We start from the raw sequence: 52,765 nt of genomic DNA on the forward strand, positions 1-52,765 counted from the left end.
GGAAATGCGATCCCGAACACGAACAACGCCACGAAGGCAATGACGGCGAAAGCCACCGAAACCGGCCCCTTGAGAGACTTGTTCGCCATGCGCCAGAGCGCCTGAACAACGATGGCGAGAACCGCCGCCTTCAGCCCCATGAAGACAGCCTCAAGCCACGACGTATCGGCGAGCGCTGCATATGAGGCTGCAAAGGCGATGATGACGAGAAGCCCCGGGAGGACGAACAGAAGACCCGCCGCAACGCCGCCACGCACGCCAAAAAGCAACCAGCCGATATAGGTGGCAAGCTGCTGCGCTTCCGGCCCCGGCAGCAGCATGCAATAGTTCAGCGCATGGAGGTAACGGTCTTCCTTAAGCCAGCCTTTCTCCTCGACCACGATCCGGTGCATCAGCGCAATCTGGCCTGCCGGGCCGCCAAATGACAGGCAGCCGATGCGGGCAAAAACTGCGATCAGCTCGCGAAAGGACGGATTATTATCCTGATCGACACTTTCGGTCACAATCTCCTCGCATTCCGCGTAGAAAAAACCGCCTCAGGGTTATCGCCGCCGCATATAATCTGTATGAAGGTCGAAATCCCGGACCTTGGCCCTTAGTCGGACGCGATAAAAATTCTTTCGCCGATTTCTTGACACGCCGCACCCCACCTCCTAAATCTCCGCCATTAGCACTCACCCAACTAGAGTGCTAACACTTATCCAGGTGGCCGCAAATGCGGCTGCGAATGTCATTTGATCGAGGGTACAGACAATGGCAAGCATTTCTTTCCGCCCCCTGCACGACCGCGTCGTCGTACGTCGCGTTGAGTCCGAGGAAAAGACCAAGGGTGGCATCATCATCCCCGACAGCGCCAAGGAAAAGCCGCAGGAAGGCGAAATCGTCGCCGTCGGCAACGGCGCACGTGACGAAAGCGGCAACGTTGTCGCGCTCGACGTCAAGGTCGGCGACCGCGTTCTCTTCGGCAAGTGGTCGGGCACCGAAGTCAAGCTCGACGGCGAAGACCTTCTGATCATGAAGGAAGCCGACATCATGGGTGTTGTCGCCTGATCGGCGGTCATCCCTGACGCTTACCATTCCATTCAGCCGGGCTTTTGAGCCCATCAAGGTTTGATAAACCAGGAGTTTTCAAATGGCTGCCAAAGAAGTCAAATTCGGCCGCACGGCCCGCGAAAAGATGCTCGACGGCGTCGACATTCTCGCCAATGCCGTAAAGGTCACGCTCGGCCCCAAGGGTCGTAACGTTGTTATCGAAAAGTCCTTCGGCGCTCCGCGCATCACCAAGGACGGTGTTTCGGTCGCCAAGGAAATCGAACTCGAAGACAAGTTCGAAAACATGGGCGCCCAGATGGTCCGCGAAGTTGCTTCGAAGACCAACGACAATGCCGGTGACGGCACCACCACGGCGACCGTTCTGGCCCAGGCCATCGTCAAGGAAGGTTCGAAGGCCGTTGCTGCCGGCATGAACCCGATGGACGTCAAGCGCGGTATCGACCTCGCCGTCGCCGAAGTCGCCAAGGAACTCGTCGCCAAGGCCAAGAAGATCAACACCTCGGCCGAAGTCGCCCAGGTCGGCACGATCTCCGCCAATGGCGAAAAGCAGATCGGCGAAGACATCGCCGCCGCCATGCAGAAGGTCGGCAATGAAGGCGTGATCACGGTTGAAGAAGCCAAGACCGCCGAAACCGAGCTCGAAGTCGTTGAAGGCATGCAGTTCGACCGCGGCTACCTGTCGCCCTACTTCGTGACCAACTCCGAGAAGATGGTTGCCGAGCTGGAAGACTGCTACATCCTGCTGCACGAAAAGAAGCTTTCCAACCTGCAGGCCATGCTTCCGGTTCTGGAATCGGTCGTTCAGTCCAACAAGCCGCTCCTCATCATTGCTGAAGACGTTGAAGGCGAAGCTCTTGCAACGCTCGTCGTCAACAAGCTGCGCGGCGGCCTGAAGATCGCTGCCGTCAAGGCTCCGGGCTTTGGCGATCGTCGCAAGGCCATGCTCGAGGACATCGCCATCCTGACGGGCGGCACGGTGATCTCCGAAGACCTCGGCATCAAGCTCGAGAATGTTACCCTCGACATGCTCGGCACCGCCAAGAAGGTCTCGATCACCAAGGAAAACACCACGATCGTCGACGGTGCCGGCCAGAAGTCCGACATCGAGGCGCGTGTTGCCCAGATCAAGGCCCAGATCGAGGAAACCAGCTCCGACTACGACCGCGAAAAGCTGCAGGAACGTCTTGCCAAGCTCGCCGGCGGCGTTGCCGTGATCCGCGTTGGCGGTGCCACGGAAGTCGAAGTGAAGGAAAAGAAGGACCGCGTCGACGACGCCCTGAACGCAACCCGTGCTGCCGTTCAGGAAGGCATCGTTCCCGGTGGCGGCGTAGCCCTGCTGCGTGCCTCCGCTGCCGTCAAGTCCAAGGGCGAAAACGCCGATCAGGACGCCGGCATTGCCATCGTTCGTCGCGCTCTGCAGGCTCCGGCCCGCCAGATCGTCACCAACACCGGTGACGAAGCCTCGATCGTTGTCGGCAAGATCCTTGAGAACAACGACTTCAACTACGGCTGGAACGCCCAGACCGGCGAATATGGCGACATGATCGCCATGGGTATCGTCGACCCGGTCAAGGTTGTCCGCACGGCCCTGCAGGACGCAGCGTCGGTTGCCTCGCTGCTGATCACCACCGAAGCCATGATCGCCGAAGCGCCGAAGAAGGAATCGGCCGGCGGCGGCATGCCCGACATGGGCGGCATGGGTGGAATGGGCGGCATGGGCGGCATGATGTAATCAGGCGACAGCCTGATTGCCGAGCGCCCAGCTCGACCATTGGAATTTCGGAAAGGCGCCTTTCGGGGCGCCTTTTTTGCGTTTTCGGGCAGAACGGGCTTTTCCGGACTGCGGCGTAAATGCCGCAACCGTCAAAAACATGAACAAATGCTAATATTTGAATTGCGGAAAAGGCCGACGCCTGCTGAAGTTGACAGGCTTCAGAAGAAGCTGCGAACAGGCGTTGCGTTTCATTTTGCGTTTCGAGAGTAGACCGCATGTGACCCCCGGCGCTGCTGTGCGCCGTGATACAAAGAACATGCAGGGTGAACTCTTAAGATGAAAGCATATCTTCTGGCGCTTGTCGCCGCAGCGTCCGCTGCTTCCGCTCAGGCTGCCGATCCCATGATTGCCCCGGCCCCGCCGATGCCTGCGGCCTACGACTGGACCGGCGCGTACTTCGGCGCCCAGGGCGGGTATGGCTGGGTCGCCGGCGAAGTGCCTGATGACCTTTTCACCGGAACCAAGACGGAAAGCGCAGACGGCGGGGCTGCGGCTGCGTTTGGCGGCTACTACTACCAGTTCCCCAATGATTTTGTCGTCGGCGTCAACGGCGAGTTTGGCTATAACTGGAATGACAATTCCTACGCCATTGTTTCGCCCTACCCCATCCTGAACGGCCAGAGCGTGACCTTCGGGACCGAGTGGCGGGCAAGCGTGGAGGGAAGCGTCGGCTACGCCTTCAATCGCATTCTCGTCTTCGCAAGCGGCGGCTGGACGGCGACGCGCCTCGAAGGATCGTTCTCGCTCACCGGAAAGAGCTATGACGAAGTGATGAACGGCTGGACGCTCGGCGCCGGCGTCGATTACGCCATCACCGATAACGTCTTTGCCCGCCTGAAGGCGAGCTACAGCGACTATGGCTCCACCGACATCATCACCCAGGCGACCGGCATGGCCGGATTGCCGGACAGCAAATTGAGTCAGGCAAGCCTGATGCTCGGTATCGGTTTCAAGTTCTGAGGTCCCGGCTTTTTCAGAACCCCGAACGTGAAAAAGGGCGGCGTGGCCGCCCTTTCCTTGCCTTTGGTTTCAGGCCATGCCTCACGCCGCATCGGCATGCGCGTTCAGCGACTTTTCGGCGAGCTTGGAAAGCTCCAGATCAGCCGTTGATTCCTGCTCGAAGGTTTCTTCCAGAAGCTTGGCGACATCCTTCTTGCCGAGTTGCTTCGCCCAGGCGATCAACGTCCCGTAGCGGGCCATCTCGTAATGCTCCACGGCCTGGGCGGCCGATATGAGGCCGGCATCGAGCGCTGGCGTATCCTTGAAATCCTCGATGATTTCCTCGCCTTCCTCGATGATGCCCTGAATGGCTTCGCAGGTCTTGCCCCGCGCCGGCTTGCCGAGAAGCTCGAACACCTCCTGCAGGCGTTCGATCTGGCCCTCCGTCTCCTCCCTGTGATTGCGAAAGGCCTCGGCCAGGTCATCCGATTGTGCCGCGCGGGCCATTTTCGGCAGCGCCTTCACGATCTGGCGCTCGGCGAAATAGATATCCTTGAGCGTGTCGAGGAACAGGTCCTCGAGCGTTTTCTGTCTGGTCATGTGATGATCTCCTCGTTGGAAAGCTGTCTTGCTTTCCTGTGCGGGAGAAACGCGGGCCCCAGCGAAACGGTTCCTCACAAAAAACGCGCGCAGATGACAAAAAAGCGCGGCGTGATGGCCGCGCTTTTTGAAACCACTCTGCAGGGCCCGATCAGACCTCTGCCGGCACCGAAAATCCCTTGACGCTGGCAGGTCGGTCCGAGCAGCGTTCGACCCAGGCGGTGACCGCCTTGAAGTCGGAAACCCTCAGAACATCCTCCGCATCGTAGCCGACCGACAGTCCGCGCACCCAGGGAAACAGTGCGATGTCGGCGATCGAATATGCGGAGTAATCCTCGCCCATGATGAACTTGCGATCGCGCAGGCGCCCTTCAAGAACGCCGAGCAGCCGGCGAACTTCCTTCTTGTAGCGCTCCACCGGATAGGGATTGTTGGCGACCTTGTCGGCGGCATATTTGTAGAAGTGGCCGAACTGGCCGAACATCGGGCCGACGCCACCCATCTGGAACATCACCCACTGGATCGTCTCATAGCGGCCGATCGGGTCGTTGGGGATCAGCCTGCCGGTCTTTTCGGCGAGATATAGCAGGATCGCGCCGGACTCGAACAGGCCGACCGGCGTATCTTCCGGGCCGTGCGGATCGATGATCGCCGGGATCTTGTTGTTGGGGTTCAGCGACAGGAACTCCGGCGACATCTGGTCGTCCGTGCCGAAGGACACGCGATGCGCCTCATAGGGCAGTTCGAGCTCCTCAAGCGCGATCGAAATCTTCACGCCATTGGGGGTCGGAAGCGAATAGAGCTGAATGACGTCCGGGTCTTTCGGCGGCCATTTCTGGGTAATCGGGAAATCGGACAAGCGCGACATGGACGCTCCTGAAAATGTTTTGCGGATAAGTGCCAGATGTGCAGTGCGGATTGATTTCGCAAGTCCATGCTTGTCATTAAAACGGCAAAAAGGTGTCATCCGCACGAAAAAATGACGATTCCTCTAAATCGTCACCAAGTATCGGTGGATCAGCCGCGCGCCCGGCAACAAGGGGTTGCGTCGCCTCTTATCCGCGCATCGCCGCGAGAATTTCGCCGATCACCGGATCGCTCTCATGCGAAGGCTTTTTCGCGCGCACGAAGCAGGCCTCCGATTTAAGGATCACGCCATCGGCGAGGATCTTCAGGTGGTTGGCTCTGAGCGTCGAGCCTGTGGAGGTGATATCGACGATGATGTCGGCCTGGCCCGCCATCGGCGCGCCTTCCGTCGCCCCAAGGCTCTCGACAATGCGATAGAGCTGGATGCCGTGCTTCGACGTGAAGAACTGCTGGGTCAGCCGCCAGAACTTCGTCGCGATCGCCAGACGGCGGCCGTGACGGCTGCGGAATTCGGACGCCACGTCATTGAGATCGGCCATCGTGTCGACATCGAGCCAGATCTCCGGCACGGCGACGACCACATCGGCCTGGCCGAAACCGAGGCGGGAGACGAATTCGACCCGGGCATCGGCGTCCGCCACGTTCTCGCGCACCACATCCTCGCCGGTAACCCCGAAATCGACCGCGCCGTTGCCGACCTCGCGCGAAATCTCGGATGCCGAGAGAAAGGCGATCTCGATATCCGGGCGGCCGCGCACCTGGCCGCGATAGGAGCGGTCGTTGCCGTTGGTCTCGACCGGAAAGCCCGCTCTTTCGAGCGCCTGTTCCGCGCCTTCCTTGATCCGGCCCTTGGAGGGCAGCGCGATGGTGACGGTCATGTTTTTTCTCCGGCGCGTTCGATCCGGTCGAGCCACAGCGAGAAGCCGACGGCGGGAATATGATCGCTGGCGCCAAGCAGCGTCAGCAGCCGGTCATAACGGCCGCCGCCCGCCAGAAGCGCGCCGCGCGCGCCGGCCTCGGCGATCTCGAAAACAAGCCCGGTATAGTAGTCCAGCGGACGGCCGAAAGCGGCGCGATAGGTGATCGCGGCCACATCGACGCCGGCCGCCTCAAGCGCCGCGATGCGCGCCTCGAACGCGCCGATCGCCGCGCCGATGTCGAGATCGAATTTTTCCGAAAAGGCCGCAAGCGCCGACGATGCGGCGTCAAGACCGACCTCGAGCGACAGAAAACTCGTCAGCGCCTCCAGCGCATCGGCATCGAGGCTGGTGACGGAAAGCGCGAGCTTCTCCTTCAGTCGCCGCGCGATTTCCTCCGGGCTGCGGCTGGCATTGGTGGAATAGCCGGTGGCCTGCATGGTCTCGTCGATATGGGCAACCAGCCCCGCCTCGTCGCCATCAGCCAGGAAGGCGGCGACGCGACGGTCGAGGCCGGAGACGGGCTGCGGGCGGGCAAGCGTTTCCAGAAGCGCCTCAAGCCGGGCGTGGTTGCCGAAGGCCTGGATCAGCCGTTTCTGCCAGCCACCGGGAAGCCCGAGCGCGCGCACCACCGCCTCGAAAATCGCCTGGTCGCCGAGCGTGACGGCAAGAGGCTCGCCCGGCAGGCAGGCGCCAAGCGCTTCCCACGCATCGGCGATGGCGCGGGCATCGGCGGCGGCGACATCGGCCGTGCCGAGATCCTCGATGCCGGCCTGGAAGAACTCGTCCGCCCCGTCCTCGCGCGCCTGGCGGAACACCATGCCGCAATAGGCGTAGCGCATCGGCGTGCCGGCATTTTCGGCGATGTGACGGCGGCAGACGGGAATGGTGAATTCCGGGCGCAGGCAGAGGCTCTCGCCCGTCTCGCTCTCGGTCATGAAGATGCGGCGGCGCAGCGCCTCGCCGGTCATGTCCAGAAACGGCGCGGCGGGCTGGATCAGCGGCGTGTCGGTCAGGACCGTTTCGCGCGCGGCAAAGACGGAAAGGATCGCGTCGGCGCAATCCGGCAGGCTGGTGGACGGCATCATTGTCCCATCATCATTCAAGTTGGTGCATCCGATGACCATCCTTTGCGGCAAAAGTCAACGCATGGGCGGTGATGAATGGCGTTTTGGTGGCAGGGTTCGGTTTAGCCTGTTCTGGTTGCTGCGCCGAGGAGACCCCCGTTCCTGCGGCTACCACCGGAACTCCCGTGCTTTCCTTCCGTCATGCCGGGCTTGACCCGGCATCTAGGGCGGCACGGCAAGGCGGCAGCGCAAAGCGAATTGGCAAATCAAGTACGACTTCGATCTGCAGCCCTGGATCCCGGCTCAAGGCCGGGATGACGGCTCCGGGATTGCCGCGCTCGAACCAGCACCCGCCGCGCGCCTTCAGATTATCAGGCTTTTCCGCCTCCGGCACGCCAAGCACGCCGGCATAAAACGCCCGCGCCTCGTCTTCCCGGCCCTCGGGCATGGCGAGCTGGATGTGGTGGATGGATTTCAGCATGGCGGCTTCCCCTTGTGAGAGCGGCATTCGGCCCCCGCAGATGCGATGGCCCCATGGGCGAGCATGCCCACCAGACAATCTCCCCCCTTGAGGGGGAGATGTCGCGAACGCGACAGAGGGGGGTATGGAGCGCTGGCTGCCAGTTCTGAATCTGTCGAGGAGCTTCACCCCCCTCTGCCCCTGTCGGGGCATCTCCCCCTCAAGGGGGGAGATTATGAGAGCATGCTCCGTTCCGTTACCCGCCGCGCGTCTTCAGATTATCAGGCTTTTCCGCCTCCGGCACGCCAAGAACGCCGGCATAAAACGCCCGCGCCTCGTCTTCCCGACCCTCGGGCATGGCGAGCTGGATGTGGTGGATGGATTTCAGCATGGCGGCTTCCCCTCGTGAGAATGGCGTCTGCCCCCAAAGATGCGATGGCCCCATGGGCGAGCATGCCCACCAGACAATCTCCCCCCTTGAGGGAGAGATGTCGCGATCGCGACAGAGGGGGGTATGGAGCGCTGGCCGCCAGTTCTGAATCTGTCGAGGAGCTTCACCCCCTCTGCCACTGTCGGGGCATCTCCCCTCAAGGGGGAGATTGTGAGAGCATCTACCTGCCCCGCTCAGCTACCCCGCCCGCCGCCGGTCCTCCGCCTGCGCGTCCAGCATCTGGCGCACCTTCGCCACCAGATCGCCTTCCGGCACGGTTTCCTGCGCCACGCGGGCCTCGCGCCATTCGGCATTGTCCTCGATCTCGCCGGACAAGCGCTTGCCCTCGATCAGGTCCTTGATCTGGACGACGCCCTCGGCGCGCTCGTCGCCGCCCTGGATGATGGCGATGGGGCAGCCGCGGCGGTCGGCATATTTGAGCTGGTTGCCGAATTTCTTCCAGTTGCCCTGATACATCTCGGCGCGGATGCCGGCTTTACGTAGTTCCTGCGTCATCTTCTGATAACGGCCCATGGCCTCCGCATCGCCATCCATGACGGTGACGAGCACCGGCTCGATCACCTCGGAGGCGCCGAGCTTGCCGAGATTCTTCAGCGCCGTCATCAGCCGCGACACGCCGATGGAAAAGCCCGTCGCCGGAACCGGCTGGCCCATGAAGCGCGACACCAGCCCGTCATACCGCCCGCCGCCGCCGACCGAACCGAACACGACCTTTTCACCCTTTTCATTGGTGACATCGAAGGTGAGTTCGGCTTCGTAGACGGGACCGGTGTAGTACTCGAGACCACGGACGACGGAGGGGTCGATTTTGATGCGGTCCGCAGAATACCCCGCTGCATCGAACATGATCTGCATGTCCAGCAACTCTCTCATACCCGCGCTGAGCGCACCATAATCCGACGGAAGTTGATGCTCAGGCAGGGCTTCGAAGCCGGGGAGCAATACCCTATTCCAGCTGAAAGAACCATCTTCTGAACGTTTAAGCTTGAGCTGAGAGGTTAGGAATCCAAGCAATTGATTTGCCTGTATTTCGCCCAACCCAGCACCTTTCGTGAAATCCCCCTTACCTTCTTCACCGCCATCCCATCTGCCGGTACGGAGCAGCTTTTTGACTTCGTCGATCGGAAACTTATCCAGCTTGTCGATCGCTCTGAGCACCGTCAGCCGCTGCCCGGCATTCTCCTCGCCGCCAAGGCCAATCGCCTCCAGCACGCCATCCAGCACCTTGCGGTTATTCACCCGGATCACATAATCCCCGCGCGGAATGCCGAGAGCTTCCATGGTGTCGGCCATCATCATGCACATTTCGGCATCCGTCTGGACGCCGGGGGCGCCGACGACGTCGGCGTCGAACTGCATGAACTGGCGGAAGCGGCCGGGGCCCGGCTTTTCGTTGCGGAACACATAGCCGGCGCGATAGGTGCGGTAGGGAAGCTGGATGTCGTTGAAATTTTCGGCGACATGACGGGCGAGCGGGGCCGTCAGGTCGTAGCGGAGCGACATCCACTGGTCGTCATCATCGGTCAGCGAGAACACACCCTCGTTCGGCCGGTCCTGGTCGGGCAGGAATTTTCCCAACGCATCGGTATATTCGAACAGCGGCGTTTCCACCGGATCAAAGCCGTAATTCTCGTAGACCGCCTTGATCTTCGCCGTCATTTCCTCGGTGGCGCGGATATCGGCAGCCGAGCGGTCGACAAAGCCGCGCGGCAGGCGGGCCTTCAGTTTCTGCGGCTTCTTTTTCTTCTTGTCGCTCATGGGATCATGTCTCTCGGTCAAAATCTGGCGCAGTCTTAGAAGATGCGCGCCCGTGCGGCAAGGCTTTGCAGCGCAAAGAGGCGGCAGGTCCGGCTTTCCAAACGCGGCGAAAGCCGTATTCTGCCGGCAGCGAAACCGGAGGGGCGACGACATGCATTCCTTTGACGAGATTTTTGCCATCGCGGCGGAGCGGAAAGGCGGCGCCGAGGTCGTGGAGGCGGCGCTTCAGCGCCCTGCCCCGGCTGCGGAAATCCGCGACCGGCCGGATGACCGTTACCTCTCGATGATGACCCGCTCAATCTTCAATGCCGGCTTCAACTGGAAGGTCGTCGATGCCATGTGGCCGGGTTTCGAGGCAGCTTTTGAAGGCTTCGATATCGGCCATTGCCTGATGCTGCATGACGAGGATTTCGAGCGGCTGGTGTCCGACACACGCATCGTCCGCCACGGCCAGAAGATCCGGGCTGTGCAGGAAAATGCCCGTTTCATCGCCGCCCTTGCCGAAGAGCATGGCTCGGCGGGCGCGTTTTTCGCCGGCTGGCCGGCAGAAGACTATGTCGGCCTGCTCGACGTGCTGAAGAAGCGCGGCACCCGGCTCGGCGGCAATACCGGGCAATATTTCCTGCGCTTTTCCGGCGTCGACAGTTTCGTGCTGTCCGCAAGCGTCATCAACCGGCTGATCGCCGAGGGCGTGATCGACAAGCCGCCGTCATCGAAATCATCCATGGCGGCGGTGCAGAAGGCATTCAATGCCTGGCGCGCCCAGTCCGGCCGCTCGCTCACCGAAATCTCCCGCGTTCTTGCCTTCAGCATCGACTGACCGGCTCAGGCATCAAGCGAGAAGGCGACGAGCTCGGTCGCGGCCTTGCTGAGATGCCTCTCCCTGTGGCGCAGAAGCTGGAACGACCGCGACGGCAGGTCGAAATTGACCCGTTTCAGTCCGCCCGAGGCCAGCCAGGGGGCGGCAACCGCCCCGGAAATCGCCGTCGCCGCATGGCCGGAGCGCACGGCAGACAGCACCGCCTCGTTCGAGGGCAGCACCATCACCACGTTGAGGTCTTCGGGCGCAATGCCGAAATCGGCCATGGCGTGTTCAAACTCGAAGCGGGTGCCGGAGCCCTCCTCGCGCAGCACGAAGGCCACCTGCCGGGCAAGCTCGCCGGGCGTCACCGGCCGCCCGTCTGCCAGTGGATGGGTGGGCGCGACCACCACCATCAGCGCGTCGTCGGTCAGGTGACGCTTGGCCAGCAGCGGATTGTCGAGCGTGCCCTCGATATAACCAAGCTCCGCCTCGCCGCCGGCAACGGCCTCGGCCACAGCCATGGTGTTGCCGATCGCAAGCTTGAGTTCGATGCCGGGATAGCGCGCGTGAAAGCGCATCAGCACCTGCGGCAGCCAATAGCTGGCAATCGTCTGGCTGGCGAAGACCGAAAGAGCCCCGCGCTCCAGCCCGCCGAGCTCGCCCAGCACGCGTTCGGCGGACCGCACCCGCGCGAGCGTTGCCCGCGCCTCTTCCAGAAACGCCCTCCCCTCCGCCGTCAGCACGATGCCGCGCCCGACGCGATCGAACAGCGTGACGGAATAGAAATCCTCCAGCTTGCGAATGGCGCTGGAAACGGCCGACGGGGTCAGATGCAGCGCTTCGGCCGCCCGCGTCAGGTGCTCTCGCTCGGCAACCGCGACGAAGACCACCAATTGTTCAAGGGTCATCATGGCTAAACATTCTATTTTATCGAACGAAACGTCAATTATTATTCGATGGAAGGCGACATTTGAGCATGACATGCTTTGCGCAACACAGGATCCTCCCCATGCGCATCGCCGTCGAAACCGAACAAACCCATCCCTGGACCGGACGCTTCATCTCGCTCGCGCCCGGCATCCTGCTCTCCTGCATTGTCGCGCTGGCGGCCTTCGGGCTGGAAGCGGTCGAGGTGCGCCTGACCGAACATCGCTTCATCGAAAACCTGGTGCTCGCCATCCTCATCGGCACGGCCATCCGCTCGCTCGTCTATCTGCCGGCAGCCTTCAATGCCGGCATCCGTTTCTGCGAGAAATTCGTGCTGGAAGTGGCGATCGTGCTGCTCGGCGCGTCGATCAGCGTTCAGGCGCTGAAAGCCGCCGGCCCGGCCCTGGTGCTCGGCATCGTCTTCACCGTGATTGCCGCCATCGCCATTTCCTACGGCATCGGCCGCGGCCTCGGGCTGAAACACAAGCTCGCCACGCTGGTCGCCTGCGGCAATTCCATCTGCGGCAATTCGGCGATCGCGGCGGCCGCCCCGGTGATCGACGCGGAGCCGGAGGATATCGCCTCCGCCATCGCCTTCACCGCCGTTCTCGGCGTCATCATGGTGCTGGCGCTTCCGCTTGCCCTGGTCGGCCTCGGGCTCACCGCGCCGCAATATGGCGTGCTGTCGGGACTGACCGTCTATGCCGTGCCGCAGGTGCTGGCCGCGGCCCAGCCGGGCGGGGTGATTGCCGTGCAGACAGGCACGCTGGTCAAGCTCATCCGGGTGATGATGCTCGGCCCCGTGCTCTTCGCGCTCGGCATGACCGCGCGCGCCGCATCAAGCGGGACAGGCGCGAAAGTGAAGCTGAAGCATATCGCTCCGTGGTTCATCATCGGCTTTGCCCTGATGATGGCGATGCGCTCGGCCGGCGCCATTCCGGAAGGCTTCGTGCAGCCGCTCGCCCACACCTCCAACGCGCTCACCGTGCTCGCCATGGCGGCACTCGGGCTTTCGGTCGACATCCGCTCGCTAGGCCGCGCCGGCGGCCGGGTGATCGCCACCGCGATCCTGTCGATCGGCGTGCTGACGGCCATCGCGCTCGGCCTGATCTTCGTGCTGCAGATCGGCTAATCTGATGGGAGCGCCGGGCGAACCAGTTCCGCCCTCAGCCTCTCCACCTCGCCACGGCAGCAGCAGCCCTCGATATGGTCGTTGACGAGGCCCATGGCCTGCATGAAGGCATAGACCGTGGTCGGGCCGACGAATTTCCAGCCGCGCTTCTTCAGTTCCTTCGATATGCGGACGGAAACCGGCGTGGTCGGATTGGCCTGCAATGTCTTGAGATCGACGATGGCTGGCCGTTCTTCCGCACCCGGTTCACGCGCCCAGAACCAGGCCGCAAGCGAACCGAACTCGCGCTCCATTTCGATGGCGCGGGCGGCGTTGTTGATCGTCGCCTCGATCTTGCCGCGATGACGGATGATTCCGGCATTGCCGAGCAGCCGTTCGATATCGGCCTCGGTGAAAAGCGCGACCTTGTGAAAATCGAACCCTTCGAAGGCCGCGCGGAAATTCTCGCGCTTCCTCAGGATCGTTAGCCATGAGAGCCCCGACTGAAAACCCTCCAGGCAGATCTTCTCGAACAGCCGGAAATCGTCGGTGGCGGGCCTGCCCCACTCGGCGTCGTGATAGGCAAGATAGTCCGGCAGATTGCCGTGCCAGGCGCAACGCCTGCGCCCATCCTCGCCTTCGATGAGGCCGGCTATCTCGGTCATTGCGCTCTCCATCCATCCTGATTCGTCGATGCGCTCAGGAAAGACCGGCGCGGGGCCCGTGGCAAGCCGGACCCCGCTGTTTCAGAACCGGCGTTAGATCTTCGGGTCGAAGGATCCGTCGCTCGCCGGCGAACCGTCGGCCGGCTTGTCCTCCACCGCTGCCGGAGACGCAGGCGCGCTGCCGCTCTCCGCGCGGCGCGCCATCATGCCCTTGCCGCAGACGGCGGCGATGGCGCCGAGGCCGATCAGCACCACGGCGAGATTGATGATCCAGCCGAAGAACCAGAGGTAATGCGTCATCGACAACAGCACGATGCCTGCCGCGGTCGCCAGCAGCTTGTTCGTCAGCGATGGCGAAATCGGCTTGATCTTCGACAGGATGCCCCAGGCGAGGGCGTAGGCCGCAACCAGGTAGGACAATATACAGGCCGCGACGATCAGCAGGATCACGAAGGGAATGAGAACGATACCGACAATGGTGATGGCGGCCACCGGCACCGCGCCGACCAGCATGGATAGCGCCAGGAAGCCGTAGCAGAGCGAGGCAAAGGGCTTCGCCATCAGCCGCGCCCTGATCGTCTCGGTGCGCGCCGGCGCGAAGTTGAAGAAGATCGCGGCGATGATGACGTAGGCGATCAGCGTGACGAGGAAACCTGCAAGCAGCGCCCAGACATTGTCATCGTCGTGTCCGAAGGTCTTCTCTCCGGCGACCTTGACCGCTTCCTTTCCGGCCGCGATTTCGGCTGCCGTGCGCACCGCGCCGTTTTCGCGCAGGTCGTGAAGCGCCTCGCCCGCCGCCGTCATCTGGGCCAGCGACGAAAGCGCCGCGCCGGCGATGCGGCGATGCGTGACGCGGTCGGCCGAAATCACGCTTTCGGGAATTTCGACATCCGTGGGTCCGACATAGGAGAGCAGGCCGCTAATCTTCGCGTTCGGGCCGAAGGTCAGGTTGTCGACGGCCAGCATCACGTCGCCGGTGATCTCGGTGTTGATGGTGATGTCCTGAGCAACCGCCAGCAGGCTGCCGGCAAGGTCGGAGTCAATCTCGATCGTGCGGGCGGCGATGCGGCTGTTGCCGCCGATCGTGGCGTTCTTTTCGAGCGAGACCGAATAGCCGGAGGCCGAAAGGTCACCGCCGACCGGCCCGTCGACCGTGATCCAGAAGCCTGCCGCGTAGAGATCGCCGGAAACCGGCGCGTCAACGCTGACATGGCCGCCGGCGATATGGGCGTCCTTGGTCACCGCCGCGTCAATGGAGGCGGAGAACCCGGAAACGAAGGCGCTGCGGCCGCTGTCCGTGTCCAGATTGGCGGTCTGGCCGCTGACATATGTGTCGCCGCCGAACACCATGAAATCGTCGTCAGCCAGTGCGGTTGCCGGCAGAAGCGCCAGCGTGGCGGCCGCGACCCACCGAATTGTCTTGTCCATCATGATGTCCCTCTCGTCATCCCTTGCGCCACCCCCGGCGCTTGTGCCCGCAATCATGCCGTGTCTTGCGCAAAATAGCCATGACCGCCGACAAGGCGATGACAGAAATCCCGGCGTTTGCCGAAAAATCAGCCGTGCCGGTCGTCTCGGCAGGCGATCACGGCCTCGGCAAGCGCCGAAAAATCATCCGTGCGCTTGTCCGAGCGCCGCCAGGCGAGGCCGATGGCGCGCGACGGCACCGGCTCGGCGAAGGGTAGGATCGTAAGCGCGGTGCGCGCGGTCTCCGCCGGGATCGCCATTTCGGGGATCAGCGTCATGCCCATGTCGTTCGCCACCATCTGCAGAAGCGTTGTCATCGACGTCGCCCCGACATTGACGATGGACCGGCGCGGCGTGCGCGCGCAAAGCGCCAATGCCTGGTCGCGCAGACAGTGCCCCTCTTCCAGCAGCAGCAGCCGGTCCGGCACGATGCTGGCCTCCGTCAGCGGCGAGGCCAGGATGGTGGTGTTGTTGCGCGCCACCGCCATGAAGAACCGGTCGTCGAACAGTTTCTGCGCCGCGAGCCCGTCGCGCTCCAGCGGCAGAGCGGCGACAACAGCATCCAGCGCGCCATCTTCGAGATCCTCGAGCAGGCGGTCGGTCACCGCTTCCTTGAGCGCGATCTCGGCGTCGGGAAACCGCGCGTTCAGATAGGGCACGAGCTTCGGGATGAGATAGGGCGCCACCGTCGGAATCAGCCCGAGGGAAAACGGGCCGGAAAGCGGCGCGGCCGATGGCCTTGCCGCGCGCTCCAGTTCGGCCATGGCGGAAAGCACCGTGCCGGCATGGGCAAGCACCCGCCTGCCCTCCCGCGTCAGAAGGATCTGCCGTCTGCCGCGCTCCACCAGGCGCGCGCCGAGATCGGCCTCCATCTCCATGATCTGGGCAGAGAGCGCCGGCTGGCTGACATGAACGGCGGCGGCGGCCCGGCCGAAATGGCCTTCGCGCGCCAGCGCCTCGAAATAGCGAAGTTGTCTCAGGGTGACCATAGGAAATACTTATCGTAAAATACGGAAATCACAATTGGAAATTATCTCACCTCGGTGCGAAGATTTCCGCCAAGAAGAAAGATTTCCGGCGCGCCACCGGAAAGGCCCCTCGAGTGGCCGAAAGTCAGCCAGGAAAACAGGCGACAAGAAGGAGGAAATCATGACCGACAAGAAACCGACATTGACCACGACGGCGGGTGCTGCCCTGCCCGACAACCAGAATTCGATGACCGCCGGCCCGCGCGGCGGGGTGATGATCCAGGACTACCAGCTGATCGAAAAGCTCGCCCACCAGAACCGCGAGCGCATCCCCGAGCGCGTGGTCCACGCCAAGGGCTGGGGCGCCTTCGGCACGCTGAAGATCACCGGCGACATCTCGAAATACACCAAGGCCAAGTGTCTCCAGCCGGGCGCGGAAACGCCGATGCTCGCCCGGTTCTCCACCGTTGCCGGCGAACAGGGCGCGGCGGACGCCGAGCGCGACGTGCGCGGCTTCGCCCTGAAATTCTACACCGAGGACGGCAACTGGGACCTCGTCGGCAACAACACGCCGGTGTTCTTCGTCCGCGACCCCTACAAGTTCCCCGACTTCATCCACACGCAGAAGCGCCACCCGCGCACCAATCTCAGATCGCCGAAGGCGATGTGGGACTTCTGGTCGTTGTCGCCGGAAAGCCTGCACCAGGTGACGATCCTGATGTCGGATCGCGGCATCCCGGTCGACCCGACCTTCATGAACGGCTATGGCTCGCACACCTATTCGCTGTGGAATGAAGCCGGCGAACGCTTCTGGGTCAAGTTCCACTTCAAGACGGAACAGGGCCACAAGCACTTTACCAATGACGAAGCGGAAAAGCTGATCGGCAAGAGCCGCGAGACCTATCAGGAAGCCCTGTTCGACAAGGTCGAGACCGGCAACTACCCGCGTTGGAAGGTCCAGGTGCAGATCATGCCGGAGGCCGACGCCGACAAGACGCCCTACAATCCGTTCGACCTTACCAAGGTCTGGCCACACAGCGACTATCCGCCGATCGACATCGGCGTGATGGAGCTCAACCGCAACGCCGACAATTACTTCGCGGAAATCGAACAGGCGGCGTTCTCGCCCTCCAACATCGTGCCCGGCATCTCGCATTCGCCGGACAAGATGCTGCAGGCGCGCATCTTCTCCTATGCCGATGCCCACCGCTATCGCCTCGGCACGCATTACGAGGCCCTGCCGGTCAACGCGCCGAAATGTCCGGTCCATCACTATCACAAGGATGGCCAGATGAACTTCTTCGGCCAGAAGACCGGAGTGACGGATGCCTATTACGAGCCGAACAGCATGGGCGGCCCTGTCGAGGACAAGTCGGCGATGGAGCCGCCGCTCGCCATCGAAGGCGACATGGGCCGGTTCAACCATCGTGAAGGCAATGACGACTTTTCCCAGCCGCGCGCGCTGTTCGAACTGTTCGATGATGGCCAGAAGGCGCGTCTCTTCGACAATATCGCGGCGGCCATGGGCGGCGTTCCGGGCGAGATCATCGAGCGTCAGCTGGCGCTCTTCAAACAGGTCCACCCGGACTATGAAGCCGGCGTGCGCGCCGCGCTGAAGGAAGCCCATGGCTACGAGGCCAACGCGATCTCGACGCCGGGCACGCCGAACGCGGCGGAGTAACCCGCCATCCGATACGCCATAAGGCGAAGGCCGGCGTCCGATGCGCCGGCCTTTCTCGTTATTCGGCCGCCACCCGAGTTTGGGCCCGAGCGAAATGCGCAGGCGCCAGCCCGCTGTGGCGTGTGAAGGCGAGACTGAACGCGCTGGAGGAACCGTAGCCGACGCGTTCCGCGATGGCCGCGACCGACAGATCCCCCTGTGCCAGGAGCTTTTTCGCCAGAGCCATCCGCCAGGCAAAGAGGTATTCCATCGGCGGCACGCCGACGGTCTTGCTGAAGCGGGCAAAAAACGAAGACCGCGACAGCACCGCGAGATCGGCGAGCTCAGCGACAGTCCAATTGCGCTCCGGCGCGCGATGCATGGCGCGGATCGCCTCGGCCAGCCGCGCGTCGCCAAGGCCGCGCAGCAGGCCAGGGGCGGCATCGCAGGCGGCCGTGGACCTGAGGGCTTCGATGAACAGTACCTCCAGCAGGCGTTCGAGCACGACATCGCGCGCCGGACGCCGCGACAGGGTTTCCTCCCGCACCAGCTTGGCAAGAGCCGCGAGGCGGTCTTCGCGCCGTACGATCACGATTTCGGGCAGAAGCGAAACCAGAAGCGACGCATCTTCCGCGCCGAAAACACAGTGGCCGACAAGATACTGGCTCTCCGCCGGGCCGCCCATGCGACCAAGCCGGAGCGCGCCGTTTTCGAGAAGCACCGGCGTCGAAGCAACCGACGGTCGCGTATCGACAGAACTGCTGGTGAACCCGAAGGATGACGGCACCAAGACGAAATCGCCCTGCCGGAGCGTGACCGCCTCCCGCCCATCGGCCTGGAAACGGACCGCCCCCTCAAGAACAAGGCAATAGAAGACCTGTCCGGTCTGTTCGCGGTGTATCAGCCAGGGGCCGGCCGTCGTGACCCATTTCGAATAGGGAGCGCGCGGTTGCAGGAACGAAACAAGATCGGCGAGAGGATCGGACAAACCGGACTTTCTATGATGTAATAGCGATGATCCATTATGGCCCGTCCAGAGCCTTGCGTCTATGGTGCTTCTGTCAGCACGGGTGCTGATCCGTCATGAAATCCACCTGTCGTGGGCCCCAGACCGGCGTGCAAGCGCCTGCGGCCGCGGCGAAGGAGTCCCTTATGAAAACCATCCTCATCACCGGCTGCTCGTCGGGTTTCGGGCTTGAGACCGCGAAAGCCTTTCTCGATCGCGGCGACAAAGTCATCGCAACCATGCGCACGCCCGATGCCGCGCTGTTCCCCGCATCGGAAAATCTGAAAATTCTGCCGCTCGACGTGACCGACCCGGACAGCATCGCCGCCGCGGTCGAAACCGCCGGACCGGTCGACATTCTCGTCAACAATGCCGGCATCGGCTGGCTCAACGCCCTCGAGGGCACGCCGGTCGAGGTCATTCGCAGGGTTTTCGAGACAAACACGATCGGCCTGATGGCGCTGACCCAGGCGTTCCTGCCGCAGTTTCGCGCGCGCGGATCCGGCGCGATCGTCAACGTCACATCCTCGGTCACGATCCGGCCGCTGCATCTTCTTGCGGTCTACACGGCCAGCAAGGCGGCCGTGAACGCCTTTTCCGAGTGCCTGGCGCTGGAACTTGCGCCCTTCGGCATCAACGTCCGGATCGTCCTGCCCGGCCGGTCACCGGCCACCGATTTCGGCAAGAACGCGGCCGCGCTTTCGCCCGACGGCATGAGAGTACCGGCGGCCTATCAGGAGCTTGCTGACGGCGTCTTCAGGCAATGGGCCGAAGCGCCCGCGGATCTGGTGACGCATCCAGAAGATGTCGCGGAGGCGGTTCTGCAGGCGGCGACCGATCCGGCCATGCCGATGCGTATTCCGGCCGGCGCGGATGCGAAGGCCGAAATGGCTGCCCTTGAAGGCGGCGCGGCGTTCGCCTGACTTCCCGCCGGAGAAACAGCCGGCTTTTGGCCCGAGACGATAAAAAGGCCGGCGCATGGCGCGCCGGCCTTTGTTCATTCTCCGCGTGACAAGACAAGCCTACCAGCTTGCCGCAACATGAGCGGGCTTCATCCGCTGCGAACGCGGCAGCGCCTTGACGTCCAGCTCGAAGCCGGGAGAAGCCTCGACGGCGCTGATATTGTCGAGCGAGGCGATGATGTGGTTGGAGAGCGCCGTCGTCAGCGAGGCGGAGGCGCCGGGCCGTTTCATCAGGCCGATCTGCACCGGCGGCAGCGGCGGAAAGCCGTCAGCCTGGGTCAACACCCGCATGCCGTTGCGCAGTGCCGATTCCGGCAGGATCGAGATCGCCATGCCGGCAAGAACGGCAGAGGCCACGACCGTTGCCGACCAGCTGGTGAACAAGACGCGGTATTCCCTGTCCACGCCCTCAAGCGCCGCAATGGCAAGCTGCCGCCAACGGCAATCGCGCCGCCCGACGGCCAGCGGCACCGGCCGGTCGACCGGCAGCGCGTGGTTGGCCGACGCCACCCAGCACAAGGGCTCGGTTCGCACCACTTCCGAATCGCGCGTGCGCGGATTGTGGGTGACCAGCGCCATATCGAGTTCGCCCTGCTTCAGCCGCTCCACGAGATCATTGGAATCCTCGCAGACGATGTAGAGTTCGACATTGGGATGGGATTTGGCGAAACGGTTGATGATGTCCGGCATGTAGCGGTCGGCATAGTCATCCGGCGTGCCGATGCGGATCGAGCCCTCAAGCCGATTGTCGTCGAAGGCGGCGATCGCCTCGTTGTTGAGCCGGATGATCCTCCGGGCGTAGTTCAGGAGCTTGTCGCCCTCATCCGTCAGCCGCACGCCGCGACCGTCCTTGGTGAAGAGCTGCTTGCCGATCCGGTCTTCGAGACGACGCATCTGCATGGAGACCGCAGACTGGGTCTTGAACACCTGCTCGGCGGCGCGCGTGAACGAGCCGTTGTCGACAATGGCGACGAAAGTCTGAAGCTGATCGATATCCAAAGGCGCAACCATGAAACCACCCATCAAGTCTATTGATGTTTGATATTAAAAACATTCGTTGGACTGATCAATAAGGAATCGCCATTTTGTCAAGCAACGAAACGGGCATTCCGTTTGCCGGCAGAAACACCATTCGCATGTTTCGGGTGGCTGCAGGGCAAAAATTTCGGTTTGTTCGTCAAAAGCCGGCGGCAGACGCGCGCAAAGACGCGCTGAGGGGAATGCTTCCGGAACGAGTTCACCAGGGCCGCGACTGGCGGTCCGACCGAAGGAGGCGACGATGTCGTTTATTGAAAGAGCGCCTGCAAGCCGGGCTCTGGCGCACCGGCACCACTCCCTTTTCGCGGGCTTTGCCGCACTGCGCGCCGCATTCGCCCGTTTTGCCAAGAACCGCGCGGCCATCCGCTATATGGCCGACATGGACGACGCGCTTCTGAAGGATATCGGTCTTTCGCGCCTTGATGTCGACCGCGCCTATATGGCTCCGGTCAAGGAAGATCCGATGGTGGACCTGAAGCGGGCCGCCTGCAACCGTTCGCAGCGCATGGTCATCTGACGGACCCTGTTGCCGCGCCGCCGGGGCATGATGCCTTGCGTGGCGCCGGCGGCAGGCCTTTCGCACCAGAATTCCGAAATTCTGGCTTTTCTCAAGTTTTGGCGTTGGTTTGACGGCCGTAATCCCAACCTCGGCCCGAAGAAAAGCGTCATTTTCCCCGCAGGGTGGTTCAGCCTTCACTCTGCATTTTGCCCGGAAACATCGTTTTCCGGGCTTTTTTTATGCGGATGCCGACCGCAGCAATGCGAAGCGCTGCAACAGGATGACCGTCTTGGCGTCACGGATGACACCTGCCTCGATCATCGCCAGTGCGTGGCTCAGGCCGATCTCGAGGACCGCGATATCCTCGCCCTCCTCCCGGTCTCCGCCGCCGTCCCCAACCCTGTCCGCATCCCGATACTCCCCGGTGAAGAAAGCGAGATACTCGCTCACGGAACCGGGACTCATGTAGAGGTCGAAGAGATGGGTCAGCGCGGAGACCGCGTAGCCGGTTTCCTCCATGAGCTCCAGGCGCATCCGCTCCGCCGGCTCGGCTCCCTCGAGAAGCCCGGCCGGCGTCTCGACCAGTTCCGTCAGACCGCCATTGAGCAAGGCGGGCAGGCGAAACTGCCGGGTCAACAGCACGGTATCCCGGTCGAGATTGTGAAGAAGACAGGTGGCGCCGTTGCCCCGGTCATACACCTCGCGGGACTGCCTTTGCCAGCTTCCGTCCCGCAGACGGAGCTCGAAGTCATATTTCGTCAACTTGCCCCAGTCTTCTGACAGAAGGCTTTGCGAGAGCAGCCTGAAATTGTCGGACATCGCCAGATCTCCCTGTTAATTTCGTGCATTTTCGTGTACTTTCGTGCAGAGTCAAGGAGCAAATCATGCTGGTCGAAGAACGCAAGGCGAGACTTCTCGCCATTCTCGCCGAAACGGGGCACGTCGTTGCCCGTTCGGCAAGCGATGCAATGGGCGTGTCCGAAGACACGATTCGCCGCGATCTGCGGGAACTCGCCCGCGACGGCAAGCTCAAGCGCGTGCATGGCGGCGCAATGCCGCTTTCGCCGGCGACCGCGCCCTTTGACGGGAGGCTGAAGCTCCAGGATGCGGAAAAGGCGGCGATCGGCCGGGCGGCGGCAAATCTGGTCGAAGCCGGGCAGCTCATCTTTCTCGACGGCGGCACGACGGCCCTGAATGTCGCCCGCAGCCTGCCTGAAACGCTTGCGGCAACCGTCATGACCCACTCGCCCAATGTCGCCTTGGAACTGATGCGCTGTCCCCGCATCGACATCGAAATCGTCGGCGGCCGCCTGTTCCGCCATTCCATCGTCACGACCGGCGCCGCGACCATGTCCTGGCTGTCCCGTTTTCGCCCCGACATCGCCTTCATCGGCGCGACGGGGCTGCATCCCGATCACGGGGTCACCACCGGCGACAGCGAGGAGGCGGAGGTCAAGAGGAAGGTCATAGACCTTTCGGGTTCGACCTATGTCCTCGCCTCCTCCGAGAAGATCGGCGCGGTGTCATCCTTCGTCATCGGCGCGTTAGGCGATGTCGACGGCATCATCACCGGCGCTGAGGCCGACCGCGCCATGCTGGAGGCGATCGCCGCCGCCGGACCCGCGCTGATCGAGGCCGGATGAGACCCGGCGCAGACAAGGAAAGCAGGCCTGTTTCTCGCAGAGCCATGCCTTCGCTCTTTCACCGCATTTTGCAGCACTCTCGCGGGTTCGAGCGTGGAGGGTTTCAATCGCCCTTGTCGGGCTGCCAGAGTTCGAGCGGATTGCCTTCGGGATCGTGAATGCGGGCGAAACGGCCGACGCCCGGCATGTCCCATTCCGGATTGGTGATCACCGCGATGCCGGCCGCCCGCAGGCTGGCGCAGAGGCCCTCGAGGTCGTCGACCCGCAGGTTCAGCATGAAGCCGTGGTCTTCGGGAAAATAGTCGGTATCGGCCGGAAAGGGCGCGAACACCGAAGGACCTGCCATCGTGTCCCAGGCCCCATAGGGCACCGATCCGACTCCCAGATGTTCGACATACCAGGCGCGAAGCGCCTCCGGATCGCGCGCACGAAAGAAGAAACCGCCAATACCTGTAACAGCCATCGCCAAGCCTCCGCCTGAAGCGGAGACTATAGACCCGGAACGACGAAAAATCTTCCGGCAAATTTTCAGGAATCTGGGCTCAATACTGGAACTCGGCGAACAACGGGTCGACCGAACCGTTCCAGCGACCGTGATAGAGTGCCAGAAGGTCCTCGGCGAAGGTCGCCTTCTTGGCCATGATCTCGTCGAGCGTCATCAGGAAGACCGCCTCGCTCTGGCCGCTGGCATTCAGATTATTGCGGGTCTTGAGCCCGGTCCGGGCGATCTCGATCACCTCGCGGCCGACGTCGAGCAGTGAACGCCCGCCGATCTCGGCCTTCAGCGCCAGCCGGGGCACTTCGTCGCGCAGGCGATGAATGTCGGCGATCGACCAGTCGGCGGTCAGTTCTTCGGCGGCATCCATGGCGCCGGCATCATAGAGCAGACCGACCCAGAAGGAGGGCAGCGCGCAGATGCGCCGCCAGGTGCCGCCGTCGGCGCCGCGCATTTCCAGGAAACGCTTCAGCCGCACATCGGGAAACAGCGTCGACAGGTGGTTGGTCCAGTCGCCCATGGTCGGCTGCCATTCCTCGACCTCGCCCTTCAGCGCGCCGGCCATGAACTGGCGGAAGGTGATGTTGGTGCAGTCGCGATAACGCCCGTCGCGAATGATGAAATACATCGGCACGTCGAGCGCCCATTCGACATATTGCTCGAAGCCGAAGCCGGGCTCGAAGGCGCAGTCGAGAAGACCGGCGCGGTTGTTGTCGGTGTCGCGCCAGATATCGCCGCGCCAGGAGAGGAGCCCGTTCGGCTTGCCCTCGGTGAAGGGCGAGGAGGCGAAGAGCGCGGTGGCCAGCGGCTGCAGCTTCTGCGACAGCGCCATCTTCCGGCGCATGTCGGCCTCGGAGGAGAAATCGATATTCACCTGGATCGTGCAGGTCCGGTACATCATGTCGAGGCCCTGCGTACCGACCTTCGGCATGTAGTTGCTCATGATGCCGTAGCGCGATTTCGGCATGCGCGGCGTTTCGGCGAGCGTCCATTTCGGGCTGCCGCCAACGCCGAGAAAGCCGATACCCATCGGTTCCGCCACCGAGCGCAGCACCGCCAGATGCCGGTTCGATTCCCGGCAGGTCTCGTGCAGGGTTGCAAGCGGCGCGCCGGAAAGCTCGAACTGGCCGCCCGGCTCCAGCGAAATCGCGCCCATGCCGGAGGGTTCGGCGAGGCCGATGATATTGTCGCCGTCCATGATCGCGTCCCAGCCGAGCTTGGCTTTCATGCCCTCGAGAATGGCCGAGATCGAGCGCTCGCCCTCATAGGGCACAGGCGAATTGTCCGCCTTGAAGAAGGGAAACTTCTCATGCTCTGTGCCGATGCGGAAATCCGCCTCGGGCTTGCAGCCTGCCTCCAGATAGGCGGCAAGTTCCGCCGTGTCGGTGATCGGCGTGGCGTCGGAAGTGTCACGGGCCATGGAAGTTCCTCGATATCGTCTGCCGGTCGGCGCCGGGTTTTCCATCGCTATTGGCCCGGTTTGTCCGGGCGATCAAGTCAATTTCCTTGAATAATGGATAAATGCACGGGGACGTGACAGGCTCCGCAGACCGTTGGCTTTATTTCCAGTCGCCGATTGTCGCCTGGATCACCGTGAGGGCGGCGACCGCTGCCGTATCCGCCCTGAGGATGCGGGGACCGAGCGGGATTGGCGTGACGAAGGGTCGCGACCTGAGCATCGCCCGTTCCTCGTCCGAAAACCCGCCCTCGGGCCCGATCAGCAGCGCGAGTTTCTTCTCCGTAACCCGCTGAAGCGCCGTCACAGGGTTCTGGTCTTCATCCGCCTCGTCGCAGAAGATCAGCCGCCGGTCCGCCTCCCACCCCTCCAGAAGGTCGGCGAGCTTCACCGGTTCAAGAAGTTCGGGAACGGCGAGAACGCCGCATTGCTCGGCCGCCTCGATGATGTTGGCCGCGAGCCGGTCGCTCTTGCCGGGCTTGCCCTGGACATGCTGGGTCATCACCGGCTGGATGCGGCCCGCGCCCATCTCGACCGCCTTTTGCACCATATAGTCCATCCGCCCGACCTTCAGCGGCGCGAACAGATAGGTCAGGTCCGGCAGGGGCGGCTGCGGCCGGGTCTGTTCCACGGGCTGAAGCGTGATCTTCTTGCGGGTCGGATAGGAGATCCGCGCCAGCCATTCGCCATCGCGCCCGTTGAACAGCAGAAGCTCGGTGCCCTCTTCGGCGCGGATGACATGGGCAAGATAATGAAACTGGTTCCTGTCGGCCTCGAAGGCCTCTCCGGCGGCAAGGCCGGCCTCGACATAGAGGCGCTGCAGACGATAATTGGCGCGCATCATGGCTCCCGCGATTCGAATAGTCTTGCTGTGAAGCCTATCGGATTTCAGCGCCAATCAGAATGGCAGGCGGCCGCCTCACCCTTCGAGCAGGTTGATGAGCTCGATCAGCAGCGTCTTCAGCTCGCTTTCATGCACGAGTTCGGCTGCTTCCTCCGGCGTCGTCCACTTGCGGGTCCGCTCGTCGGCCTCGGGGTATTTCGACTTGGCCTTGCGCACGCGCAAGGGGTAGAGATCGACGACGCAGGGCACGGACGTGCCGTTGTCGAGCCGTTTCAGATAGGAATAATTTCCGAGGGGCTTTTCGGCGACCTTGCCCTTGATGCCGGCCTCCTCGAAGGCCTCCTGGGCGGCGACCTCGTGCGGGGCCTTGTTCGCCATCGGCCAGCCCTTGGGCGTGACCCAGCGGCCCGTGTCGCGGCTGGTGATCAGCAGCACTTCGATCGCGGTCTTCTTCTTGCTGCGGGTCAGCCTGTAGCAAAGGGCGGCATATTGCTGGCGGGCTTCGATCATGTCCGTCTCTTCAGCCAGCTTCTTTTCTGATGGCATGTCCCGCGTGGTTCCTTCCGGCAGGGCGTCCGCAAAAAGATGCAGACTCAAGCACAGTCCCCGCGAAATTGATAAAACCCGTTTCTATCATGGCTTGTCACCATGGAAACGGCACTCCCGTGAAGCTTTTGTGAAATTATCTGGCTTTTCGGCCATTCTCGCGACAGCAAAACCGCGCGTGACCGGCATCGCGGGAACTTTCGGCTTACATCGCCGTTTTTGTTTCAACTTCACAGATGAAACACGCCGAAAGGAAATACAATGCTTGAGTGGATCCTGATATTGCTGATCATCGCGGCAGTCGCCAGCCTTCTCGGCTTTCGCGGCGTGGCGGGTCTTTCGGCCGGCATCGCCCGCATTCTGATCTTCATCGTTCTGGTCGTGATCCTGATTTCGCTGATCACCGGCATATTGATCGTCGCCTGACGTGGGCCTCTGCTCACGCCCCCCAATAGGATGCGGGGGCGTAGAGCTTGGCCAGGAAGTCGATGAACAGCCGCACTTTCTCCGGCAGGAAATTGCGGCTGGGATAGACCGCGAAAAGCCCGACATCGCCCGGGCTTTCATATTGTTTCAGCACCTGAACCAGCCTGCCGCTTGCAAGCTCCGAACCGATATCCCAGGTCGAGCGCAACGCAATCCCCATCCCCGCCAAGACAGCCCCGCGCACCACCTCGCTGGAATTGGTGACGAGCCGACCCTGCGGGCGCAGCGCGATCGCCCCTTCCGGTCCGGCAAGTCGCCAGTGATCGCCGTTATGCGCCGGCAGGCAGATGTGGCGATCGAGATCGGCGAGCGTTTCCGGCATGCCCATTTTCTCCACATAGGACGGCGCCGCGCACAGGATGCGTTTCACCGGCGCAAGCTTGCGCGCAACAAGCGAACTGTCGCTCAACTCGCCGATGCGGATGGCGACATCGAAGCCCTCGGCGACGATATCGACAAAGGCGTCGTTCAAAAGCAGCTCGATCTCAAGCGACTCATGGGCGTTCATGAAGGTGGAGAGGTGCGGAGCGATATGCATGCGGCCGAAGGATGTGGGCGCGGAGACCCGGAGCCGCCCCCTGACGGCGGCCGTGCGCCCCTCGACAAAGGCCTGCGCTTCCTCCGCCCCTGCCAGAACGGGCAGGATACGCTCATAATAGCCCCGCCCGGTTTCCGTGAGCATCACCCGCCGCGTGGTTCGCTGCAGAAGCCGCGCGCCGAGCGCCTCCTCCAGCCGCTTGATGCTTTTGGAGACGACGGCGGGCGAAAGCCTCAGCTCATGCGCCGCCTCCGTCATGCTGCCGGTCGTCGCCACGCGGGCAAAGATCTCGATATCGGTCAGGTTCATAGTGCCCGCCATTTTTGCCATATGGGAACAAGTGTTAGCATTTGTCTTGCCAGAAGGCCAATGATAGAACGCGGGAGGAGACCGAAACACGCATTGTGTTTCGCAAGATGCGGAGGTGACCCCTTGTCCGGCGCTATCGCGTTCAGCACGCCGAAGGCCGATATTCTGGCCCGGCGGAGCGAGATTATTTCCGATCTTCAGGCCATTCTGCCGAAGGACGCGCTCATCCACGAGGGGCGCGAACTGGTGCCCTTCGAGACGGACGGCTTCATCGCCTATACCCGCCTGCCGCTCGCCGTCTGCCTGCCGGAAACGACGCAGCAGGTGGCGAAGGTACTTTCCTATTGCCACGAGAACGGCATTCCCGTGGTCCCGCGCGGCGCAGGCACCTCGCTTTCCGGCGGCGCCATCGGCCAGGAGGACGCAATCATCCTCGGGCTTTCGCGCATGAACCGCATTCTCGACATCGACCTGCCGAACCGCGCCGCGACCGTCCAGGCGGGCGTCACCAATATCGCCATTTCCGAGGCGGTGAAGCCGGAGGGCTTCTTCTATGCGCCGGACCCGAGTTCGCAGCTTGCCTGCACCATCGGCGGCAATATCGGCATGAATTCCGGCGGCGCGCACTGTCTCAAATACGGGGTGACGACGAACAACCTTCTCGGCGTGAAGATGGTGCTGATCGACGGCACGGTGATCGACCTTGGCGGCAAGGCGCTGGATAGTGCCGGCTACGACCTGATGGCGCTCGTCTGCGGCTCGGAAGGCCAGCTCGGCATCATCACCGAGGCAACCGTCCGGCTTCTGGCAAGTCCGGAAGGCGCGCGGCCCGTTCTCTTCGGCTTCCCGACCTCGGAACAGGCCGGCGCCTGCGTCACCGATATCATCGCCTCCGGCATCATTCCCGTCGCCATCGAATTCATGGACAAGCCGGCGATCGAGATCTGCGAGGCCTTTGCCAAGGCCGGCTATCCGCTCGACGCCGGCGCGCTTCTGATCATCGAGGTCGAGGGCTCGGAAGACGAGATGGAGGCGATGCTCGCCGAGATCGTCGCGATCGCCGAACGCCACGGCGTGATGGCGATCCGCCGCAGCCAGTCGGCGACGGAAGCCGCCCTCATCTGGAAGGGCCGCAAGTCCGCCTTCGGCGCGACCGGCCGGATCGCCGACTATATCTGCATGGACGGCACCGTACCGCTCAGCCAGCTTTCCTATGTGCTGCAGAAGACCAGCGAGATCACCGACCGCTACGGCCTGCGCGTCGCCAATGTGTTCCATGCCGGCGACGGCAACATGCATCCGCTGATCCTCTACAACATCAACGATCCGGAAGACGCCGCGCGCGCCGAGGAAGCGGGCGCGGAAATCCTCAAACTCTGCGTCGATGCCGGCGGCTGCCTGACCGGCGAGCACGGCGTCGGCATCGAGAAACGCGACCTGATGCGCCATCAATATTCCGACGCCGACCTGCGTCAGCAGATGGCAGTGCGCGCCGCCTTCGATCCGGACTGGATGCTGAACCCCTCCAAGGTTTTCCCGCTGGAGGGCCGTGATGACTGAGATCCTGACACCTGACAACGAGGCCGAGGCCGCCGGCATCATCGCCCGCCATTTCGAGACGGGCGTGCCGCTTGCCCTTTGCGGCGGCAATACGCGGTCGGGTTTCGGCAATCCGCCCACGGCCGAAACCACGCTTTCGTCGTCGGCGCTTTCCGGCATCGTCTCCTACGAGCCATCGGAGATGGTGATGACGGCGCGGGCCGGCACGCCGCTAGCCGAAATCGAGGCGGCGCTCAGGGCAAACGGCCAGTTCCTCGCCTTCGAGCCGATGGACCATCGCGGCATCATGAATACCGAGGGCACGCCGACGATCGGCGGCGTGTTCGCCGCCAATGTCTCCGGTCCTCGCCGCTTCGCGCTTGCGGGGGCTGCCCGCGATCATCTGTTGGGCGCGCGTTTCATCAACGGCAAGGGTGAGGCGATCAAGGCCGGTGGCCGGGTGATGAAGAATGTGACCGGGCTTGACCTTGCCCGACTGATGGCGGGCTCCCACGGCACGCTCGGCTTCCTGACGGAAGTGACCTTCAAGGTGCTGCCGGCGCCGAAGGCGGCGACCACCATCGTCGTCTCCGACCTGACCGATGACGACGCCATTGCGCTGATGGCGGCCGCCATGGCGCTGCCGCTGGAGGTCTCGGGCACGGCCCACCTGCCCTACAGCGTCCGCCCCGCCTTCCTGTCCGGCGCGCTCGAAGGCGACAGTGCCACCTGCCTCAGGCTTGAGGGCCTGCCGGAATCGGTTGCCGTCCGCGCCGAAAAGCTGAAGGATTATGCCGGCGCGATCGGTCCCGTCGCCGAACTGGAGGCGACGAAAACCGCCACGCTCTGGCGCGAGATCCGCGACGCCGCGCCCTATGCGGAAAAATCGCTGCGCCCGCTCTGGCGCGTCAGTATCGCGCCGTCGGAAGCCGCGAAGCTCGTCGCCGACATCCGCCTGGGGGCAGCAGTGGACGCCCTTTACGACTGGCAGGGCGGGCTGATCTGGATGCGCATGGACGGCGCGCCGGAACCGGGCCGGCTGAGGGCGCTGATCAAGTCCCATGGCGGCGGCCATGCCACGCTGATGCGCGCGGACCCGACCGCGCGGGCGCTGATCCCCGCCTTCGAACCGCAGCCGCCGGCCATTGCCGCCCTTTCGGCGCGGATCAAGCAGAAACTCGACCCGAAGGGGATCTTCAGCCCCGGAAAGATGGCGAAAGAGGAGATGGCAGCATGAGCGACCCGCAGACGACACCGCCCAAACGGTTTGGCGATGGTTGGATGGATCCGACCAGGAACAACGTCATCCTCATCTATATCCTCTATCTCGTCAGTTGCGTGATCTTCATCGCCGGCGTCATCGGTCTGATCTCGGCCTATATGAACCGCGACAAGGCCGAGGACTGGCTGAAGACGCACTACACCTGGGCAATCCGCACCTTCTGGATCGCGCTTCTGTTTTCGGCGATCTCCTTCGTGCTGACCTTCGTCATCATCGGCGTGTTCGGTTTCCTGGCCACGGCCGTCTGGGTCATCGTCCGCGTGATCATCGGCCTGCAGAAGGTCAACCGTTCGGAGCCGATCGAGCGCCCGGAAAGCTGGCTGGTTTAGGCGCATCCCATGCAGACCCGTTTTTCTCTAGAGCAGCTTGCCGACCCCAAGGTCGCCGAAGCCGAATCCATCCTCCGCAAGTGCGTGCATTGCGGTTTCTGCACGGCGACCTGCCCCACCTATGTCACGCTCGGCAACGAGCTCGACAGTCCGCGCGGGCGTATCTACCTTATCAAGGACATGCTGGAAAACGGGCGTCCGGCGGATGAGGAGGTGGTCACCCATATCGACCGCTGTCTCTCCTGCCTGTCCTGCGTGACCACCTGTCCGTCGGGCGTCGACTACATGCATCTGGTCGACCATGCCCGTGTCCACATCGAAAAGACCTACCAGCGCCCCTTCATGAACCGCTTCACCCGCGCGGTTCTGGCGGCGGTGCTGCCCTATCCGGCCCGTTTTCGCGCGGCCCTTTCGCTGGCGCGGCTCGGGCGGCCCTTTGCCGGGCTCTTCGGCTCGGTTGCCGCACTCAAACCCTTCGAGGCGATGCTGAAACTCGCGCCTTCGCGCCTGCCCGCGGCTTCCCCCGTCTCGAAACCCGCGACCCATACGCCCACTGCCGACAAACGCGGCCGCGTGGCGCTTCTGACGGGCTGCGCCCAATCGGTGCTCGACCCTGCGATCAACGAGGCGACCGTGCGCCTTCTGACGCGGCTCGGGGTCGAGGTGGTGGTGCCGAGGGGCGAAGGCTGTTGCGGCTCGCTGGTCCACCATATGGGCCGCGAGGAACAGGCGCTCTCTGAGGCCCGCAGGAATGTCGACGTCTGGACGCGGGAGATCGAGAACGGCGGGCTCGACGCCGTCATCATCACCGCTTCCGGCTGCGGCACGACGATCAAGGATTACGGCCACATGCTGCGGCATGATCCGTCCTATGCGGAAAAGGCCGCCAGGGTTTCAGCGCTTGCGAAGGACATCACCGAATATCTGACGACGCTCGAGCTTCCCGAGCAGAAACGCCAGGGCATCACCGTCGCCTATCACTCCGCCTGCTCCATGCAGCACGGCCAGCAGATCAAGGCCGGACCGAAACTGCTTCTGGAGGCGGCCGGCTTTGCCGTGAAGGAACCGGGCGAAGGGCATCTGTGCTGCGGATCGGCCGGCACCTACAACATCATGCAGCCGGAGATTTCGGCAAAGCTGAAAGCCCGCAAGGTGAAGAATATCGAGGCGACCAAGCCCGACATCATCGCCACCGGCAATATCGGCTGCATCACCCAGATCGCGTCGGGCACCGCCGTTCCGATCCTGCACACGGTGGAACTCATCGACTGGGCCTATGGCGGCGAGAAGCCTGACAAGCTGAAGGGCCTGAAGCTTTCCGCCTGAAACGACCAATCACCGCTGCCCGGAGGACATCTGGCTGACAATCCAGCGGTCGAGCACCGCGACGACATAGGCAATCTCGCGCTCGTCTAGCGGCCGGCCCTTTTCGATGCCGTGCCATTTCATCAGGCAGCCCCGGCAGCAGGTGGCGGTCGCATGCTGGGCGACGAAGGCCGGGTGGCCGCGCATCGGCGTCTGCTTCCCGTCATTGGCGGGCTCTGCAGGGGCAAGGCGCGCGCGGATGAAATCCTCGGCATGGGCGTTGACCTCAGCCCTGCCCCTGGAGGCGGCATAGGCCCTGTCCTTGTCCGAAAGCGCAAACCGGCTTCGAAATTGCGAACGCGACAGCCGGTCGAACAGCGGATCGAGATCGTGGCCTGCCATCTCCTCCCTCAATTGAGCCGAGCGCCGCTTTCCGTGTCGAAAACATGCATGCGTGCGGCGTCGAAGGCAATTTTTACCTGCTGATTTCGCTCATGCGGCACGCGTTCCGGGGTGAGCAGCAGAACCTGGTCGCCGCCGGCCGTCATCGTCGCATGGGTTTCGGAGCCCGTGGTCTCGGTGAACTCGATCACCGCCTCGGTTCCCTCGTCGGCAAAGGAAACGTTTTCCGGGCGCACGCCGATGGTGACCGCAGCGCCGACTTCAACGCCATCAACCGCCGGCAGGGGCCAGAGCGCCCCGCCCCTGCTGCGCAGCGCCAATGCGCCGTTGTCGTCCTCGACCTTACCCTCGATGAGGTTCATGCCCGGCGCGCCGATGAATCCGGCGACGAAGACATTCTGCGGCCGGTCGTAAAGCTCGAGCGGCGTGCCGACCTGCTCGATCACGCCGGCGCGCATCAGAACGATGCGCTCGCCCATGGTCATCGCTTCCATCTGGTCATGGGTGACATAGATCATCGTCGTCTCGAGCCGGCGATGCAGCGCCTTGATCTCGGCGCGCATCTGGGCGCGCAGCTTGGCGTCGAGGTTCGACAGCGGCTCGTCGAAGAGAAAGGCCTCCGGATTGCGCACCAGCGCCCGGCCCATGGCGACGCGCTGTTTCTGCCCGCCCGAAAGCTCGCTCGGATAGCGCTCCAGTTCCTCGGTCAGCCCCAGCATCTCAGCCGCTCGTTCGACCGCCGCATCGCGTTCGGCGCGGGAGATGCCGGCCATGCGCAGGGCGAAAGCCATGTTCTTGCGCACGCTCATATGCGGATAGAGGGCGAAATCCTGAAACACCATGGCGATGTTGCGCTGTCGCGGCTGCATCTTGTTGGCAACCTGGCCGTTGACCATCACCTCGCCCCCGGTGATCTCCTCAAGCCCCGAGATCATCCGCAACAGCGTCGACTTGCCGCAACCGGAGGGGCCGACAAGAACGACGAATTCGCCATCTGCGATGTCGAGATCAAGACCGTGGATGACCTGGCGCTGGCCATATTTCTTGACGATGTTGCGCAGCGTGAGACTGGCCATTGTCTTTCTTACCTCCGGGGGGCGCGTGTTTGCGACCCGCCTTAGCCTATTTTTGCCGATGATGAAATTGCCCGGCGCAAACGGCACGCGTAAACCGCGCCGTTTTTTTTTGCCGGGATCAGGAACCAAACGGAAGATTAGAACGTTTTAAAAGTCTCCAGATAAGCTGTATCATCATAAGACGGCGGTCTGGGACAGGGTGCGACCCGCCCCGGCACAGGGAATCTGTGCCGGGGATGCTTTCTTCCAGTCGCGCTGAACGTACCATCGCCGGCCGGCCAAACCCATCAAAGCTTCAGCAACAGCGATGCCAAAGGCAGATGAACGCCATTGGACCACTGGTCATGCCCGCGCGACTGTTCTACGAGAGCAGCAACGGAGCAGGCAGAACGATGGCGACGATCAAGGATGTAGCGAAGGCCGCTGGCGTATCGGTGACGACAGTTTCGGCCACGATCAATGACAGCGCGCCGGTCAGCGCGCATTTGCGCGCCCGCGTCAATGCCGCCATCGCGGCCGTCGGCTATGTGCCAAATCCGGTGGCGCGGAACCTGCGGCTCGGCCGCTCCCGCCAGATCGGCCTGCTGGTGCCCGATATCGCCGCGCCTTATGCGGCAGGCTTCGCCCGCAGCATGCAGATGACACTCTCCGACAAGGGCTATGCGATGTTCCTTGCCTCGAACGGCGGAGACCCGGCGCGCGAGTTAACCGACATCGCCCGCATGAACGACCACCAGGCAGCGGGCCTGGCGTTGTTGCCGGCCGGCCTTGGCGCGCGCTACGCCGAGACCCTTGCTGCGGCAATCAAATGCCCGACCGTGATCATCGACCGCGTCATCGGCGGCGCGCCGTTTGACTGCGTCGCGGACGACAATGCGCTCGGCGCCCGACTGATCGCCCGCCACCTGCTGAAGCTCGGCCACCGCGACATTGCCGTGATTGCCGGACGCACCGGAAATTCGGTTTCCGACGAACGGCTGGAGGGGATCCGTGCGACGCTTGCCGAGGCCGGGCACCCCATTCCCGAAAATCTCATCTGTCGGGATCACCCGCGCGAGGATCAGGCCCTGCGCGCCACGCAGGACCTGATGTCGCGCCGGGAGCCCCCGACGGCAATCGTCACGATCGACACGGTTCAGACGCGCGGCGTGCTGCAGGGCCTGAAGTCGATGGGACTGAAGGCGCCGGATGACGTATCGCTGATTTCATTCGACGGACTGCATTTCTCGGCGGGCTTTGACCCGGAAATCACATCGCTCGACCAGGACATTTCCGCAATCGCCGAAGCCGCCGCCGAGATGTTGATCGGGCGGCTGGAAGCCGGTGGCGCCGCCGGGCGTGAAACCCCGCCGCGCCTTCTCCGCCTGCCGCCCCGCCTGATCGTACGCGCGTCGTGCCGGCGGCCGGGCTGAAGTGGGGTGCGGACGGCAAAAGGCTAGCCCAGCCGTAATCCGTCACCCCGGACTTGATCCGGGGTCCAGGGCGACAAGACGCCGATTACGCCGGCGGCTTGAAATTGACAGCCTTTGATACTTGGCTCCGGATGCCGGCTCAGGGCCGGCATGACGGAAATGGAGGCGAGGATTACCACCAAAATGCCAAGGGGCAGAGCGGAAACCGCCCTGCCCCTTTGGATTGTCAGACCGTGGCTTTCGCCGTCAGGCCTTGTTCTTGTTGTAGACGTCGAAGACGACGGCGGCGAGCAGGACAAGGCCCTTGATCACCTGCTGGTAATCGATACCGATGCCCATGATCGACATGCCGTTGTTCATGATGCCCATGATGAAGGCGCCGACAACCGCGCCGACGATCTTGCCGACGCCGCCGGACATCGACGCACCGCCGATGAAGACGGCCGCGATGACATCGAGCTCGAAGCCGTTACCGGCCTTCGGGGTTGCGATGTTGAGGCGGGCAGCGAAGACGAGACCGGCAAGGGCTGCGAGCATGCCCATATTGACGAAGACGATGAAGTTCAAACGTCTCGTGTTGATGCCGGAAAGGGCTGCCGCCTTCTCATTGCCGCCGATTGCATAGACGCGGCGACCGAAGGTCGTGCTTTCGGTGATGAAGGTGTAGATCACCGTCAGGACCGCCATGGAGACCAGAACGTTTGGCAGGCCGCGGAACGAGGCGAGCTTCCACGAGACGAACACCAGAACCGCTGCCACGATGATGTTGCGCCCGAGGAAGAAGGAATAGGGTTCATCTTCGATGCCATAGGCAACATTGCGCGAGCGAGCCCGCCAGGCGAGATAGACGATCGCGGCGGCAGCGATAATGCCGGCTGCAAGTGCCGTCATATTGGGCCGGCCGACACCGAAGATATCCGGCACGAAGCCCGTGGACAGAAGCTGGAACGAACTCGGGAACGGACCGACGGACTGGCCGTTCAAAAGCCAGAGCGACAGGCCGCGGAAGATCAGCATGCCCGCCAGCGTCACGATGAAGGAAGGGATCTTCCAGTAGGCGACCCAGTAACCCTGCCATGCGCCGATCAGCATGCCGGCGAAGATGCAGACGAAGATCGTGACGATGACCGGCACGTTCCATTGCACGATCAGAACGGCGGCAAGCGCGCCGATGAAGCCGACAATGGAGCCGACCGACAGGTCGATATGCCCCGCCACGATGATCATCAGCATGCCAAGCGCCATGATGATGACATAGGAGTTCTGCAGGAACAGGTTGGTGATGTTGACCGGGCGCATCAGAACGCCGTCGGTCACGATCTGGAAAAACGCGATGATGACAATCAGGGCAAGCAAAATGCCGTAGTCGCGCATGCGAAGCGTCAGGTAGGAGCGAATCGAGGGTTTGCTCTGGCCTGCATTTTCCTCAGGAGTATTCATCGTCATCTCTTTCTATTTTCTGACAATGAAGGACATGATGCGTTCCTGGCTCGCCTCTGCGGCGTCCAGTTCTCCCACCAATGCCCCCTCGTTCATGACGTAGATGCGGTCGCACATGCCGAGCAGTTCCGGCATTTCCGACGAGATCATCACCACGCCGCGGCCTTCGGCTGCAAGCTGGTTCATCAGAGAGTAGATCTCGAATTTCGCGCCGACATCGATACCGCGCGTCGGCTCATCGAGGATGAGCACGTCCGGCTGGGTGAACAGCCATTTCGACAGAACGACCTTCTGCTGGTTGCCGCCGGAAAGATTGACCACGCGCTGGGCGACCGTCGGCGTGCGGATATTCATCGCCTTGCGATAATATTCCGACGTCTTGGTCTCCTCGGCCGTGTTCAGAACGCCGTATTTGGAAACGCCCGGAAGGTTTGCGAGCGTGACGTTCTTGGTGATCGGCTCGTCAAGCACGAGCCCGAGTGCCTTGCGGTCTTCAGTGACATAGGCAAGCCCCGCGAAAATGGCCTTCGGAACGGTCGAGACATCAACCTTCTGACCGCCCAGCCAGACCTCGCCAGAGATGTTGCGGCCATAGCTATGGCCGAAAACGCTCATCGCGAGTTCGGTGCGGCCTGAGCCCATCAGGCCCGCGATACCGACGATCTCGCCGGCTCGGACGTTGAACTTGACGTTCTTGATCACCTTGCGATCGGCATGTTCGGGATGCCAGACGGTCCAGTCCTTCACCGACATCAGCTCTTCGCCGATATTGCGCTCGCGGTCGGGATAGCGGTTTTCCATCGCCCGGCCGACCATGGCCTGGATGATCTTCGCCTCGCTGACCTCTTCCTTGCGGCAATCGATATCGGCAACGGAGGAGCCGTCGCGGATGACGGTGATGCTGTCGGCGACCTGTTCGACCTCGTTCAGCTTGTGCGAGATCAGGATCGAGGTGATGCCCTGCTGCTTCAGTTCCAGAAGCAGGCTCAGAAGCTTTGCGCTGTCGCTTTCCGAAAGGGCGGCGGTCGGCTCGTCGAGGATCAGGAGCCGCACGTCCTTCGACAGAGCCTTGGCGATCTCGACAAGCTGCTGCTTGCCGACGCCGATCTTTTCGACGAGGGTTGCGGGCGGATCCTTCAGCCCGACTTTCTTCAGCAGTTTTTCGGTGCGCTGATAGGTATCCGGCCAACTGATCACACCGGTCTTGGCGACTTCGTTTCCGAGAAAGATATTTTCGGCGATCGACAATTGCGGAACCAGGGCAAGTTCCTGATGGATAATGATAATGCCCTTCTTCTCGCTGTCGGAAATGCCACCGAACGTCGCCAGTTCGCCGGCATAATGGATCTCGCCCTCATAGCTGCCATGGGGGTAGACGCCTGAAAGGACCTTCATCAGCGTCGACTTTCCGGCGCCGTTTTCGCCCACAAGCGCGTGAATTTCACCTTCTTCTACAGCGAGATCGACATCACTCAACGCTTTCACGCCCGGAAAGGTCTTTGTGATTTTTTTCATTTCGAGCAATGTTGTCATGACACCCTCACCCGGCTGGCGTCCGGCGCCGCCGCCGACCAACACGGTCGGCGACAGGCCCCACGCGAACTCTCGGGGTTATTTTTCGATCTGCTGCATGGTGTAGTAGCCGCTGTCATCGACCAGGATCTGTTTCCAGTTTTCCTGGGTCACGGCGACGGGTTCCAGCAGATAGGAAGGCACGACCTTGTCACCATTGTTGTAGGTCGACGTGTCGTTGATTTCCGGCGCTTTGCCTTCGGAGATCGCCTCGACCATGCCGACGGTGACTTCGGCCAGCTTGCGGGTATCCTTGAAGATCGAGGAATACTGCAGGCCTTCGATGATCGCCTTCACGTTCGGAAGGTTCGAGTCCTGGCCGGTGATGATCGGCATCTTGAGATCGCCGGAACCGTAACCGAGGCTCTTCAGCGACGAAATCGCGCCCATGGCGAGGTCGTCATTGGAAGCATAGACGCCGTGTAGCGGCTGCTGCGTGTAATAGGCCGACAGCAGGTTGTCCATGCGGGCCTGGGCGGCGGCGTTCGACCAGTTCAGCGTGCCGATCTTGTCCATGCCCATCTGGCCCGACGGGATGACGATATCCCCGGAATCGATCAGCGGCTGGATGACGGACATGGCGCCGTTGTAGAAGAAGTAGGCGTTGTTGTCGTCCGGCGAACCGCCGAACAGCTCCACATTCCAGGGGTGAACGTCGGGGAAGCGGGCCTTCAGGCCTTCAACCAGGCTGTTGCCCTGGATCACGCCGACCTTGAAGTTGTCGAAGGTTGCGTAATAGTCGACATTCGGCGTGTTGAGGATCAGGCGGTCATAGGCGATCACCGGAATGCCGGCGGCAGCAGCATTGGCGAGCGGAGCCGTCAGCGAACCACCGTCGATCGCGGCAATCACGAGGACGTCGACGCCCTTGGTGATCATATTCTCGACCTGTGAAAGCTGAGCGGGGATTTCGTTTTCGGCATATTGCAGGTCGGTCTTGTAACCGGCTTCCTCGAACTGCTGAACCATGGACGCGCCGTCCTTGTTCCAGCGGTCCAGACCCTTGGTCGGCATGGCAATGCCGACATAGCCCTTGTCTGCCGCGATCGCCGGTACGGCGAGCGCCGCGACGGCCACGCTTGCGGCGGCAAGCATAGAGATAACGCTTTTCATGTCTCTCTCCCAATTGGAGGCCTCAGGCACCCGGCCAGGACCTCAACTTGAATGTGGTGCCCACCGGTTGAAACGCTGATGAGCGCCCTTCCGGCTCCTTCCGCAAGGCCCCCGGCAATCGCCGAATTTCGACCATTGCGGACGAGGTGACGATACAATGTGAGGCACGTTAGTCAAATCAATTTATTCGATTTAAACTTATTTGTGCGGCGCAAATTTCTTCTTTCTGACAAACGTCATAACTGTACATTTGTCGTCATTTTTGCGATTAGACCGTACTTAATAACACAACCCGGCAATACTGCACTTGCGAACAAATGCCTTGACCGGAAAACAACTGGAGACGGCGGTTTCCGACCGGAAAAAGGCGGAGCAAGCGCTCCGCCTCTTCTTGTTGTCAGGACTTATTCCTGGATCTGTTCCAGCGTGTAGTAGCCGCTCTGGTCGACCAGGATTTCCTTCCAGTTCGAACCATCAACCGCGACCGGCGCCAGAAGGTATGACGGCACGACCTTGACGCCGTTGTCATAGGTTTCGGTATCGTTGATTTCCGGTTCTCCGCCTTCGAGCAGCGCCTGGACCATGCCGACGGTGACGCGGGCAAGCTCGCGGGTATCCTTGAACACGGTGGAGTACTGCTCGCCCATATTGATCGACTTGATCGAGGGCAGCTCGGCGTCCTGACCGGTCACGATCGGCATTTTCTGATCGCCGGAACCGTAGCCGACGCCCTTCAGCGACGACAGGATGCCAATGGAAAGACCATCATAGGGCGAAAGCACGCCATGGATTGTCTCATCGGTATAGTTGGCCGAAAGCAGGTTATCCATGCGGGCCTGAGCAACCGCGCCGTCCCAACGCAGGGTGCCCACCTGATTCATGCCCATCTGGCCGGAAACGATATCGATCTTGCCGTCATCGATCAGCGGCTGCAGCACCGACATGGCGCCGTCATAGAAGTAATAGGCGTTGTTGTCGTCGGGCGAACCGCCGAAGAGTTCGACATTCCAGACATCTTCTTCAGGGAAGCGCTCTTCGAGACCCTTGACGAGGCTGGAGCCCTGCTGGACGCCAACCTGGAAATTGTCGAAGGTCGCGTAATAATCGACGTCTCCGCTTTCGCGGATCAGGCGGTCATAGGCAACGACCGGAATGCCGGCCGCGGCCGCATTGGCCAGTGCGTTGGACAGCGTCGTGCCGTCGATCGAGGCGATGACCAGGGCATCGACGCCCTTGGTGATCATGTTTTCGATCTGCGACAGCTGGTTGGGAATATTGTCCTCGGCATATTGAAGGTCGGTGCTGTAACCGGCCTCCTCGAACTGTTGGACCATGGATTCGCCGTCGGAAATCCAGCGGGCGGACGATTTCGTCGGCATCGCGATGCCGATCGTGCCCTTATCCTGCGCAAAGGCCGGCACGGCGAAGGATGTCACTGCCATTGCCGCGACGGCGAATGCAGATACTACGAGTTTCATATCTCTCTCCCAATTCACGAAACATGCGTTTCGTCTGCCCCCGCACCGGACGCATGATCCGGTGTATTCCGCCCTCCCGACGGGCCGAGACGAAGCCTTGAGCAGGGTGCAGATCGCGTTTCGAAACTCGTTCAAGGGGCGTGGGGTGTCAAATTGAGAACGCCGAAGCAGATATACCAATTCTGCTATAATTCACGTGGAGCGCTTGTTAACATTATGGCAAATATGTCTTTTTTCTGGCCACCCAGTTAAGTCAGCTTAAGTTGACTTAGACTTTAGTCTATAGACTCCTCCGTTGCCGCGCCGCGTCCGGAAAGCCTCATTTCGGGACGTTCGTCGTTTCGCGAGGCATTTATGTTTTTTGAGATTGATGCGCGCGGCAAGCTGCGCTAAACAACGCGACAATGCGAGGCTATCGACGCGGCCTTGCGAAAGCGCCCGTAGCTCAGCTGGATAGAGTGTTGGATTCCGATTCCAAAGGTCACAGGTTCGAATCCTGTCGGGCGCGCCACTGATCTCTCCTCGCCCAGTCGCGATCGTTCATCGCTTCGTTCCAGAGTGGCGGCCTGCCCCGGCCGACGCGCTTTCATACCAATCATCCCCGCACCTCGGACAGCAACAATATAAAATAAAATCAATAACTTAAATGTTATTTTTTTCCAAATCTGGTCGTCGTCTTGTCGCAATTGGTCTCCCGACCTCGTGACCCGATATTTCTGCCAAAGGCGTAATGTGTGCGGCCTTTTGGCGACCGTGATTTGCCCCCCTTCGAGATAAGCGCTAAAAACCAAGGCAGTATACCGTTCCGGCTGAAGAAAATGGGATACGGCAGGGGGAGGCATGCTGATCCACAAAGTCAGGCGATACCTGACCGCGCATTGGCGCGGCGAACAGGGGCTTGCATGGTCGTTCTGGATCAACCTTGTCCTTATTCGCGTTCTGGTGTTGCTGCTGCAGGACTGGCTCCGCCCGGGCAAGGGGCAGAATTTCCATGACACGCAGCTATTTGTCCTGCTTTTGGTATTGCTCTTTCATGGCGTCCTCTTTGTCTGGCAGGCCGTTGGCGTCATTCGCGCCGCTGAGCTCTATGGTCGCACCACCGGATACATGGCCCCGGTCTGGGGAACTCAGATGGCTTTGGTCCTGGCCGTCTTCTGGGTCATGACCTACGCCTTTGATGCCTGGCACATGACGCGCCCGGCTCCCGATAACTTGAGACGTCAATATGCCGTTGAGGCTGAGGCTGAACGCGCGGAAAAATACAGCATCGAGCCGACGCCGGATGGGCAGTCACTGACCTTGACCGGTTCGCTGGAGCTTGGGATCACCAACCATCTCAAACACCAACTCGATGCCTATCCGGATGTGAAACAGATTATCCTGGCCAGCACCGGCGGCAATATCTACCAGGCGAGAGGCTTGTCGAATACGATCAGGCAGAATGGTCTGAACACATTGGTCGTCTCGGAGTGCAGCTCGGCCTGCACGACTGTCTTCATCGGCGGAATCAAACGACAACTGTCGTCCGGAGGCAGGCTTGGGTTCCACCAATACCGGATTGACGCCGACTATGCCGTCCTGAATGCGGACCCCTTGCGCGAACAGGACAGGGACCGCACGATCTTCCTTCAGGCAGGGGTTGCTGCCTGGTTCCTCGACATGATGTTCGACAGCCGCCCTTCAGACATGTGGTATCCTGACTTGCCTGAACTGATGGAAGCGCATGTCGTGACAGATGTCGCGCCCTAGCGCATCGGCCCGAAAATCCGCGCACACCCCGGCGCCTTGCATCCCGCACGGGCCCCATTCTTTCATCACGCCTCACGATCTTGTGTCTCCGCCCTTCCTTGCTGGCGGCCTGTCGGGTTCTAGCTCTTCTGGCAGAGACCTTTAAACGCAGATCTGCCGCAGGAGGCCACCCGTGATTTTTTCCCTATCCAAGTCCGTGATGACAGCAGCGCTTGCCGGGCTGATACTGTCGACCGCTTCCGTCCGCGCCGAAACACCCCCGCATGAAGTTGAGGAAATCGCTTCGGGACTTGCCAACCCATGGTCGGTCGAGCCTTTTGAAGATGGCGGCTACCTTGTGAGCGAACGCCCTGGACGGCTGAATATCATCGACCCGGACGGCACCATTCGCCAAGTCTCCGGCCTTCCGGATATCCATGCTGCCGGTCAGGGCGGCCTTCTTGATCTGGCGCTCGACCCGGATTTTTCCGACAATCAAGTGATCTACTTCACTGCTTCGATCGCCGGCGACGGCGGCCAGGGTACCGCGGTCTTCCGCGCAACCCTCGATCGCGCGGCTGCGGAACTGAGCGCCGTCGAGCAGATCTTCGCCATGAACCGTTTTACCGGCACCAACCGCCATTTCGGCTCGCGCATCGCCATAGACAACGACGGATACCTCTATTTCGGCATCGGCGACCGGGGCGAGAGCGACCGCGCCCAGAACGCCGGCGACCATGCCGGCTCGATCCTGCGCATCCGGCCCGACGGCAGCGTGCCGGACGGCAACCCCTTTGCCGGCGATGGCGACGCTCTGGCCGAGATCTGGTCCATCGGCCACCGCAATCCGCAGGGGATCACCATCGACCCGGCAACCGGCATTCTCTATACCGTCGAGCATGGCGCGCGCGGCGGCGACGAGATCAACATTCCCGAGGCCGGCGCCAATTACGGCTGGCCGGAAATCTCCTACGGCGTGCATTATTCCGGGGCAAAGATTGGCAAGGGCACCCATGCCGAGGGCTTGGAACAGCCGCTCTATTACTGGGACCCCTCGATCGCGCCCGGCGCCATTGCCGTCTATCGCGGCGACATGTTTCCCGAATGGGACGGCGACTTTCTCGTCACCGCGCTGAAGGACCGGCTGCTTTCCCATGTCGCGCTTGACGACAACGGCGTGCCGACGGCGGAAAACCGCCTGTTTGAAGATCGGTTCGGCCGGCTGCGCGACGTGAAGATCGCGCCCGACGGCGCCGTGCTGCTGACGACCGACGAGGCGAACGGACAATTGCTCAGGGTCTACCGACCCTGAACCGCGATGCCAGAGGGCTGCCGCTTCTCCCCGAATTGCGAAAGCGCTCTATTTCGTCTCGGAGGCTTCTTCGGCCTTTTCGGCGTGACGGCCGAGCGTCGACTGCCAGGTGACCGGCCAGTTGGCGGCGCCGACATCCTTGCCGTCGCAGGCGCTCTTGGCGCGCTCATGGGTGAGAACGAGCGGATTGCCGGTCGCCTGTTCATCGAGGCTCCAGTAATGCGCCAGCCCGCAATCGCCAAGCCCGCGCCCCAGATAGACCGATGAGAGCTTGCGGTTGTCGAGATCGAAATTCACGTTGTAGACCGTGTCGAGAACGGTGATGCCGGCCTCGCTGACATTGGGGAATTCGGCCCGGTGGAATTCCTGGTCCTTGCCGACATAAAGCTGGTAGGGCTGGTTATAGGCCCCGGACGGGCCGCAGGGCAAAAGCATGATGGTGCTGGCGCCGGCATTGAAACCGAAGGCATCGGCCTGATCGAGATGAGCCTCGTCCGTGTAGCAGACGCTGTTCTCGTCGCTCAGGTTCCTGAGTATCGACGGCGGCAGTTGCTTGTAAGTGTCGATCGACCAGACGCTGACGCTTTCGGGCGGAGCGCCGTCTCCCTTTTCCTCCAGCGCATCGGTGCGCCCCTTGCGGCCCTGCAGGTCATCGACGAATCGGGCGCCGTCGGAAAGCCCGGCAAGCGTGATGGTCGAGGAAAAATCGCCAAGCCCGCCGCTATAGGCAATCGTCGCGCTCGTTCCGGCCATCATCTTCTCAAACAATGCTGACAGAGCCGCCGGATCGCTGACGCCGAAAGTGCCGACGGCTTCGTCCTTGACGAGGTCAGCGATCGAGACGGCATAGGCGGCGGAACCGTCGATGCTGATATTGAATTCGCCCTTTGCGTCCCCTTTCTGGAAGAAGCCGGGCGGAAAGGGCAGGCTGAGGGAGAGCGGCGCGGAGGGATCGGCACTCCTGTGCCACTGGATCGCGGCCAGATCGGCATTGCCCTCGGGCGGCGCAGGCGGATTGAGCGAGATCGTGCAGACATAGGCGTTGTCACAACTGACGGCCCAGTCATCGATCTGGCGATACTCGAATGCGCCGGCAGGAAGACAGCCGAGCGTGAGGACGAAGGCGGCAAACGGTAACGACAGTTTTCGACGCATGGGCATCTCCCGGAAATCTCAAAAATCGCTTCGCGCACCGCCGGCGCGCTCTTGTCATCGGGGCTTCGCCGTCACCACTCACCTACACCAGCTTCAGGCCAAAAAGCTAGAGCCTCGACTGCAGCAACGGATGGCCTGCCGCCGGCCGGCACAGACCGTCTGCCCGGCACAAAGTCCGCACCAGTATATCCGCGATCGATGTTCTTGCCACCGCTCTGAATTGTCGTAACAAATACAGGCGGCGGCCCTGGTTTCGCTCGCCCTGTGCATCAAACGTCAAAGTTTCGCTTGCCAAATTCGTGTAAACACCGCATTCTGATCGCGTTCGGGCATTTTGCGAGCACGGGAAGACCATATAATCTCATGCGCGCCGGAAACGCTAACTTTCCGGGCGGCCTTTGAAGGATTTGGCCTGTAGTCGTGTTCAGGCCGTCCGAAGCCGCGGTAATAAAGGTACCTTTCCTCAAAATTCGAGAAACGCCTGCGCTGTCCATAAGGGCAAAACGAGCATTGGAATATCCGCCCATTTTCGTGCAAGCGGGGCGGTGAGAAAAGGACCTTGAAGTATGGCCGAAACTGGCACCGTGAAATTTTTCAATACCGATAAAGGCTACGGCTTCATCAAGCCGGACAATGGCGGCGCGGATATCTTTGTCCATATCTCCGCCGTGCAGTCTTCCGGCCTGACCGGACTGACGGAAAACCAGAAAGTCAGCTACGACACCGAGCCGGACCGTCGCGGCAAGGGCCCGAAAGCGGTCAACCTGCAGGTTACGGAATAAGTTTCTCCGGCCCTTGCGCCGGAAGCTGCGCCGAAGGTCCTGCCTTCGGCCTGCAAGACATGCACAGGCGCTTCGAGAAGCGGCGCCTGGGCTTTTGGGCTCTCCGCACGCACGAGGGAGCCGTCGTTTTCTCCGCTGGCCATGGCCCCATGCGGGGAATGCCTTTCGGCGCTTGCCGGACGCGCGAGTGCCGCTCGCTCCGGTCTTTGCCTCTCCTCCTCGCCCCCTTCAAGAGAACGCCGGCCAAGGCGAGACGGACAAGCGCGAGCTTGCCGATCAGAATCATCAAGTCGAGAATTCTGGCGCCGTCCATCCATCGATTTGCTCCGCGCCGTAGTGGAGCGACCATTTTCGCACCAACGCCGAACGGTTAAGCGCGAAAAACCCGGCCTTTCGGTCGCGTTTACCCTGTCGACAAACCCGTCCCCTTCGAACGTCATCCTCGGGCTTGTCCCAGGGATCTATCCACTACTCCGCACGGACGGCGTTGGCGGCCCGTAATAGTTCGTTTAAAATGATATTTTGCCCGATACGTTTGTCGTTTCGATACGTGCTTGGACCCTCGGGACAAGCCCGAGGGTGACGAAAGAGAGCGGGGTTTTCTTGGTCAGTAGACAAAAACCCGGCCTTTCGACCGGGTTCTCATCATTCTCAAACCGACATCCGCCGATCAGCTATCCAGGAAGCTCCTGAGCTTGCGGCTGCGGCTCGGGTGTTTCAGCTTCCTCAGCGCCTTGGCCTCGATCTGGCGGATACGTTCGCGGGTGACCGAGAACTGCTGGCCAACCTCTTCGAGCGTGTGGTCGGTGTTCATGCCGATGCCGAAGCGCATGCGCAGCACGCGTTCCTCGCGCGGCGTCAGCGATGCCAGAACGCGGGTCGTGGTCTCGCGCAGGTTCGCCTGAATGGCCGCGTCGATCGGCAGAAGCGCGTTCTTGTCCTCGATAAAATCGCCGAGATGCGAATCTTCCTCGTCGCCCACGGGCGTTTCGAGCGAGATCGGCTCCTTGGCGATCTTCAGCACCTTGCGGACCTTTTCGAGCGGCATGGAGAGCTTTTCGGAAAGCTCCTCCGGCGTCGGTTCCCGGCCGATCTCGTGCAGCATCTGGCGCGAGGTGCGGACGATCTTGTTGATCGTCTCGATCATGTGCACCGGAATACGGATCGTGCGGGCCTGGTCGGCGATCGAGCGGGTGATCGCCTGCCGGATCCACCATGTGGCATAGGTCGAGAACTTGTAGCCGCGGCGGTACTCGAACTTGTCCACCGCCTTCATCAGGCCGATATTGCCTTCCTGGATGAGGTCGAGGAACTGCAAGCCGCGATTGGTGTATTTCTTCGCGATCGAGATCACCAGACGGAGGTTGGCTTCCACCATCTCCTTCTTGGCGATGCGCGCCTCGCGCTCACCCTTCTTGACCATGTGAACGATGCGGCGGAACTCGGCGATCGAGATGCCGGTTTCGGTCGCAAGGCTCTGTATCTCGCTCCGGAGCGCCTTGATGTCGGCGCCATCCTGGCTGGCGAATTCCTTCCAGCCCTTGCCGGAAAGATTGCCGATCGACTTCATCCAGTTCGGATCAAGCTCGGCGCCGTGATAATGCTGCAGGAAGTCATCGCGCGAAACGCCGCGCTGGGTCGCCTTGCGCAACAGCTTGCCCTCGTTTTCGACGAGACGCTTGTTGATGTCGTAGAGCTGTTCGACCAGGAGGTCGATGCGGTTCTGGTTGAGCGACAGCGACTTCACCGCCGTGATCAGCCCTTCCTTCAGCTCCTTGTAGCGGCGCTCCTGAGCATTGGTCAGCGTGCCGGAAGCGGCAAGACGCGCTTCCACCTGCTGGTCCTGCAGCTTCCTGAGCTTGGTATAGGTCTCGGCGATCAGGTCGAGCGTTTCCATGACCTGTGGACGCAGTTCCGCTTCCATGGCGGCCAGGGACAGGTTGGATTCGTCCTCTTCGTCCTCGTCTTCTTCCGGCTGCACGCCTTCGCCGCCGACATCGGTAACGTCGTCGGAGCGTTTCTTGCGGGCCTGTTCCTTTTCCTCGGCCTTCTTGCGGTCGGCCTCGATCTTTTCCGGGCTCTGGAACTGCGGCGCAGCCTTGGCCTCGGGACCGGAATAGGTGGTTTCCAGATCGATGATCTCGCGAAGAAGCGTCGTACCCTCGTTCAGCTCGTCGCGCCAAATGATCAGCGCCTGGAAGGTCAGCGGGCTTTCGCAAAGGCCGGCAATCATCGTTTCGCGGCCGGATTCGATCCGCTTGGCGATCGCGATCTCGCCTTCGCGCGACAGAAGCTCGACCGAACCCATTTCGCGCAGATACATGCGCACCGGATCATCTGTCCGGTCGGTCGGTTCCTTCTTTTTGGTCTGCGCTACGGCCGTTCCGGTCGTCGTCGCGACTTCCGTGCTGTCGCTTTCGGAATTGCTGTCGTCATCCGAACTGTTGTCGCTTTCGCTGTCGTTATCGTTGTCGACCTCGTCCTCATCCTCAATCACGTTGATGCCCATGTCGGACAGCATCGCCATCGTGTCCTCGATCTGCTCGGAGGTCACTTCGGAGGACGGCAGGACGGAATTCAGCTCGTCCATGGTCACATAGCCGCGCTTCTTGGCGGCCTTGATCATCTTCTTGACGGCATCATCGGAAAGGTCCAGAAGAGGGCCGTCGGTTCCGCCTTCGCGTTCGGTTTCGGCTTCTTCGTTTTCCTTGACTTTTGTTGCCATAGATTTTGTTTCCCTGACGCTTAATGCCGTTATTCCACAGCGGCATTACCGGCAAATGATTAAGGACCCTTTGAGAGGGCCCGAACGAGCCGGCTTTCAAAACTTCAACCATGAACAGGACAGAATTCACCGTCGCGGAGCCTGTCACCCCGGGTGAACACTGTCCAGATCATGAAATTGCGCTGCGTTGTGCCATTCAAACTGGTGATTCCCAGATTTTCGCCATCCGTCAAGCGTCAAAACGGGTATCGCGCGATTTCATATCGTAAATGCGCTCCAAAAGCCACCCGCGTGACGCTTCTTGCGATGTCCGGACCGATGCAGCCTTCCTGACGGCCCGCGAGACTACATTTAGAACGAAGTGGGGGAAATACAAGTACCACCGCTCCTTCCGGTTTAGAATCGCGAAAAGCAACACCACCGCCGCTTGCTACCCCGTCGCGCCGGAGCGCCCGCCGCGCCCCGACATCAGCCCGAAACCCTCGATTTCCGCTTCCTGGTTGTCGATCCGGCTGATTTCGTTCTGCACGGTGATCAATGCCGGCATCAGTTCCTCCAGAAGCTCCAGATTGCCTTCCTCCGTAGCCTCGCCGATCTCGCGCTCGATCTCTGCCTTCTGGCGGGCTAGCGAGCGGGCGCGGTTATGCAGCGACAGCGCCTGGCGATAGACCTCACGCACATCCTCAAGCGCCGCGTCCGGCCCGGCGATCCAGCTTACATTTCGGCTAACATGGTTCTTGAGCTGATTGATCAGCGCACCGAAGCCCGCATCCTCAAGCCGCTGGCGAAGCCGTTCGCGACCGGCATCAGGCCTGGAGGCCTCGGCGAGAAAGGCCGGCCAGAAGGCCCGCATCTCGGCCGCGTCGAAGGACAGCGCTGCGATGCTGTCGAAATCCTCGCGCGCCAGTTCCGGGTGGGTCAGAAGGCAAAACACAAGCTGGCATTCCCGGAAAGTCAGCGTGGCGCCGGCCAAACGGAAACTTGCAAGCGGCGAGCGCGAAAGCCTTTCGGAAGGCGAGAAACCGCCCGTCCGTTGTGCCTCCAAGCCCCTGCCCCGGGCGCCTTTCGGCGGAAAACCGCCGCCGCGCGGGCCGCCGCGAAAACGCTGATAGAGCCGGTTGCGAAAATCCTGCTGATAGTGGCGGCGCACATTCTCGTCGCCGATGGTCTGCACAAGCGTGTTGATCCGCGCCTCGATCGCCGCGCGCCGTTCGGGCGTGGCGTTGTCGTCCTGGCCCGCCTCGCGCTCGAACACGGTGTCGGCAAGCGGACGCGCCTGACGCATGATCTGCTCGAACGCCTGCCTGCCGCCCTCGCGCACCAGATCATCCGGGTCCTTGCCCTCCGGCAGATAGGCGAACTTCAGCGAATGGCCGGGCTTCAGCAGCGGCAGGGCGACACCCGCGGCGCGATCGGCGGCGCGCTGGCCGGCGCTATCGCCGTCAAAGCAGAGCACCGGTTCGCTGGTCATGCGCCAGAGAAGCTGAAGCTGGTTTTCCGTCAGCGCCGTGCCAAGCGGCGCCACTGCGTTCTCGATGCCGGCCTGATGCAGGGCGATCACGTCCATATAGCCTTCGACGGCGATCACCGTGCCGGCGCCGTCCGCGCCAGAAAGCGCACGCCGCGCCCGGGCGAAGTTGAACAGCACATTGCCCTTGTGGAACAGTTCGGTCTCGTTGGAATTCAGGTATTTCGCCAGCGCATCGGGCCGCATGGCACGGCCACCGAAGGCGATCACCTTTTCACGCGAGGACAGGATCGGAAACATGATCCGGTCTCGGAAACGGTCATAGGAAACGGCGATGTCCGGCCCGTGGACGACGAGGCCGCAGGCCTCGATCTCCTGCCTTTCAACGCCCTTGGCGGCCAGGAATTCCTTCAGCGCATTGCGGCTTTCCGGCGCATAGCCGAGCCGGAACGTATCGATCGTGCGCGCGGAGAGCCCGCGTTCGCGCAGATAGGCCCTTGCCTTCGCGCCATCGCTCGCCTGCAGCCGATCCTGGAAGAAGGCGGCCGCAAGCTCCATCACATCGATCAGCGTGCGGCGCTTCTCCTCGCGCTTTTCGGCCTGAGGGTCCATCGCCGGCATTGGCACGCCCGCCATATCGGCGATGCGCTGCACGGCTTCGGGAAAGCTCATGCTGTCGAGATCGGTCAGAAAGCGGAAATGATCGCCGGAGACCCCGCAACCGAAGCAGTGGTAACGACCCTTGCGGTCCTCGCAGTGGAAGCTCGGCGTCTTCTCCCCGTGGAAGGGACAGCAGGCCCAGTAGTCGCCGCGCCCCGCATTGGTCTTCTTGCGGTCCCAGGAGACACGCTGGCCAATGACGCTCGAAATCGGCACTCGATCGCGAATTTCATCCAGAAATGATGGCGGAAAGCGCATCTGGCCCTCGTTTGCGCGGGCAGGGCTGACTGCCTGCGGATGAACAGCTTATGGCGCGGCGCACATGCCGCGGCACCATCAACGCGGGTTATCCTCCATATCCACGGAGTTATCCACAGCCCTGGAGCGCGGTTCTTATTTCAGCATTTCCTTGACGACGCCGGACGCCTTGGAGAAATCCATCTGGCCGGAATAACGGTCCTTCAGCGTCTCGATGCACTTGCCCATATCGCGCAGGCCCTGGGCGCCGGTTTCTTCAACGACGGAGGCGCAGACCTCGCGAATCTTTTCCTCGGGCAATTGCGCCGGCAGGAATTCGCGGATCACGGCCATTTCCTCGCGTTCCTGGGCGGCAAGGTCATGACGGCCCTTCTCTTCGTAGAGACGGGATGATTCCTTGCGCTGCTTCAACATTTTCAGCAGTATCTGCCCGATATCATCGTCGCTGACGGGATCCCTCCCGCTGGCGCGATGGGCAAGGTCACGGTCCTTGATGGCGGCATGAACCAGCCGCAGCGTGCAAAAACGAACCGGATCGTCGGCTTTCGAGCTATCTTTGAGTGCAAGTGCGAGTTTGTCGCGCAACATCAACCTACTCCTGGCAACGCCAGTTTTTTTGAGAACCTTCGCCGACACATGTCGACAAGCGGCGGCGTTTACCGAAAACGAGGACTGCGATCAAATTAAAAAACGGGCTCGTCATATAATTTGAGCAGATGCCACAAGTCTGCACCGAGAGCAATTGACCCGCAAGCAGCGTTTGACTATTTTCCCGCGACCGCATCAAAAAAAGGTCTGCCCGTCTCTCTGACCACCGGCGTCTCGCCGGACCGAAGAGTGAACCCGTTCGTGCGGGTCATATATAAGCGCAGGGCAGGCCTCGTTCAATCGGCCATGAGGCCGGCGAGGAACACGACAAGGATTAAGATGACGACCTCCTCCGCATGGATGACTGAAAAGCCGACGGCCGTTCTGGTTCTGGCCGACGGCACGGCGATTTTCGGCAAGGGTATCGGCGCAACGGGCCGTGTGCAGGCGGAAGTCTGCTTCAACACGGCGCTGACCGGCTACCAGGAAATCCTCACCGATCCGTCCTATCTCGGGCAGATCGTGACCTTCACCTTCCCCCATATCGGCAATATCGGCGCCAATGGCGAGGATATCGAGGACCTGACGCCGGCGGCCCGCCGCGGCGCGGTGGGCACGATCTTCAAGGCCGACATCACCCAGCCGTCGAGCTACCGTTCGGCCGGCCATCTCGACGCCTGGCTGAAGGCGCGCGGCATTATCGGCCTCTCGGGCATCGATACCCGTGCGCTGACGGCGTGGATTCGCGAGCACGGCGCGCCGAACGCGGTGATCGCCCATGATCCCGACGGCAATTTCGACCTCGATGCGCTGAAGGCGGAAGCCAAGGCCTGGGGCGGGCTCGAGGGCCTTGACCTCGCCGTCGTCGCCACCTCCGGCCAGTCCTCCCGATGGGACGAGACGCCCTGGGTCTGGAACGAGGGTTATGGCACGCTCGGCGAGGCGGATGCGAAATACCACATCGTCTGCATTGATTACGGCGTGAAGCGCAACATCCTGCGCCTGTTTGCCGGCCTTTCCTGCAAGGTCACCGTCGTGCCGGCGAAGACCTCGGCCGAGGACATTCTGGCGCTCACGCCCGACGGCGTGTTTCTCTCCAACGGTCCCGGCGACCCAGCGGCGACCGGCGAATATGCCGTGCCGGTCATCCGTAGCCTGATTGACAGCGGCCTGCCGGTCTTCGGCATCTGCCTCGGCCACCAGATGCTGGCGCTGGCGCTTGGGGCCAAGACCGTGAAGATGCATCAGGGCCACCACGGCGCGAACCATCCGGTGAAGGACTACACCACGAACAAGGTCGAGATCGTTTCGATGAACCACGGCTTCGCGGTTGATTCGGCCTCGCTGCCGGACGGCGTCACCGAAACCCATGTCTCGCTGTTCGACGGCTCCAATTGCGGCATCTCGCTTGCCGGCAAGCCGGTCTTCTCCGTCCAGCATCACCCGGAAGCCTCTCCGGGCCCGCAGGACAGCCACTACCTCTTCCGCCGCTTCATCAATCTCGTGCGCGAGAAGAAGGGCGAGGCGCTTCTGGAAGAGCGCGCGTAAGCGGCATCGGGTTCATTAAGTCCGAGGCGACAGACGTGATGCTCCTCGCCCCAGGACAAACCCTCGTCACCCCGGCCTTGAGCCGGGGTCCAGGGCCATGCGGGAAAACGTGGCGATTACTCCTGACGATCGCCGATATCCGAATGAAAATGATCCAGTGACGCGATCGCGCAAACGACGCGTTGCCAAGCCGCCCTGGCAACTGTATTGTTTTGTACCTGTTCAGGCTGGTTTGTACATGGTCTGATCTCTTAGCATTGCGTTTGCAAGGGTTAGGATTTTTC

47 protein-coding genes, 1 tRNA gene and 2 pseudogenes (1 of these 50 running past the window's edge) are annotated in these 52,765 nt (G+C 61.9%); 20 read left to right on the plus strand and 30 right to left on the minus strand.

Going from position 1 to position 52,765, the window contains the following annotated elements; translation table 11 throughout:
- Positions 1-503 carry the beginning of a chromate efflux transporter gene (gene chrA, locus GGR30_RS19730; protein ID WP_343066524.1) on the minus strand. It extends 829 nt beyond the left edge of the window, so the window shows 503 of its 1,332 coding nt (coding positions 1-503); its start codon is at positions 501-503; the stop codon falls past the left edge of the window.
- Between the two features lie 250 nt (positions 504-753).
- On the opposite strand from chrA, the gene groES reads away from it, so the two are divergent.
- From groES to GGR30_RS19745, 3 genes are all read left to right on the plus strand, one after another.
- Positions 754-1,050, plus strand: coding sequence for a co-chaperone GroES (gene groES, locus GGR30_RS19735; RefSeq protein ID WP_183490181.1), 297 nt, complete (start codon positions 754-756; stop codon positions 1,048-1,050).
- Positions 1,051-1,132: 82 nt separating this feature from the next.
- Positions 1,133-2,785, plus strand: a complete 1,653-nt coding sequence (groL, locus tag GGR30_RS19740; RefSeq protein ID WP_183490185.1) for a chaperonin GroEL — start codon at positions 1,133-1,135, stop codon at positions 2,783-2,785.
- Positions 2,786-3,103: 318 nt separating this feature from the next.
- On the plus strand, positions 3,104-3,787 hold the full coding sequence (locus GGR30_RS19745; RefSeq protein WP_183490187.1) for an outer membrane protein: 684 nt from the start codon (positions 3,104-3,106) through the stop codon (positions 3,785-3,787).
- Between the two features lie 81 nt (positions 3,788-3,868).
- On the opposite strand, the gene GGR30_RS19750 is transcribed toward GGR30_RS19745, so the two are convergent.
- From GGR30_RS19750 to hisS, 7 genes and pseudogenes are all read right to left on the minus strand, one after another.
- Positions 3,869-4,366: a YciE/YciF ferroxidase family protein gene (locus tag GGR30_RS19750; RefSeq protein ID WP_183490190.1), complete on the minus strand. Its 498-nt coding sequence runs from the start codon at positions 4,364-4,366 to the stop codon at positions 3,869-3,871.
- Positions 4,367-4,517: 151 nt separating this feature from the next.
- Positions 4,518-5,234, minus strand: a complete 717-nt coding sequence (locus GGR30_RS19755) for a glutathione S-transferase N-terminal domain-containing protein (protein WP_183490193.1) — start codon at positions 5,232-5,234, stop codon at positions 4,518-4,520.
- 187 nt (positions 5,235-5,421) lie between these two features.
- Positions 5,422-6,111 (minus strand): ATP phosphoribosyltransferase, encoded by a 690-nt coding sequence (hisG, locus tag GGR30_RS19760; RefSeq protein ID WP_183490195.1) that lies wholly within the window; start codon positions 6,109-6,111, stop codon positions 5,422-5,424.
- Positions 6,108-7,235 (minus strand): ATP phosphoribosyltransferase regulatory subunit, encoded by a 1,128-nt coding sequence (locus GGR30_RS19765; RefSeq protein WP_183490315.1) that lies wholly within the window; start codon positions 7,233-7,235, stop codon positions 6,108-6,110. Before GGR30_RS19765 ends, hisG begins: the two co-directional genes overlap by 4 nt.
- Before the next feature lie 313 nt (positions 7,236-7,548).
- Positions 7,549-7,698, minus strand: a pseudogene (locus tag GGR30_RS19770) (VOC family protein); the annotation flags it as partial.
- A 238-nt stretch (positions 7,699-7,936) separates the two neighbouring features.
- A pseudogene (locus tag GGR30_RS23615) lies at positions 7,937-8,068 on the minus strand (VOC family protein); the annotation flags it as partial.
- Positions 8,069-8,305: 237 nt separating this feature from the next.
- Positions 8,306-9,886: a histidine--tRNA ligase gene (gene hisS, locus GGR30_RS19780; protein ID WP_183490198.1), complete on the minus strand. Its 1,581-nt coding sequence runs from the start codon at positions 9,884-9,886 to the stop codon at positions 8,306-8,308.
- Positions 9,887-10,037: 151 nt separating this feature from the next.
- Here hisS and GGR30_RS19785 point away from each other — a divergent pair, with 151 nt between their 5' ends.
- Positions 10,038-10,706: a DNA-3-methyladenine glycosylase I gene (locus GGR30_RS19785; RefSeq protein WP_183490201.1), complete on the plus strand. Its 669-nt coding sequence runs from the start codon at positions 10,038-10,040 to the stop codon at positions 10,704-10,706.
- 5 nt (positions 10,707-10,711) lie between these two features.
- Here GGR30_RS19785 and GGR30_RS19790 read toward each other — a convergent pair whose 3' ends face one another.
- Positions 10,712-11,596 (minus strand): LysR family transcriptional regulator, encoded by an 885-nt coding sequence (locus GGR30_RS19790; RefSeq protein ID WP_183490318.1) that lies wholly within the window; start codon positions 11,594-11,596, stop codon positions 10,712-10,714.
- Positions 11,597-11,697: 101 nt separating this feature from the next.
- Here GGR30_RS19790 and GGR30_RS19795 point away from each other — a divergent pair, with 101 nt between their 5' ends.
- Complete coding sequence (locus GGR30_RS19795; RefSeq protein WP_183490204.1) at positions 11,698-12,747, plus strand: YeiH family protein; 1,050 nt, start codon at positions 11,698-11,700, stop codon at positions 12,745-12,747.
- Here the strand turns inward: GGR30_RS19795 and GGR30_RS19800 are convergent.
- The 3 genes from GGR30_RS19800 to GGR30_RS19810 all read right to left on the minus strand — a co-directional run bounded on the left by GGR30_RS19800 (position 12,744) and on the right by GGR30_RS19810 (position 15,847).
- A complete protein-coding gene (locus GGR30_RS19800; RefSeq protein ID WP_246414047.1) occupies positions 12,744-13,391 on the minus strand; it encodes a DNA-3-methyladenine glycosylase I in 648 nt (215 codons plus the stop codon). The genes GGR30_RS19795 and GGR30_RS19800 overlap by 4 nt on opposite strands.
- A 93-nt stretch (positions 13,392-13,484) precedes the next feature.
- Positions 13,485-14,822, minus strand: coding sequence for a DUF8173 domain-containing protein (locus tag GGR30_RS19805; RefSeq protein ID WP_183490209.1), 1,338 nt, complete (start codon positions 14,820-14,822; stop codon positions 13,485-13,487).
- 125 nt (positions 14,823-14,947) lie between these two features.
- On the minus strand, positions 14,948-15,847 hold the full coding sequence (locus tag GGR30_RS19810; RefSeq protein WP_183490212.1) for a hydrogen peroxide-inducible genes activator: 900 nt from the start codon (positions 15,845-15,847) through the stop codon (positions 14,948-14,950).
- Between the two features lie 160 nt (positions 15,848-16,007).
- On the opposite strand from GGR30_RS19810, the gene katA reads away from it, so the two are divergent.
- Positions 16,008-17,507 carry a catalase KatA gene (gene katA, locus GGR30_RS19815; protein WP_183490215.1) on the plus strand — a complete coding sequence of 500 codons (1,500 nt, stop codon included), beginning with the start codon at positions 16,008-16,010 and terminating at the stop codon, positions 17,505-17,507.
- Between the two features lie 58 nt (positions 17,508-17,565).
- Here the strand turns inward: katA and GGR30_RS19820 are convergent, their stop codons facing one another.
- A complete protein-coding gene (locus tag GGR30_RS19820) occupies positions 17,566-18,474 on the minus strand; it encodes an AraC family transcriptional regulator (protein ID WP_183490218.1) in 909 nt (302 codons plus the stop codon).
- A gap of 164 nt (positions 18,475-18,638) precedes the next feature.
- Between GGR30_RS19820 and GGR30_RS19825 the strand changes: the two genes are divergently transcribed.
- Positions 18,639-19,415 (plus strand): SDR family oxidoreductase, encoded by a 777-nt coding sequence (locus tag GGR30_RS19825; protein ID WP_183490221.1) that lies wholly within the window; start codon positions 18,639-18,641, stop codon positions 19,413-19,415.
- 99 nt (positions 19,416-19,514) lie between these two features.
- Here the strand turns inward: GGR30_RS19825 and GGR30_RS19830 are convergent, their stop codons facing one another.
- Positions 19,515-20,465, minus strand: coding sequence for a LysR substrate-binding domain-containing protein (locus GGR30_RS19830; protein ID WP_183490224.1), 951 nt, complete (start codon positions 20,463-20,465; stop codon positions 19,515-19,517).
- A 268-nt stretch (positions 20,466-20,733) separates the two neighbouring features.
- On the opposite strand from GGR30_RS19830, the gene GGR30_RS19835 reads away from it, so the two are divergent.
- On the plus strand, positions 20,734-21,009 hold the full coding sequence (locus tag GGR30_RS19835) for a YjiS-like domain-containing protein (protein ID WP_183490227.1): 276 nt from the start codon (positions 20,734-20,736) through the stop codon (positions 21,007-21,009).
- A 219-nt stretch (positions 21,010-21,228) separates the two neighbouring features.
- Here the strand turns inward: GGR30_RS19835 and GGR30_RS19840 are convergent, their stop codons facing one another.
- Positions 21,229-21,810, minus strand: coding sequence for an NUDIX hydrolase (locus tag GGR30_RS19840; RefSeq protein WP_183490230.1), 582 nt, complete (start codon positions 21,808-21,810; stop codon positions 21,229-21,231).
- Positions 21,811-21,875: 65 nt separating this feature from the next.
- On the opposite strand from GGR30_RS19840, the gene GGR30_RS19845 reads away from it, so the two are divergent.
- Positions 21,876-22,634, plus strand: coding sequence for a DeoR/GlpR family DNA-binding transcription regulator (locus GGR30_RS19845; protein WP_183490233.1), 759 nt, complete (start codon positions 21,876-21,878; stop codon positions 22,632-22,634).
- A 103-nt stretch (positions 22,635-22,737) separates the two neighbouring features.
- On the opposite strand, the gene GGR30_RS19850 is transcribed toward GGR30_RS19845, so the two are convergent.
- The 4 genes from GGR30_RS19850 to GGR30_RS19865 all read right to left on the minus strand — a co-directional run bounded on the left by GGR30_RS19850 (position 22,738) and on the right by GGR30_RS19865 (position 25,976).
- Positions 22,738-23,097 carry a VOC family protein gene (locus GGR30_RS19850; RefSeq protein ID WP_183490236.1) on the minus strand — a complete coding sequence of 120 codons (360 nt, stop codon included), beginning with the start codon at positions 23,095-23,097 and terminating at the stop codon, positions 22,738-22,740.
- A 79-nt stretch (positions 23,098-23,176) separates the two neighbouring features.
- Positions 23,177-24,550, minus strand: a complete 1,374-nt coding sequence (locus GGR30_RS19855; protein WP_183490241.1) for a glutamate--cysteine ligase — start codon at positions 24,548-24,550, stop codon at positions 23,177-23,179.
- Positions 24,551-24,689: 139 nt separating this feature from the next.
- Positions 24,690-25,427 (minus strand): 16S rRNA (uracil(1498)-N(3))-methyltransferase, encoded by a 738-nt coding sequence (locus tag GGR30_RS19860; RefSeq protein ID WP_183490321.1) that lies wholly within the window; start codon positions 25,425-25,427, stop codon positions 24,690-24,692.
- A gap of 78 nt (positions 25,428-25,505) precedes the next feature.
- Entirely contained in the window at positions 25,506-25,976 is a 471-nt protein-coding gene (locus GGR30_RS19865; protein WP_246414049.1) for an NUDIX hydrolase, read from the minus strand.
- Between the two features lie 261 nt (positions 25,977-26,237).
- On the opposite strand from GGR30_RS19865, the gene GGR30_RS19870 reads away from it, so the two are divergent.
- Positions 26,238-26,402, plus strand: a complete 165-nt coding sequence (locus GGR30_RS19870; protein WP_183490244.1) for a DUF1328 family protein — start codon at positions 26,238-26,240, stop codon at positions 26,400-26,402.
- 13 nt (positions 26,403-26,415) lie between these two features.
- Here the strand turns inward: GGR30_RS19870 and GGR30_RS19875 are convergent, their stop codons facing one another.
- The gene (locus tag GGR30_RS19875; protein ID WP_183490247.1) at positions 26,416-27,309 is read right to left on the minus strand and encodes a LysR family transcriptional regulator; all 894 of its coding nucleotides are present in this window, start codon (positions 27,307-27,309) and stop codon (positions 26,416-26,418) included.
- Positions 27,310-27,432: 123 nt separating this feature from the next.
- Here GGR30_RS19875 and GGR30_RS19880 point away from each other — a divergent pair, with 123 nt between their 5' ends.
- The 4 genes from GGR30_RS19880 to glcF are packed head-to-tail and all read left to right on the plus strand — an operon-like array spanning position 27,433 to position 31,785.
- Entirely contained in the window at positions 27,433-28,869 is a 1,437-nt protein-coding gene (locus tag GGR30_RS19880; RefSeq protein ID WP_183490250.1) for an FAD-binding oxidoreductase, read from the plus strand.
- Positions 28,862-30,085 (plus strand): glycolate oxidase subunit GlcE, encoded by a 1,224-nt coding sequence (gene glcE, locus GGR30_RS19885; protein ID WP_183490253.1) that lies wholly within the window; start codon positions 28,862-28,864, stop codon positions 30,083-30,085. The genes GGR30_RS19880 and glcE overlap by 8 nt, the downstream gene beginning before the upstream one ends.
- Entirely contained in the window at positions 30,082-30,459 is a 378-nt protein-coding gene (locus GGR30_RS19890; protein WP_183490256.1) for a DUF4870 family protein, read from the plus strand. The genes glcE and GGR30_RS19890 overlap by 4 nt, the downstream gene beginning before the upstream one ends.
- A 9-nt stretch (positions 30,460-30,468) precedes the next feature.
- Entirely contained in the window at positions 30,469-31,785 is a 1,317-nt protein-coding gene (gene glcF, locus GGR30_RS19895; RefSeq protein ID WP_183490259.1) for a glycolate oxidase subunit GlcF, read from the plus strand.
- 9 nt (positions 31,786-31,794) lie between these two features.
- Here glcF and GGR30_RS19900 read toward each other — a convergent pair whose 3' ends face one another.
- A complete protein-coding gene (locus GGR30_RS19900; protein ID WP_183490262.1) occupies positions 31,795-32,166 on the minus strand; it encodes a DUF4186 domain-containing protein in 372 nt (123 codons plus the stop codon).
- Positions 32,167-32,174: 8 nt separating this feature from the next.
- On the minus strand, positions 32,175-33,242 hold the full coding sequence (locus GGR30_RS19905) for an ABC transporter ATP-binding protein (RefSeq protein WP_183490265.1): 1,068 nt from the start codon (positions 33,240-33,242) through the stop codon (positions 32,175-32,177).
- A gap of 392 nt (positions 33,243-33,634) precedes the next feature.
- On the opposite strand from GGR30_RS19905, the gene GGR30_RS19910 reads away from it, so the two are divergent.
- A complete protein-coding gene (locus tag GGR30_RS19910) occupies positions 33,635-34,654 on the plus strand; it encodes a LacI family DNA-binding transcriptional regulator (RefSeq protein ID WP_183490268.1) in 1,020 nt (339 codons plus the stop codon).
- A gap of 246 nt (positions 34,655-34,900) precedes the next feature.
- On the opposite strand, the gene mmsB is transcribed toward GGR30_RS19910, so the two are convergent.
- From mmsB to chvE (GGR30_RS19930), 4 genes are all read right to left on the minus strand, one after another.
- Complete coding sequence (gene mmsB, locus GGR30_RS19915) at positions 34,901-36,094, minus strand: multiple monosaccharide ABC transporter permease (RefSeq protein WP_183490327.1); 1,194 nt, start codon at positions 36,092-36,094, stop codon at positions 34,901-34,903.
- Between the two features lie 12 nt (positions 36,095-36,106).
- The gene (mmsA, locus tag GGR30_RS19920; RefSeq protein ID WP_183490271.1) at positions 36,107-37,627 is read right to left on the minus strand and encodes a multiple monosaccharide ABC transporter ATP-binding protein; all 1,521 of its coding nucleotides are present in this window, start codon (positions 37,625-37,627) and stop codon (positions 36,107-36,109) included.
- A 78-nt stretch (positions 37,628-37,705) separates the two neighbouring features.
- Positions 37,706-38,779 carry a multiple monosaccharide ABC transporter substrate-binding protein gene (chvE, locus tag GGR30_RS19925; RefSeq protein ID WP_183490274.1) on the minus strand — a complete coding sequence of 358 codons (1,074 nt, stop codon included), beginning with the start codon at positions 38,777-38,779 and terminating at the stop codon, positions 37,706-37,708.
- A 404-nt stretch (positions 38,780-39,183) separates the two neighbouring features.
- Complete coding sequence (chvE, locus tag GGR30_RS19930; RefSeq protein WP_183490277.1) at positions 39,184-40,257, minus strand: multiple monosaccharide ABC transporter substrate-binding protein; 1,074 nt, start codon at positions 40,255-40,257, stop codon at positions 39,184-39,186.
- A gap of 434 nt (positions 40,258-40,691) precedes the next feature.
- On the opposite strand from chvE (GGR30_RS19930), the gene GGR30_RS19935 reads away from it, so the two are divergent.
- The 3 genes from GGR30_RS19935 (at position 40,692) to GGR30_RS19945 (ending at position 43,297) form a co-directional block, all read left to right on the plus strand.
- Positions 40,692-40,768, plus strand: a tRNA-Arg gene (locus GGR30_RS19935).
- 329 nt (positions 40,769-41,097) lie between these two features.
- Positions 41,098-42,006: a COG3904 family protein gene (locus tag GGR30_RS19940; RefSeq protein ID WP_183490280.1), complete on the plus strand. Its 909-nt coding sequence runs from the start codon at positions 41,098-41,100 to the stop codon at positions 42,004-42,006.
- A gap of 172 nt (positions 42,007-42,178) precedes the next feature.
- Positions 42,179-43,297: a PQQ-dependent sugar dehydrogenase gene (locus GGR30_RS19945; protein WP_343066525.1), complete on the plus strand. Its 1,119-nt coding sequence runs from the start codon at positions 42,179-42,181 to the stop codon at positions 43,295-43,297.
- Positions 43,298-43,345: 48 nt separating this feature from the next.
- Here the strand turns inward: GGR30_RS19945 and GGR30_RS19950 are convergent, their stop codons facing one another.
- Entirely contained in the window at positions 43,346-44,452 is a 1,107-nt protein-coding gene (locus GGR30_RS19950; RefSeq protein ID WP_183490283.1) for a DUF1176 domain-containing protein, read from the minus strand.
- A gap of 566 nt (positions 44,453-45,018) precedes the next feature.
- Between GGR30_RS19950 and GGR30_RS19955 the strand changes: the two genes are divergently transcribed.
- Positions 45,019-45,234, plus strand: coding sequence for a cold-shock protein (locus GGR30_RS19955; RefSeq protein WP_024708202.1), 216 nt, complete (start codon positions 45,019-45,021; stop codon positions 45,232-45,234).
- 670 nt (positions 45,235-45,904) lie between these two features.
- Here the strand turns inward: GGR30_RS19955 and rpoD are convergent.
- The 3 genes from rpoD to GGR30_RS19970 all read right to left on the minus strand — a co-directional run bounded on the left by rpoD (position 45,905) and on the right by GGR30_RS19970 (position 50,933).
- Complete coding sequence (gene rpoD / locus GGR30_RS19960; RefSeq protein WP_183490285.1) at positions 45,905-47,959, minus strand: RNA polymerase sigma factor RpoD; 2,055 nt, start codon at positions 47,957-47,959, stop codon at positions 45,905-45,907.
- A gap of 430 nt (positions 47,960-48,389) precedes the next feature.
- Positions 48,390-50,345, minus strand: coding sequence for a DNA primase (dnaG, locus tag GGR30_RS19965; RefSeq protein WP_183490288.1), 1,956 nt, complete (start codon positions 50,343-50,345; stop codon positions 48,390-48,392).
- 135 nt (positions 50,346-50,480) lie between these two features.
- The gene (locus GGR30_RS19970; RefSeq protein ID WP_183490291.1) at positions 50,481-50,933 is read right to left on the minus strand and encodes a GatB/YqeY domain-containing protein; all 453 of its coding nucleotides are present in this window, start codon (positions 50,931-50,933) and stop codon (positions 50,481-50,483) included.
- A gap of 339 nt (positions 50,934-51,272) precedes the next feature.
- Between GGR30_RS19970 and carA the strand changes: the two genes are divergently transcribed.
- Positions 51,273-52,481: a glutamine-hydrolyzing carbamoyl-phosphate synthase small subunit gene (gene carA, locus GGR30_RS19975; RefSeq protein WP_183490306.1), complete on the plus strand. Its 1,209-nt coding sequence runs from the start codon at positions 51,273-51,275 to the stop codon at positions 52,479-52,481.
- Positions 52,482-52,765: the final 284 nt, after the last annotated feature.

The sequence above is a fragment of the Martelella radicis genome (assembly GCF_014196625.1).
Taxonomy (GTDB): domain Bacteria; phylum Pseudomonadota; class Alphaproteobacteria; order Rhizobiales; family Rhizobiaceae; genus Martelella; species Martelella radicis.

What these genes read in the sequence shown, in the direction of transcription:
- groES (WP_183490181.1), top strand. Translation starts at nt 754, where the DNA reads ATGGCAAGCATTTCTTTCCGCCCCCTGCACGACCGCGTCGTCGTACGT.
- groL (WP_183490185.1), top strand. Translation starts at nt 1,133, where the DNA reads ATGGCTGCCAAAGAAGTCAAATTCGGCCGCACGGCCCGCGAAAAGATG.
- GGR30_RS19745 (WP_183490187.1), top strand. Translation starts at nt 3,104, where the DNA reads ATGAAAGCATATCTTCTGGCGCTTGTCGCCGCAGCGTCCGCTGCTTCC.
- GGR30_RS19750 (WP_183490190.1), bottom strand. Translation starts at nt 4,366, where the DNA reads ATGACCAGACAGAAAACGCTCGAGGACCTGTTCCTCGACACGCTCAAG.
- GGR30_RS19755 (WP_183490193.1), bottom strand. Translation starts at nt 5,234, where the DNA reads ATGTCGCGCTTGTCCGATTTCCCGATTACCCAGAAATGGCCGCCGAAA.
- hisG (WP_183490195.1), bottom strand. Translation starts at nt 6,111, where the DNA reads ATGACCGTCACCATCGCGCTGCCCTCCAAGGGCCGGATCAAGGAAGGC.
- GGR30_RS19765 (WP_183490315.1), bottom strand. Translation starts at nt 7,235, where the DNA reads ATGCCGTCCACCAGCCTGCCGGATTGCGCCGACGCGATCCTTTCCGTC.
- hisS (WP_183490198.1), bottom strand. Translation starts at nt 9,886, where the DNA reads ATGAGCGACAAGAAGAAAAAGAAGCCGCAGAAACTGAAGGCCCGCCTG.
- GGR30_RS19785 (WP_183490201.1), top strand. Translation starts at nt 10,038, where the DNA reads ATGCATTCCTTTGACGAGATTTTTGCCATCGCGGCGGAGCGGAAAGGC.
- GGR30_RS19790 (WP_183490318.1), bottom strand. Translation starts at nt 11,596, where the DNA reads ATGACCCTTGAACAATTGGTGGTCTTCGTCGCGGTTGCCGAGCGAGAG.
- GGR30_RS19795 (WP_183490204.1), top strand. Translation starts at nt 11,698, where the DNA reads ATGCGCATCGCCGTCGAAACCGAACAAACCCATCCCTGGACCGGACGC.
- GGR30_RS19800 (WP_246414047.1), bottom strand. Translation starts at nt 13,391, where the DNA reads ATGACCGAGATAGCCGGCCTCATCGAAGGCGAGGATGGGCGCAGGCGT.
- GGR30_RS19805 (WP_183490209.1), bottom strand. Translation starts at nt 14,822, where the DNA reads ATGATGGACAAGACAATTCGGTGGGTCGCGGCCGCCACGCTGGCGCTT.
- GGR30_RS19810 (WP_183490212.1), bottom strand. Translation starts at nt 15,847, where the DNA reads ATGGTCACCCTGAGACAACTTCGCTATTTCGAGGCGCTGGCGCGCGAA.
- katA (WP_183490215.1), top strand. Translation starts at nt 16,008, where the DNA reads ATGACCGACAAGAAACCGACATTGACCACGACGGCGGGTGCTGCCCTG.
- GGR30_RS19825 (WP_183490221.1), top strand. Translation starts at nt 18,639, where the DNA reads ATGAAAACCATCCTCATCACCGGCTGCTCGTCGGGTTTCGGGCTTGAG.
- GGR30_RS19830 (WP_183490224.1), bottom strand. Translation starts at nt 20,465, where the DNA reads ATGGTTGCGCCTTTGGATATCGATCAGCTTCAGACTTTCGTCGCCATT.
- GGR30_RS19835 (WP_183490227.1), top strand. Translation starts at nt 20,734, where the DNA reads ATGTCGTTTATTGAAAGAGCGCCTGCAAGCCGGGCTCTGGCGCACCGG.
- GGR30_RS19840 (WP_183490230.1), bottom strand. Translation starts at nt 21,810, where the DNA reads ATGTCCGACAATTTCAGGCTGCTCTCGCAAAGCCTTCTGTCAGAAGAC.
- GGR30_RS19845 (WP_183490233.1), top strand. Translation starts at nt 21,876, where the DNA reads ATGCTGGTCGAAGAACGCAAGGCGAGACTTCTCGCCATTCTCGCCGAA.
- GGR30_RS19850 (WP_183490236.1), bottom strand. Translation starts at nt 23,097, where the DNA reads ATGGCTGTTACAGGTATTGGCGGTTTCTTCTTTCGTGCGCGCGATCCG.
- GGR30_RS19855 (WP_183490241.1), bottom strand. Translation starts at nt 24,550, where the DNA reads ATGGCCCGTGACACTTCCGACGCCACGCCGATCACCGACACGGCGGAA.
- GGR30_RS19860 (WP_183490321.1), bottom strand. Translation starts at nt 25,427, where the DNA reads ATGCGCGCCAATTATCGTCTGCAGCGCCTCTATGTCGAGGCCGGCCTT.
- GGR30_RS19865 (WP_246414049.1), bottom strand. Translation starts at nt 25,976, where the DNA reads ATGCCATCAGAAAAGAAGCTGGCTGAAGAGACGGACATGATCGAAGCC.
- GGR30_RS19870 (WP_183490244.1), top strand. Translation starts at nt 26,238, where the DNA reads ATGCTTGAGTGGATCCTGATATTGCTGATCATCGCGGCAGTCGCCAGC.
- GGR30_RS19875 (WP_183490247.1), bottom strand. Translation starts at nt 27,309, where the DNA reads ATGAACCTGACCGATATCGAGATCTTTGCCCGCGTGGCGACGACCGGC.
- glcE (WP_183490253.1), top strand. Translation starts at nt 28,862, where the DNA reads ATGACTGAGATCCTGACACCTGACAACGAGGCCGAGGCCGCCGGCATC.
- GGR30_RS19890 (WP_183490256.1), top strand. Translation starts at nt 30,082, where the DNA reads ATGAGCGACCCGCAGACGACACCGCCCAAACGGTTTGGCGATGGTTGG.
- glcF (WP_183490259.1), top strand. Translation starts at nt 30,469, where the DNA reads ATGCAGACCCGTTTTTCTCTAGAGCAGCTTGCCGACCCCAAGGTCGCC.
- GGR30_RS19900 (WP_183490262.1), bottom strand. Translation starts at nt 32,166, where the DNA reads ATGGCAGGCCACGATCTCGATCCGCTGTTCGACCGGCTGTCGCGTTCG.
- GGR30_RS19905 (WP_183490265.1), bottom strand. Translation starts at nt 33,242, where the DNA reads ATGGCCAGTCTCACGCTGCGCAACATCGTCAAGAAATATGGCCAGCGC.
- GGR30_RS19910 (WP_183490268.1), top strand. Translation starts at nt 33,635, where the DNA reads ATGGCGACGATCAAGGATGTAGCGAAGGCCGCTGGCGTATCGGTGACG.
- mmsB (WP_183490327.1), bottom strand. Translation starts at nt 36,094, where the DNA reads ATGAATACTCCTGAGGAAAATGCAGGCCAGAGCAAACCCTCGATTCGC.
- mmsA (WP_183490271.1), bottom strand. Translation starts at nt 37,627, where the DNA reads ATGACAACATTGCTCGAAATGAAAAAAATCACAAAGACCTTTCCGGGC.
- chvE (WP_183490274.1), bottom strand. Translation starts at nt 38,779, where the DNA reads ATGAAAAGCGTTATCTCTATGCTTGCCGCCGCAAGCGTGGCCGTCGCG.
- chvE (WP_183490277.1), bottom strand. Translation starts at nt 40,257, where the DNA reads ATGAAACTCGTAGTATCTGCATTCGCCGTCGCGGCAATGGCAGTGACA.
- GGR30_RS19940 (WP_183490280.1), top strand. Translation starts at nt 41,098, where the DNA reads ATGCTGATCCACAAAGTCAGGCGATACCTGACCGCGCATTGGCGCGGC.
- GGR30_RS19950 (WP_183490283.1), bottom strand. Translation starts at nt 44,452, where the DNA reads ATGCGTCGAAAACTGTCGTTACCGTTTGCCGCCTTCGTCCTCACGCTC.
- GGR30_RS19955 (WP_024708202.1), top strand. Translation starts at nt 45,019, where the DNA reads ATGGCCGAAACTGGCACCGTGAAATTTTTCAATACCGATAAAGGCTAC.
- rpoD (WP_183490285.1), bottom strand. Translation starts at nt 47,959, where the DNA reads ATGGCAACAAAAGTCAAGGAAAACGAAGAAGCCGAAACCGAACGCGAA.
- dnaG (WP_183490288.1), bottom strand. Translation starts at nt 50,345, where the DNA reads ATGCGCTTTCCGCCATCATTTCTGGATGAAATTCGCGATCGAGTGCCG.
- GGR30_RS19970 (WP_183490291.1), bottom strand. Translation starts at nt 50,933, where the DNA reads ATGTTGCGCGACAAACTCGCACTTGCACTCAAAGATAGCTCGAAAGCC.
- carA (WP_183490306.1), top strand. Translation starts at nt 51,273, where the DNA reads ATGACGACCTCCTCCGCATGGATGACTGAAAAGCCGACGGCCGTTCTG.